Genomic DNA, 56,116 nt, shown 5'->3' on the forward strand with positions numbered 1-56,116 from the left:
GCACCAACCAAGCCCGCGACCGGGAGCGCATCAGTCAGACCCGTCCTGCGGTGAGCGCATCAGCCCGACCCGCCCAGCCAGAACCACGCCAGCGAACGCGCCGCGGTCGCGACCACACCCAGCCGAGCACCCAGAACCGAAGCAGCACCAACCAAGCCCGCGACCGGGAGCGCATCAGTCAGACCCGTCCTGCGGTGAGCGCATCAGCCCGACCCGCCCAGCCAGAACCACGCCAGCGAACCCGCCACGGTCGCCACCGCACCAGCCGAGCACCCAGAACCGAAGCAGCACCAGTCAAGCGCGCGGCCAGGAGCGGATCAGCCGGACCCGTGCGGTCGCGGGCCGCCCCGGTCGAGCCCCACCGGAGTCAGAACCGCACCAGTCGGACCCGCACACCCGGAGGAACCGCACCGACCGAGTCCGCGGGACCGCACCGGCTCCAGCCAAGCCCGCAGTCAGGACAGCACCCGCCGACCCCGCCGGGTCAGGGCCGCATCAGCACCTTGACCGCGCCCTCCTGCTTCTTCTGGAACATCTCGTACGCGTGCGGGGCGTCCGACAGCGGTACGTGATGGGTCGCGAAGTCGTCGACGCCGAGCGGGTCCTCGTCGGTCAGATACGGGATGATCTCGTCGCTCCAGCGCCGCACGTTGGCCTGGCCCATCCGGATCTGGATCTGCTTGTCGAACATGGTGAGCATGGGCAGCGGGTCGGCCATGCCGCCGTAGACGCCGGTGAGGGAGAGCGTGCCGCCGCGGCGGACCAGTTCGATCGCGGTGTGCAGAGCGGCGAGCCGGTCGATGCTGAAGCGTTCGGCGAACGGTCCGCCGATCTTCCTGGGCAGCAGCGCCGAGGCGTTCTGGGCCAGGCGGGCGGCCGCGCTGCCGTGGGCCTCGGTGCCGACGGCGTCGATCACGGCGTCCGGGCCGCGCCCGTCGGTCTCGTCGCGGATCGCCTGGACGAGTTCCTTCTCGCTGTCGAAGCTCCTGAGGTTGTACGTCTCCACGCCCCGCGTGCGGGCCCGGCGCAGCCGTTCGGTCACCAGGTCGACGCCGAAGACCCGCCCGGCGCCGCGCACCTGCGCGACCCGGCAGGCCATGTCGCCGATGGGCCCGAGTCCGAGCACGGCGACACTGCCGCCCTCGGGGACGTCCGCGTAGGCGACGGCCTGCCAGGCGGTGGGCAGCACGTCGGAGAGGTACACGAAGCGGTCGTCCGGCGGGCCCTCGGGAACCTTGATGGGTCCGTACTGGGCCTGCGGGACACGCAGGTACTCGGCCTGGGCGCCCGGTACGGCGCCGTAGAGGCGGGTGTAGCCGAACAGGGCGGCGCCCATGCCCTCGCTGGTGACCTGGGTGGTCTCGCACTGGGTCGGCAGCCCGGTCATGCACATCCAGCAGTTGCCGCAGGCGATCTGGAAGGGCACGACGACACGGTCGCCCACCGAGAGGTCCGGCACCCCGGCGCCGACTTCCTCGACGATGCCCATGGGTTCATGGCCGAGGATGTCGCCCGGTGTCATGAACGGAGTCAGTACCTCGTAGAGGTGCAGGTCGGAGCCGCACAATCCGCTCGACGTGATCCGGATGACGGCATCCGTCGGTTCCTGGATCTTCGGATCGGGCACCTCCTCCACCCGTACGTCCCGCTTGCCCTGCCAGGTCACAGCCTTCATCGCCCGGCACTCCCTCCGTCACGTCGCGTGTCGGTCCTCGGGTAGGACGCCCCGGGTACCCGGCGGGCCCGCACCGAACCGGCGATCCAGGGCCGATCGGCGTACTCGACGCGACTAATCAGAAACAGACGGGTATGGCCACCAATGAACTTATAAGCGCACAATCAAAGACACGAGTCGGGCGGGCATGGTGGGCATGGTGGGTATGGCGGGCAGGGAACACAGGGCGCGGACGCGACGCGCCCGTACGGCGGCGGCACTGCTGACCGCCACGGGCCTCTTCGCCGCGGGTTGCACGGGGCACGGCGGCCCCCGCGTCCCGGCCGACGACGGACGCGGACAGTTCCGCACGGCGCAGCCGAGCGCCTCGCAACCGAACACACCGGAACCCAGTGAAGAGGCGGATCATCCCTCTCCGCTCGCGGTGAAGATCGACAACGTGCGTCCGGCGCGGCCGCAGACCGGTATCGACTCCGCGGACATCGTCTACGCCGAGCAGGTCGAGGGCGGACTCAGCCGCCTGATGGCGGTGTTCGCGACGAAGCTGCCGAAGGCCGTCGGCCCTGTGCGCAGCGCCCGGGAGTCGGACCTGGAGCTGCTGCGGCAGTTCGACGACCCGACGCTCGCCTTCTCGGGCGCCCAGGGCAAGCTGATGCCCCTGATCAACAGGGCGCCGTTGGACGCCCGGACCCCCGAGGAAGCGTCCGGCGCCTACTTCCGCGGCAGCGACAATGCCGCCCCGCACAACCTCTACCTGCGGCCGAAGCGCCTGGTGCCCGTCCCACCGGGCGCGGCCGCGCTGACGACCGGCTTCCGGTACGGCCCCGCACCGGCCGGCGGCACCGAGGACACCTCGGAGACGGTCCGCTACCCGGCCGCCCGTTTCACCTTCACCTGGTCGAAGAGCCGGGAGCGCTGGCTGGTCTCCATGGACGGCACGCCCGATGTGACGGCCGACGGCAAGCGGCTGGCCCCGGCCACGGTCGTGGTGCAGTACGTGAAGATCCGCAAGTCCGCCTACCACGACTTCCTCGGCAACAACACGCCGTACACGGTCACGGTCGGCTCGGGGAAGGCGAAGGTGCTGCGCGACGGCCGCGCCTACGACGTCAACTGGAAGCGGGCGAAGGCCACGGACGGCACGGAGTTCACCACCGAGGACGGCTCTCCGGTCAACTTCGCGAAGGGCCAGGTGTGGGTCGTCTTCGTGAAGGCGTCCTGATCAGCCCTGGGTGACGAGAGGCTCGGCGGGATTGCGGAGCCCCTCCGCCGCGTCCGCGACCCGGCGGATCAGCTCGAAGAACTGGCCCTGCTCCTCGGCGGAGAGCGGGGCCAGGAAGACCTGGTTCATCCGGGCGGTGCGCACGGTCAGCTTGCGGTGGGTGCGCACCCCGTCGTCGGTCAGGCGCAGCAGGAAGCGGCGGCCGTCCTGGGGGTCGCGGACCTTGTCGAGCAGTCCGCGCCGGCCGAGCCTGCTGATGACCTCGGCGATGGTGGACCGGTCGAGTCCCACCCGCTCCCCCACCGTGCGCTGGTCGAGCCCCGGCTCGGCGACGAGGGCGTTCAGGACCGCGAACTGGGGCGAGGTGATCTCCTCGGAGACCATGGTGTTCCACAGCAGGTAGTGCGCCTGCTGGAGCCGCCGGGCGAGGTGCCCGGGGTGGGTGGTGAGGTCCACCGCGGCCATGTGCGCTCCCGAGTCAGGTGGGCGGGTGTTTTTTGGTTGGTGCACTGAAGACTAGTGAGCCTTGACGCCAGGCTGCCACAGTGGCAGCTTAAGAGAAACCTCGCTGAAATACTCAGTGCACTGAGCACTTGGAGAGATGGGGCTACGCGGATGGACAAGGTGGTCGCCACAGCCGCCGAGGCGGTGGCCGATGTGCCGGAGGGCGCGTCGCTCGCGGTGGGCGGTTTCGGCCTGAGCGGTGTGCCGAACGTGCTCATCCAGGCCCTGTACGAGCAGGGCACCAGCTCCCTGTCGGTGGTCTCCAACAACTGCGGGGCGATGGAGTCGGGCCTCGCGGTCCTGCTCGCGGCCGGGCGGATCGCCCGGGTGACCGGCTCCTACATCGGCGCCAACAAGGAGTTCGCCCGCCAGTACCTGGCCGGTGAGCTGGAGGTCGAGATGATCCCTCAGGGCACGCTCGCCGAGCGGCTGCGGGCGGGCGGTGCCGGTATCCCCGCGTTCTTCACCCCGGCCGGCGTGGGCACCCAGGTCGCCGACGGCGGACTCCCCTGGCGCTACGACGGCCAGGGCGGGGTCGCTCTCGCCTCACCGCCGAAGGAGGTGCGGGAGTTCGACGGCACGGAGTACGTGCTGGAGCACGGCATCCGCACCGACTTCGCGCTGGTCAGGGCGGCGAAGGGCGACCGGCACGGCAACCTGGTCTTCAACAGGTCGACCCGGAACTTCAACCCCCTCGCGGCCATGGCGGGCAGGGTCACCATCGCCGAGGTGGAGGAGCTGGTGGAGCCCGGTGAGATCGATCCGGACGCGGTGCACCTCCCGGGGATCTTCGTGCAGCGGGTCGTCGCGCTGACCCCGGAGCAGGCGGCGGACAAGCGGATCGAGCAGCGGACGGTCTCCGCGGCTCCGGCACGGGACACGGTGGGCGACTGATGGCCTGGACACGGGAACAGATGGCCGCGCGGGCGGCACGCGAGCTGCAGGACGGTCAGTACGTCAACCTCGGCATCGGCCTGCCGACGCTGATCCCCAACTACCTCCCCGAGGACGTCGAGGTGATCCTCGAGTCCGAGAACGGCATCCTGGGCACCGGCCCCTACCCCACCGAGGACCAGGTCGACCCCGATCTGATCAACGCGGGCAAGGAGACCGTCACCGTGCTGCCGGGGGCGTCCTTCTTCGACTCGGCGCTGTCCTTCGGGATGATCCGGGGCGGCCACATCGACGTGGCCGTACTGGGCGCCATGCAGGTGTCCGAGGCCGGCGACCTGGCCAACTGGGCCATCCCCGGCAAGCTGATCACCGGGATCGGCGGGGCGATGGACCTGGTCCACGGCGCCCGGACGGTCATCGTGGTGATGACGCACACCGCCAAGGACGGCTCCCCGAAGATCCTCACCGAGTGCGCGCTGCCGCTGACCGGCAAGGCGTGCGTCAACCGGATCATCACGGACCTCGGCGTCCTGGACGTCACCGAGGACGGACTGGTGCTCGTCGAGACGGCGCCCGGGGTGAGTGTCGAGGAGATCACCGCCAAGACCGACGCCAAGCTGACCGTCACGGAGGGCCTCAAGTGAAGAACGTCTACATCGTCGACGCGGTCCGCACCCCGGTCGGCCGCTACAACGGCGGTCTCGCCCCGGTGCGCCCGGACGACCTGGGCGCCCACGCGATCCGTGAACTCCTCATCCGTACGCCCGACTTGGACCCGTCCCGGATCGAGGACGTCTACTTCGGCAACGCCAACGGCGCGGGCGAGGAGAACCGCAACGTCGGCCGCATGGCCGCGCTGCTCGCCGGCCTTCCGACGTCCGTGCCGGGCGTGACCGTCAACCGGCTGTGCGCGTCTGGTCTGGAGGCGGTGATCCAGGCGGCCCGGGCGATCGCCCTCGGGGACGCCTCCATCGCCGTGGCCGGTGGCGTGGAGTCGATGACCCGGGCGCCGTACGTGCTGCCCAAGTCCGACAAGCCGTTCCCGGCCGGACACGCCGAGCTGTACTCGACCACGCTGGGCTGGCGCATGGTCAACCCGCGGATGGAACCGCAGTGGACCGTTCCGCTGGGCGAGTCGGCGGAACTGATCGCGGAGAAGCACAAGATCACGCGTGAGCAGCAGGACGAGTTCGCGCTGCACAGCCATGAGAAGGCGGCCAAGGCGCAGACCGAGGGTCTCTTCGACGCCGAGCTCGCCCCCGTCACCATCCCGCAGCGCAAGGGCGAGCCGGTCGTCTTCGCCGCCGACGAGTGCGTACGGCCGGACGCGTCCCTGGAGGCGATGGCCAAGCTGAAGCCGTCGTTCCGCAAGGAGGGCGGCACGGTCACCGCGGGCAACGCCTCCCCCTTGAACGACGGTGCCGCGGCACTGCTGCTCGTCGACGACGAGGGTCTCGCGGCGACCGGTCGCGAGCCGCTGGCCCGGGTCTCCGCCACCGGGGTCAACGCGCTGGACCCGCACTACTTCGGCCTCGCCCCCGTGGAGGCCGTCAACCGGGCGCTCGCCAAGGCGGGCAAGGGATTCGACGATCTGTCGGTGCTGGAGCTGAACGAGGCGTTCGCCGCGCAGGTGCTGGGATGCGTGGCCGAGTGGCCCGAGTTCGACCCGGCGGTCCTCAACCCGCAGGGCGGAGCGATCGCCCTCGGTCACCCGCTCGGTGCCTCCGGCGCGCGGCTGGCCGGCACGGTCGCCCACCAGCTCGCCCGCAAGGGCAGCGGAGTCGGTGTCGCCACCCTGTGCATCGGCGTCGGCCAGGGCCTCGCTCTCGTCCTCGAACGTTAACGAAAAGCAGGAATTCCCATGACTCTCACCCAGCACGACATCGACCAGGAAATCGCCGCCGAGCACGCCGCCTACGAGAAGCGGCTCGCCGACGGCGGCCCCGTCGAGCACCAGCCGCGGCGCGACTACGCGCCCTACCGTTCCTCGGTGCTGCGGCACCCGAAGCAGCCGCCGATCGGCATCGACGTGTCCAAGGACCCGGAGTTGGTCGAGCTGCACTCGCCCGCCTTCGGGGAGCGGGACATCACCGAGATCGACAACGACCTGACCCGGCAGCACAACGGGGAGCCCATCGGTGAGCGGATCACCGTGGAGGGACGGCTCCTGGACCGCAACGGCCGTCCGCTGCGCGGGCAGTTGGTCGAGATCTGGCAGGCGAACTCGGCCGGGCGCTACGCCCACCAGCGCGAGCAGCACGATGCCCCGCTGGACCCGAACTTCACCGGCGTCGGCCGCACCCTGACCGACGACAGCGGCTTCTACCGCTTCACCACCGTCCAGCCGGGCCCCTACCCGTGGCGCCAGCACCTCAACGCGTGGCGGCCGGCCCACATCCACTTCTCGATCTTCGGCACGGCGTTCACCCAGCGGCTCGTGACGCAGATGTACTTCCCGAGCGACCCGCTGTTCCCCTACGACCCGATCATCCAGTCGGTCACGGACGACTCGGCCCGTCAGCGGCTCGTCGCCACCTACGACCACAGTCTGTCCGTGCCGGAGTTCTCGATGGGCTACCACTGGGACATCGTGCTTGACGGACCGCAGGCCACCTGGATCGAAGAAGGACGCTGACCAGCCATGACGAAGATCGACACCAGCCGTCCGGAGACCGTGCTGCCGACCCCGTCGCACACGGTCGGCCCCTTCTACGGCCACGCCCTGCCCTTCCCCGGCGGCGGCGACATCGCGCCCGTCGGCCACCCGGACACCCTCACCCTCCAGGGCTACATCACCGACGGCGAGGGCGACCCGCTGCCCGACGCCTTCGTGGAGCTGTGGGGCGCCGACCCCGACGGCAACATCCCCCAGGTCGACGGTTCGATCCGGCGCGACCCCGCCAGCGGCGGCTACCTGGGCCGCAACGGCGTGGAGTTCACCGGCTGGGGCCGTATCCAGACCGACGCCAACGGCCACTGGAGCGCGCGGACGCTGCGGCCGGGCGCGCGGGGGCAGAGCGCGCCGTACATCAGCGTGTGCGTCTTCGCGCGCGGTCTGCTGGTGCACCTGTACACCCGGATCTACCTGCCGGACGACGAGGCTGCTCTGACCGCCGACCCGCTGCTGGCCCGGGTACCGGCCGAGCGGCGCGACACGCTGATCGCACGTCGGCAGGGCGATGGCACCTACCGTTTCGACATCCGCCTTCAGGGCGAAGGCGAAACGGTCTTCCTGGAGTTCCAGTGACTTCTCCCGATCCGGACACCGGCCCGGACACCGGTCTGCTCGCCCCCGGGTGGGCGGGCTCCCCCGCCGCCTCCGCGACCTCCGACGGCGCCTACCTCCAGGCGCTGCTGGACGCGGAGGCCGCGCTGACCCGGGCGCAGGCCCGTCTGGGGCTCGCCCCGGACGCGGCGGCCGACGCGGTGACCGAGGCGGCCCACGCGGACCGCTTCGACGTACGGTCCCTCGCCGAGCGGGCACGCGCCGGCGGCAACCCCGTCATCCCTCTGGTCGCCGATCTCACCAAGGCGGTCGGCGAGGAGTACGGCCCGTATGTGCACCGGGGCGCGACCAGCCAGGACATCCTGGACTCGGCGACGATGCTGGTGGCGGGCCGCACCCTGGACCTCGTGCTGACCGACCTCCACCGCGTCCAGCTCGCACTGTCCCGGCTGGCCTCCGAGCACCGGGACACCGCGATGCCGGGACGGACGCTGACCCAGCACGCCGTACCGACGACGTTCGGGCTGAAGGCGGCCGGGTGGCGTTCGCTGGTCCTGGACGCGCGGGACCGGGTCGCCGTCGTACGCAGCTCTCTGCCGGTCCAACTGGGCGGCGCCGCTGGGACCTTGGCGGCCTTCACGGTGTACGGCGCCGAGGACGCCCCGGCCCTCACGGCAGCGTTCGCAGCCGAGCTCGGACTCGGCGCGCCGGTGCTCCCCTGGCACACCCTGCGCGCCCCGGTCGCCGATCTCGCCGGATGCCTGGCGTTCACGGCCGGAGCACTGGGCAAGATCGCCGCGGACGTCCTCGTCCTCGGCCGTACCGAGATCGCCGAGGTCACGGAGGGCAGCGGGGGCGGCTCCTCCGCCATGCCGCACAAGGCGAACCCCGTCCGCTCGACGCTGATCGCGGCCGCGGCCCGGCGCGCGCCCCAGCTCGCGGCCACACTGTTCGGCTCGATGGCCGCGGAGGACGAGCGGCCGGCCGGAGCCTGGCACGCGGAGTGGGAGCCGCTCAGGGATCTGCTGCGACTGGCCGGCGGCGCCGCCCGGGACGCGGTCGCACTGACCGAAGGGCTGAGGGTGAACGCGGCCACCATGCGTGAACACCTGGATCTCACCCACGGGTTGATCGTCTCCGAGCGGCTCTCCGCCGAGCTGGCACCCGTGCTGGGTCGCTCCCGCGCGAAGCAGCTGCTCACGGACCTCGCGAGGCGGACGTACACCGAAGGGCTCTCGCTCGGCGAACTCCTCGCCCAAGAGCCCGACTTGAAGGACGTCGACCTCGACGAGCACACCGACCCCGCCCGCTACACCGGCTCCGCCGGAGCCCTCACCGACCGTGCCCTGGAGCGACGTTGACCGAGAAACTCCTCAACCACCGTGCCGAGGGGCCCGCTTCCGCTCCCCCGCTGCTCCTCGGACCCTCGCTCGGGACCTCGTACGCCCTGTGGGACCAGGTGGCGCCCGAGCTGTCCATCAGCCACCGGGTGATCCGCTGGGACCTGCCCGGGCACGGCGGTTCGGCGGCGGGCCTGATCGGTGCCGGGGCCACCGTGGGTGACCTGGCCGACCTGGTGCTCGCGCTCGCCGACTCCCTCGGCGTCGAGCGGTTCGCGTACGCGGGGGTCTCGCTCGGCGGTGCGGTCGGTCTGCATCTGGCCGTGCATCACCCCGAACGCGTCTCGTCGCTTGCGGTGATCTGCTCCTCGGCCCACTTCAACGGCAGCAAACCGTGGGAGGAACGGGCCGAGCGGGTCCGCCGGGAGGGCATGGGGTGGCTGCTGGAGAGCGCGAACTCCCGTTGGTTCGCGGGGGACTTCACCGTGCCGGAGCTCGTACGGGACCACGCCGAGGCCGATCCGGAGGCGTACGCGGCCTGCTGTGACGCCCTCGCCTCCTACGACCTGCGCGATGGACTGGCCGCGATCTCCGCGCCGACCCTGCTGATCGCCGGCCGCCAGGACCCGGCGACCCCGCCGCCCCATCTGCGGGAGATCGCCGACGCGGTGCCGCGCGCCACGCTCGTCGAACTCCCCGGGGCCTCGCACCTGGCCCCCGCACAGTGCCCGGAAGCCGTCCTCACCGCCCTGCGCGCACATCTCGACGGGGGCGCCGGGCGGGGCATGGAGGTGCGGCGCGAGGTGCTCGGGGATGCGCACGTGGACCGGGCACAGGCCCGGCAGACGCCGTTCACCGCGCGCTTCCAGGACTTCATCTCGCGCTACGCGTGGGGCGAGATCTGGACCGACCCCACGCTCAGCCGCCGCGAGCGCAGCATGATCACGCTGACGGCCCTGGTCGCGCACGGCCACTACGACGAGCTGGCCATGCATGTGCGGGCGGCGCGGCGCAACGGCCTCACGCCGGAGGAGATCGGGGCCGTACTGCTCCAGACAGCCGTGTACTGCGGGGTACCGGCGGCGAACTCGGCCTTCGCCACGGCCCAGCGAGTGCTGGCGGAGGAAGGGGACGCACCGGAAGGGTGACCCCGGCAGGGACAGGCGCGGGGTGGGGCGATGTGCCTACGGTGGGGGCATGTCGACCATCCTGATCACGGGTGCCACCTCCGGGCTCGGCCGCTATGTCGCCTTCGAACTGGTCCGCTCCGGCCACACCGTCCTCGCCCATGGCCGTGACCCGGGCCGTACCGGGAGTCTGGTGGAGGAGCTGCGGCTGGAGGGGGCGGCCGAGGGGTTCGTGGCCGACCTCGCCTCCCTGGCCGAGGTGCGCGAGCTGGGCGCGCGGGTCGCCGAGGCCCACCCCGAGCTCGACGTCCTGGTCAACAACGCGGGCGTGGGCGCGGGTTCGCCCGGATCCAGCCGTGAGGTGAGCGCGGACGGACATGAACTGCGGCTGGCGGTCAATTATTTGGCGCCGGTGGCCCTGACGCACGCCCTGCTTCCGGTGCTGCGCGCGAACGCACCCGCGCGGATCGTCAACGTCGGTTCGGTGGGCCAGGAGCCGATCGACTTCGACGACCCGGAGTTCACCCGCGGCTACGCCGGTTTCGCCGCGTACTGCCGCGCCAAGTTCGCCCTGGCGGCCCACACCTTCGCGCTGGCCGAGGAGTTGGCGGGAACGCAGGTCGCGGTCAACGTCCTGCACCCGGCGACCTTCATGGACACGGCCATGGTCCGCGAGGGCGGGGTGGCCCCGTGGTCGACGGTCGCGGACGGGGCCCCGGGTGTACTCGCGCTGGCCACACAAGACCTGGGGTCTGGAGGCTACTTCGACGGAACGAGGCTGGCGCGAGCACATGAGGGGACGTACGACAAGGAAGTACAGAAGCGTCTGCTGACCGTCACCGACCGACTGCTGGCGCCCTGAAGGGGCGCGGGGAACCGCGCGACCAGCCCCCACAGGCCCGCAGACCGGGTCACCGCAGCCCGCGCCCTGTCTCCAGTACCTCCCGGGCATGCGCCACCAGCCCATCCGCCCCGCATGATCGCGCCAGTGCCAGCCCCCGGTTCAACTCCGCCACGGACCGCGCGGCGATCCCGTACTCCACCCGGGCCGCCGCATGCTCGTACTGACAAGGCGACGCCTCCAGGTACGCCACCGCCTGCGCGGCGAGCCGTACCGCCCGCTGCCCGGTCTCCAGCGCGGCGGCACACCTGAGCGCCTCACCGATCGCCGTGTCCGTGCCCAGCCGCTCGGCGTGCCGCCGGAGCCGGGTGGCCAACTGGTTGGCCCGCACCGGGTCTTCGACCGCGAGCGCCCGGGCGAGGTCGACAGCCCACGGCACCAGCACGGGATTGTGGTGCCCCCGGACCTCCGCGGCCTTCTCCGCCGCGTCCAGTTCGTTGATCCCGTCCTTGGTCCGGCCCACGGCCAGCAGCAGGCGTCCCCGCACGGACCGGGGGTCGGGCAGCACGATCGTGGACGGGTACGGCGGCGCGAACCCGTACTGTTCGGCGATCGCCCACGCCTCCTCGACGTGCCCGCGCGCGAGCAGCGTGTCGACGAGGTTGCAGGTCGCCGACCAGTACAGCGGCAGCCCGCGCCCGACCCGCTCGGCGAGCCGCAGTGACTCGCGCAGGGAGGTCTCCGCCTCCCTCAGCCGGCCGCGCCGACGGTGGTTGAGGCCGACGTAGGCGTGGGCGAGCGCGAGGTGGCCGCCGCTCCAGCCGGCCGACTCGTAGGTGCGCAGGGCGTCGGTGTACAGGGCCTCGGCGCGGTCGAGCCGGTCCGTGAAGGCGTAGGCGCTGGCCAGCATCAGGGGCAGTTCGAGGCCCCACTCGGTGTCGGTCCAGCCGAGTCCGGGCGCGAGGCGGCCGTTGACGAGGGCGCGGTCGCACACCTCGGCGATCTCCTCGGCGCTCTCGCCACGGGCCATCGCGTCGAAGCCGCGCAGGATCAGCAGGGCGCGCTCGGAGTTGTCCCGGCCGGTGCAGATGGCGGCCAGGTCGGCGAGGCGCTCCGAGCGCCCCGGGGAGGTGGCCTCGCCGGGGTAGAGCCCCTCCCAGGTGTACTGCACGGCTTGGAGGCGGAGCCGGGCGGGGCCCTCGTCGTGCCGGGCGGCCTCCGCCTCGACCGTGCGGACCGCCTCCTCCAGCTGGTTGTTGTGCATGAGCGCCTGGGACAGGCGGATGACGGCGTCCACCCGGGCGGAGCCCTCCAGGCCGGGCATGGCGAGCGCGGTCTGGAGGTGGCCGATGGTCTTGGCGGGGGCGGTCAGGAGGGTGGCGCAGCCGAGTTCGAAGAGCACGCGCGCGTGGACCTCGGGTGTCGGGGGCTCCACCAGGGCGCGCTCCAGGCAGCGGCGGGCCGCGTCGGGGGCGCCGACGAGAAGGTGTTCGCGAGCGGCCTCGCGCAGCTGCTCCACGAGTTCCTCGTCGTCGTCCGGGTGGACCTTGAGCAGGTGCCGGGAGGCGGCCGCGGCGCCGAGCCCGGAGTCGGTGACGAGCTGGGCGGCGATGCCGTGCATGGCGGTGCGCAGGGCGTCGGGGATGGACTCGTAGACGGCGGTGGCGATCAGCGGGTGGACGAACTCCAGCTCGCCGTCCTCCGTCCCGGAGTCGGTGAGGATGCGGGCGTTGCGCAGCAGTTCGGCGCAGACCGCCGCCTTCTCCGGCTTCAGCGTCGCGAGTCGGGCCGCCAGGCCGACGGAGATGTCGGTGCCGAGGATCGCGGCCGCCCAGGCGAAGCGGGTGGCGTCGATGCCGAGTTCCTCCAGGCGGGCGACGAGTCCGCCGCCACGGGCCGAGCGGTTCAGCTCGCGCAGTTCGTTCGCCGAGGCCTCGCTGGGCTCCATCTCGCTGTCGCGGACCTTGGCGAGGAGTTCGACGGTCTCGTACGGGTTGCCGCCGGTGACGGCCCACACCTCGCGGCAGAAGGGGGCGTCGGCGTGCTCGCCCAGGGTGGCGCGGGTGAGCCCCGCGGTGGCGTCCGGGGTGAGGGCGCTGAGGTTGGTGACGGGGCGGCCCGCGGCGGAGGCCACGGTCTCCAGGAGGCCGGCGCTCTCGGTGGTGGCCTCGCCGGGGCGCCGGGCCACCACGACCAGGACGGACAGGTCGTCCAGGCGCTCGGCGAAGGCGGCGAGCCAGCGCAGGGTCTCCTGGTCGGCCCAGTGGGCGTCGTCGACCAGCAGCACCAGCGGCCAGTCCCGGCGGGCCAGCCGGCGCACCGCGGCGACCAGTCCGTCGCACACGCCCTGCGGGTCGGCCTGGCGCTCCCCCGGGTCCGCGATGCCGAGGGCGGGGCCCGCGATGTCGTACCAGTCGCCGAGGTACTCGCGGGCCTCCTCGGGCATCAGCGACAGGAGGGCGGGCTGGAGGAGTTGTCGTACGACGTTGAAGGGGACGGACCTGAGCGTCTCGCCGCCGCGGGCCGACCAGACGGTGCACCCGCGGGCCTCGGCGATACGGCGGGTCTCGGCCAGCAGGGCGGTCTTGCCGAAGCCCGCCTCGCCGCGGATCACCAGCAGACTGCCGGAGGACGCGCGGCCGGCGCACAGGGAGTCGATGGCCCTTTCGACGGCGGTGAGTTCCTCGTCGCGCTCCCACAGCGAGGCCGGGGCGGCCGCAATGGGCCGTACCTCCGTCATCCCGCTACCTCCCCAAGTCGCCCGAACGACGTACAGATCTCGAGCGTAGCCGTCCGGGTGCGGAAGCGGAGGGCGCTCGGGGTACCTGTTGCCTTGACGGGTGACCTGCGGTACACGCAGGCGACGCGCCCTGCCCGTGACCTGCCGTCGACAAACCTGACCATCGGTCAGTCGTGGGTCAGGGAGCGCCTGGAGGCGTGCCCCTCTTCACCACCGACAGTTCGGGGTGGTCGGTCACGGCGTACTCGGTTCGATCACCCCCGGCCGGCGGGAACGGCCGGTGCGGCTCGCACCGGAGGGACCGTCGGCGCCGTGCGGGGGCCTCGACCGGGAATCGGCCGAAGCCCCTCTCATCCCTCTTTCACCGAGGGCTCATACGGTGGGGGCATGACGCAGGAGACTCCCCCCGGGTGGTACCCCGATCCCGGGCAGACAAGTGACGGTCCCGCCTCCGAGCGCTGGTGGGACGGCAGGGCGTGGACGGAGCGGACCCGGCCCGCCGGATCGGCCGCCGCATGGGGTCCCCCGGAACAGGTCGCGAGCCCCGGGGACGCCGGGGTGTACCCGGCTTATCCGCCGTATCCCGCCCAGCCGCCCACGGGGTCGCGGCGCGGCCGTACGGGCATAGCCGTGGCGGTGGCCGTCGTGGTCCTGGCGAGCATAGGCGTGGGTGTGTACGCGCTGACCCACAGCGGCAACGGCAACGGCGACACCGCCAGCTCGCAGGGGCCGGGCCCCGGTGGCACGGGCGGTCAGGGCGGGCCGTTCGGCGGCGACGGAGGGCCCGGCGGCAACGGCGGCAGCGGGGGTTCCGGGGGCCCCTCGCCCTCCCCGCGGGGGTCCGAGGCGCCGAGGATCGAGAGCGGTGCGGTGACCGACTCGATCGACGGCATCAGCCTGCCCATCCCCGACGGCTGGTACGGCCAGGAGGTCCCGGCCGGCGCGTCCGTGACCTCGAACGACTCCTACCCCTGCCCCGGCGACACCACCAAGACGTGCACAAAGGGCGGTGCCTACTCGGCGCCCGCACTGGCACTGCGCACCAAGGGCAGCACGCCCGAGCAGATCGCCAAGGCCGACATCGCGGCGAACGCCGAGCAGTCCTACGGCGGCAAGACCTACGGTGCGATCACCTCGCACGACGTGCTCGAGTCCGAGGCCGTGACCGTGGCCGGGCAGAAGGGCTACCGGGTCCGCTGGCAGGCGGTCACCAGCAAGGGCTCCGACGGCTATGTCGAGTCCCTGGCGTTCCCGTCCCCGGCGAACCCGCGGCAGATCGTCGTGGTCCGCTTCGGTGTCGACGTCGCCGAGGGCCAGAGCGTGATCGACGACATCACCAAGGGGATCAAGGTCTCGACGGGCGGCGGCAGCGGCCAGGGCGTCTGACGGCCGGTCCCCGGACACCGGTCGGCCGGGTGGGGCGCCTCTCCGCTCAGGAGGAACCCCACCCGGCCGGGGGGTGCGCGCCGCCCCCGTCCCCACGGTGCGGCGCGATCAGGTCACCGTCCAGTCATCCCGTGGACGGCGGCCCGAATCTCAGGTCAGGCCGAGTGCCGGCAGTACGGCGGCCTCCACGAAGCGGACCATGTAGTCCGGGTCGGCGTACTCCCCGTCCACCACGCGGCGGGCGCGGACGACGCCGAACAACTGGACCGGGACGTACTCGAGGGCCGGGTTTCCGGTGGCGATCTCACCCCGGTCGACCCCACGTTGGAGAATGTGCCTCAGTGCGGCGATCTCCGGGTCGACCAACGCCTCACGCAGGGCCTGCGCGAGTTCCGCGTCCTGGGTGACGGCGTGGCCGAGCGCCTGGATCATCTTGGTCTCCTGCATCGACCACCGGCCCGCGGCACGAGCGGCCTCGCGCAGGTCCTCGGCGAGCGATCCGGTGTCGATGCCGTCGAACTTCGACGTGCGGCAGGAGCGCAGCGCGGCCACCACGAACTGGGGCTTGGTCTTCCACTGCCGGTACAGGGTGGACTTGCTGCAGCGGGTGCTGGCGGCGACGCCCTCCATGGTCACGGCTTCATATCCGCATTCGCGGATCTGTTCGAGCACGGCGTCGAAGAACTCCTGCTCACGCTCGGGCGTGATCTTGGAGCGGCGCGAGGCGGCGACCGTCTCCGGTCCGTCCGCGGCCTGCGACGTCATCGGCTCTCCCCTTCCCTCGCTCCGGCGGCCGGCCTGCTGCACCGGCGCCGCGTTTCATTCCCGGATTCCAGTGTGTCGTATGTCTATCGATACGCCAGTGTACCGGTACCCGACCGTATCGGTACACTGGCGTATCGGTACGATGTCGTACCGATGAGTTTCGGAATCCGGACGAGTCATCACCTTGTTCGGATTCAGTACCAGCACCACCGCCAGCGAAAGGGCCGGGGGAATGAATGCCCGCACCGAGCCTTCAGAAGCGGAGCCGAGCGCCACAGCGCGGCCGCCGCTCGTCCGTGAGCTCCTGCTCGTCGTAGGACTCTTCCTCGTCTACAAGTTCGGCCGGCAACTGGTCACGGGTCACACCCTCGAGGCCTACCGCAACGCCGACCGCGTGTGGGACTGGGAACGCGCCCTGCACCTGCCGGGAGAGGGCTCGGTGCAGTCGCTGCTGCTGCACGGCGACACCCTCGCGCACATCGCCAACACCTACTACGCGACCGTCCACTTCCCGGCCACGGTCGCCTTCCTGGTCTGGCTGTACCTCAAGCGGCCCGCCCACTACGTCTGGGCCCGCCGCGTCCTCGCCGGCCTCACCGGCGCCGCCCTGGTGCTGCACCTCGTCTTCCCGCTGGCCCCGCCGCGGATGCTGGCCGCGGCCGGCCTGGTCGACACCGCCAAGGTCTACGGCCCCTCCGTGTACGGCCCGCCGCAGACGGACACCCTCTCCAACCAGTTCGCCGCGATGCCCTCCCTGCACTTCGGCTGGGCCCTGATGGTGGCGATCGGCCTGATCGCGGCCACCCGCTCGCACTGGCGCTGGCTCTGGCTGCTGCACCCGCTGGTGACCCTGCTGGTCATCGTCGGCACCGCGAACCACTACTGGATGGACGCGGTCGTGGCGACGGCCCTGCTCGGCATCGCCCTCGCCGTCATCCACCTGCCGCACCGTACGGCCACCACGGCGGGCCGGGCGCAGGAGAAGCTCGCGCCGGCCGAAGCCACCGAGCCCCAGAAGAACGTCCTGGTCGGAGCGGGCCGATGAACGCCACCCTGCTCGCCCTCGCGCTCTCCCTGCTCTCCTCCGTCGCGTACGCGGCCGCCGCCGTCGCCCAGGAGCGCCTCGCCTCCCGCGACCCCGGCTCCGGTGTGCTGCGGATGCTGAGTTCGGGCGCCTGGTGGGGATCCGTCGGCCTCAACGCGGCCGCCGCGCTGCTGCATGTCGTGGCCCTCAAGTACGGCCCCCTGACCGTGGTCCAGCCGCTGGGCGCGCTCACGCTCGTCGCCGCGGTGCCGCTGGGCGCGCGGATCGCGGGGCGCCGGGTCGGCGCGACGGAGTGGCGGGGCACCGTGTACACGCTGGCCGGCCTGGCCGCGATCCTGGTGGTGGCGTCGGGCTCCGAGCCCGGCAAGGTGCTGAGCACGTCCGAGGCGGTGGCGGTCGCGGCCGTGACGGCGGCCCTGATCGGCCTGCTGGCCCGGCCCGGTGCCCGGCCGGGGATACGGCACGCGTCGGCGTCCGGGGTCGCCTCGGGAGTGGCCTCCGCGCTCACCCAGACCGTGACCGTGGCCGCGACCGACCGTTCCGAGTCACTGCTCAGCGTCCAGGTGATCGGTGTGGCCCTGCTCGTCGCGGCCTTCGCCGCGGGCGGGCTCCTGCTCTCCCAGACCGCCTACCGTGACGGCCTGGGCGCCCCCTTGGCGGTGGTGACCCTGGCCAACCCGCTGGCCGCGGCGATCATCGGCCTCTCCCTGCTGGGCGAGGGACTGCGGGGCGGCGCGGCGGGCGTACTGCTCGCACTGGCCGGGGCGGGCCTGGCGGCATGGGGTGTGGTGCTGCTGACCCGGACGCCCCCGGTGCCGGTGGACGACGACCATCCGGTGGCGGCGGTCCTGGCGCTGGAGCCGTCGACCGCGTCCGTGGAACCGGGGATGCGGGACATGACAGTGCCCCGGCAGCCGGAGCCGGGGCACCTCACACCGCTGTAGGCCGGCTCAGCCGAACCCGCGGGCGTCCTGCTTCAGCGCGGTGTCGACCGTCAGCGCGGTGGCGACGACCAGGCTCAGCAGCGGCTCGGGCAGCTGGTAGTGGATCTGCAGCACGTAGTTGTCCGCGGTGGTGAACATCGTCTTGGCGAGTCCCTCCCACGTCTTGGTGATCCGGGCGACCTCGTTCTCGGTGTGGTCGACGATCGCGAAGTTCCAGGCCCGCCAGTTCTCCGCCTTGATCGCGCCGACCTGCCGGCCGTTGACCATCAGCGCGAAGTTGATCTTCCCGATCATGTTCTGCTGGACGATCTCACCGACCGGCGAACCGTCCGGACGCTCCACGATCACCCGCGACTTGAAGATCTTCCCCGGCCGGGTCAGCAGCATGACCGGCTGCCCGTAGGAGTCGCGGATCTCCAGCTTGATCTTCATGAACTGATCGATGCTGTAGAAGAACCGCACGATCTTCCGGAAGGCGCTCTGCCCGACCTGGGTGACGGAGCCGACCTGGTTGCCGTTCTGATCCATGACCTTGTACTCGTTGGTCAGCTCGATCAGCTTGGCCTTCTGGTTGACCACGAGCACCGGCTCGGAGAACAGCGTGCCGCCGCCGGGGCCGCCCCCGGTGACCCCGGCCTGCTGCTGCACCTGACGCTGCACGCGCGGGTCGGGGCCGGCCGACTGCTGGGGGATCTGCGGCACCTGCTGGACCGGCGGGGCCTGCACGGCCGAGGCCTGGGCCTGCCCCGCCCCCTGCTGGTCCTGGTGCGTGTGCTGGGTCCACTGCGCCCCGTCCCAGTAGCGGAGCGTCTGGGCCGCTCCGTGCGGATCCGGGTACCAGCCTGCAGGTGTGTTCGAATGCGTGGTCACCGGGGCACACTACCCCGGGACCACTGCGATCCGGCCAGGTGTACGACCTCTCCCCTGCGGCTTTACCTGGTGATTACGGCCGGGTCGCTCACTCCGGGGCGCCCGTTCTCGACATGTCCGGCGAATCGCCTGAGGAACGCCGGTTCGGCGTCGGACGTGACCGTCAGGTCGTACCAGCGACGGCTCTTGGCGAGACCGAAGGTGTGCCGGACGGTGGTACCGGCCCGCACGGTGAAGGTCCTCGCGGGGTCGCCGTAGCCGCTCACCACCTTCAGACGGGCCGTGGAAGACCCCCTGTTGGTGAAGGTCAGCTCGATGTCGTCGCCGCAGTGACGGGCGGTGACCTCGGGACCGGCGCTCTTGTTCGGCCCCTTGAAGACGCGCAGGAACCCTGCAGGGCCGTGCACGGTCAGGTCGTACGACCCCTTGGAGTACGCCGAGTTCCAGGTGTCCGAGACACTCTTGCCGGCCTCGGTGGTGTAACTCCAGGGCCCGTCGGTGCGGTTGCCGGAGGTCACCAGGAAGGCTCCGCCGGCCTGGGCGCCGGAGGCGAAGGTGAGCGTGAACGTGCCCTTCTTCGCGTCCACCGAACCGTCCACGTGCGGGGCGTACTTGAGCGGGCGGGCGGGGCGCGAGCCGCGCTCCTGCCTCGGCAGGGCGCCCACGGCGGGCGGGACGGGGACGTAGTCGGGGTGGCGCTCGCGGTCCGGCGGCTCGTAGCCGTCGGTGTCCGGGAGGGCGACCGGCTTGGTGTCCTTGCGGGAGAAGTCGAAGGCCGAGGTCAGGTCGCCGCAGACCGCGCGCCGCCAGGGCGAGATGTTGGGCTCGTGGACGCCGAAACGGGTTTCCAGGAAGCGGATGATGGAGGTGTGGTCGAGCGTCTCGGAGCAGACGTAACCGCCCTTGCTCCAGGGCGAGACGACGAGCATGGGCACGCGCTGGCCGAGTCCGTAGGGGCCGGCCGGGTGGCTGCTGTCGCCCTTGTACACGTCGAGGGCGGGGTCGACGGTGGACTTGCCCTGGGCCGCCGAGCCGGGCGGGAAGGCGGGGACCACGTGGTCGAAGAAGCCGTCGTTCTCGTCGTAGGTGATGAACAGGGCGGTCTTCGCCCACACCTTCGGGTCGGAGGTGAGCGCGTCCAGGACCTGGGCGATGTACCAGGCGCCGTAGTTGGCGGGCCAGTTGGGGTGCTCGGTGAACGCCTCGGGGGCGACGATCCAGGAGACCTGGGGCAGCTTTCCGGCCTTGACGTCGGCCTTGAGCTGGTCGAAGTAGCCCTCGCCCTTGGTGTAGTCGGTGCCGGTGCGGGCCTTGTCGTACAGCGGGTCGCCGGGCTTGGCGTTCCGGTACTGGTTGAAGTAGAGCAGCGAGTTGTCGCCGTAGTTGCCTCGGTAGGCGTCCTGGATCCAGCCCCAGGAGCCGTTCGCGTCGAGGCCGTCGCCGACGTCCTGGTAGATCTTCCAGGAGACGCCGGCCTTCTCCAGCCGCTCGGGGTAGGTGGTCCAGCCGTAGCCGACCTCGTCGTTGCCGAGGACCGGGCCGCCGCCCTGGCCGTCGTTGCCCGTGCAGCCCGTCCACATGTAGTAGCGGTTCGGGTCGGTCGAGCCGATGAACGAGCAGTGGTAGGCGTCGCAGATGGTGAAGGAGTCCGCGAGGGCGTAGTGGAAGGGGATGTCCTCGCGGGTCAGGTACGCCATGGTCGTGGACCCCTTGTTCGGGACCCATTTGTCGTACTTGCCCCCGTTGAAGGCGGCGTGTCCGTCGTTCCAGCCGTGCGGGAGGTCCTGGATGAACTGCATGCCCAGGTCGTTCGCCTCGGGCCGGAAGGGCAGGATGTCCTTGCCGTTCCTGTCCGTCTGGTGCCAGACGGACTTGCCGTTCTCCAGGGTCACCGGGCGCGGGTCACCGAAGCCGCGGACTCCCCTGAGCGAGCCGAAGTAGTGGTCGAAGGACCGGTTCTCCTGCATCAGGACGACGACGTGCTCGACGTCCTCGATCGTCCCCGTGCGGTGGTGGGCCGGCAGGGCGGCGGCGCGCTGGATGCTGTTCGACAGGGCGGTGAAGGCGGTGGTGGCGCTCGCGAGTTGCAGGAATCTGCGCCGGTTGACGTCGGACATGAGTGAGGGGACCTCTCAATCCTGCGCATCGATGGCCCGAAGATGACGGAAGGTGCGCGCAGCGAGTGTTCCAAGAGCAACAAACGTCAGGGAAGGGTCCGGTGGCGCTGGTGTGAAAGTCATGGGTACGGGAGGTGTGCCGGACGCCGATCGGGGGATGGTCGCGATCATGACAGAGACGACACCCGCGGACGCGCCGCCCACGAAACGGCCCGTGCGCCAGCTTCTCGCCGCCTCCGTCGGCAATGCCGTCGAGTGGTACGACTGGTACGCCTACACGTTCTTGGCGACCTACATCGCCGACGCGGTCTTCCCCAAGGGCGCGGACAACTCGCTGGTGCCGCTCCTTTCGACGTTCGCGGTGTTCGCCGTGGGGTTCTTCATGCGGCCGGTCGGCGGGCTGCTGATGGGGGCGATCGCGGACCGGCACGGGCGGCGGGCCGCGCTGACGGTCACCATCCTGCTGATGGGCGGCAGCAGTCTGCTGGTCGGGCTGACGCCGACGTACGCGGCGGTCGGCGTCCTGTCCCCGGTCGTGCTGGTGCTGGCCCGGCTGCTCCAAGGGCTGTCCGTGGGCGGGGAGTTCGCCGCTTCGACGACCTTCCTGGTCGAGTCGGCCGGGCCCGGCCGACGTGGGCTGTTCTCCAGCTTCCAGTACGTGTCGACGACGGCCGGGCAGCTCGTCGCGTCCGGGGTCGCCACGCTGCTGGTGGACACGCTGAGCGAGGGGCGGATGGAGGGCTGGGGGTGGCGGGTCCCCTTCGTGCTCGGGGCCGTGCTGTCCCTGGTCGGTTTCTGGATCCGGCAGGGGGCGCAGGAGACCCGCAGCGAGGAGCAGCGGCGGGCGCCGCGTCCCGGGCTCCTTGAGGGGCTGCGGCGCCATCCGCGCGAGTCCCTGCTGATCTGCGGGATCACGATGGGCGGCACCATCGCCTACTACACGTGGACGTCGTACCTGCCCACGTACGCCGAACTCAACGCGGGGGTCGACAAGTCGGACGCGTTGCTCGCCGGGACGGTCTCGCTCGCCTTCTTCGGAGTGCTCCAGCCGCTGGGCGGACTGCTGTCGGACCGGTTCGGGCGGAGGCCGCTGCTGCTGTTCTTCGGGCTGGGTTTCGCGCTGCTGAGCGTGCCGCTGCTGCATGCGCTGCGCGACTCGTTCGTGGTGCTGCTGCTCGTGCAGTGTGCCGGGATGGTGCTGCTGACCGGGTTCACATCGATCAGCGCTGCGGTGAACGCGGAGGTGTTCCCGGCGCGGGTGCGGGCGGCCGGGATCGGGTTCCCCTACTCGTTGACGGTCGCGTTGTTCGGGGGAACGGCACCCTATGTGGGCACGCTCTTCAAGGAGTTGGGGCACTCGGGACTGTTTCCCTGGTACGTGGCCGTGCTCTGTCTCGGCTCGTCACTGGTCTATCTGCGGCTCCCGGAGACCGCTCACGCACAGCTGCGCCGCTAGCGCCCGCTTCGCCACCGCCGTCCCCGACCTCAGCGCGGCCACCGGATCGGCGGCCTCGTCCAGTTCGACCAGGACCGTGTCCGCGCCGGGCGTACGGGACATCGCGTCCGCCCAGCCCGGCCAGTCGACGATGCCGGCGCCCAACTCCGTCATGTACGGCCGCTGTTGTGCGTACACCGTGTCGTCGATCGTGAGGTGGACGTCGATCGGGGCGACCGCGTCCTTCCAGTGGGCCAGCGCGATGCGCGGGGCGTGGCGGCGGGCCACGGCGACCGGGTCGCCGCCGCCCAGGGCGATGTGGCAGGCGTCGGGGCACAGCCACACATAGCGCGGGTCGGTGAGGGCCATGAACAGGTCGATGTCCCGCTCGTACCAGAGGGTGCTGTGGGACTCGGTGTGGAAGGCCAGCCGCACCCCGTGCCGGGAGACCGCCTCACCCACCGCGTGCGCGATGTCGGCCATGCGTGTCATGTAGGCGGCGTCGACGAAGAAGGGCGGCCGGGTGCCGTACGTCGTCCTCATGGGCAGCCCGGTGACGAGGACTTCGGCGCCCATCTCGGCGAGGAAGGCGGCACGGCGCTCGGCGTCGGCCACGATCGCGGGGAGGTGGTCGGCCTGCCGCCAGTCGGGGGCGTCGCTGTCGGCGACGAAGGCGCTGACCACGGCGAGGCCCCGCGCGGACAGGGCGCGGCGGAAGCCCTCGGCGCTGCCGAAAGCGCGCAGGGCCGAGTTCATGTCCCCGGGCGCGAACGTCAGCTCGATACCGGTGACCTCCGTCTCGGCGAGGGTGTCCATCACCCGCTGCCAGAAGCGGTCCGGGTGCTCCGCGGCCCAGGCGCGGACCGCGTCGGCCGAGTCCAGGCCCCAGAATCCGGGGTGGTAGAAGGTGATGACGTCCGTCGCGAGACGAGGGCTCATTCCGCTCCCCCGCGCGCGTTGTAGACGACGACTCCGTCGGACTCGTCGACCGCCTTGCGGTAACCCCGGAACACGGCCAGCGCCTCGTCCCGCAGGACGTCTCCCACGACCTCGATGCCACGCGCCTCGAACTGCTCGGCCCAGTCGGAGCGGACCGGGCCCTCGTCGAACGTGGTGATCTCCTCCAGTTCCGGGCCTTCCCCGGCGACCACCAGGCCGCGTACCCCGGACCACATCGTGGCGCCGTAACACTGCACGCAGGGACGCCAGTTGACGACCAGCTCATGAGCGGGCAGGCCCTCGCCGCCGAGGTCCCAGCTGCCGGTCGCCGTCTGGGCGAGGCCGAGTGCGACGACCTCGGCGTGCGCGCTGGAGACCCCGGTGGACAGGACGACGTTGACGCCGACGGAGACGATCCGGCCGGACTCGCGCTCGGCGACGAGGGCCGCGAAGGGGCCGCCGTTGCCCTCGCGCCAGTTGCGGTCGGCGAGCCGGTGCACGAGACGCATCCGGTCCTCGCGGGAGGGGACGGTGCCGGGCACATCGGCGAGTTCGTCGTCGATCCAGGCGGGCAGGGCCACGCGGTATTCCTTGGCGATGTCGATCACTGTGCTGTTCCTCTCGGGTGGTTCAGGTACGTGCGGTGACGGCACGGGCGGCCCGTACCGCGGTGACGGCGCCGGTCAGGGTGACGTTGGCGGCCATCGCCGTGGGAACGACCCCATTGCCCGCCAGATACAGGTTGTCGAAGCCCCACACCCTTCCGTCCGGGTCGACCACGCTGGTGCCGTCGTCGGTGACGCCTGCCCGGACCGTGCCGGTGAGATGCAGTGACGATCCCGGCGGCAGCACCGCGGACTCGGTCGCGGGGTCGAACGGTCCGAACTCCCCGGCCACGGAACGGACTTCGTCCAGCGCCCGCCGGATCAGCGTGCGGTCGGCCTCGGAGTAGCCGAACTCGACGCGGATCCTGGGCATGCCGGCCAGGTCCGTCTCGCGCGCCGAGAACACCAGCCGGTTCTCGGGGCGCGACTCGACGGGGACGTACAGCGACAGGCCCACGGAGTGGGCGAGGGGCCGTCCGGCCTCGTCGACGTAGGTGCGGTTCATGATCTGGCCGTGGAAGGGCTGGGCGGGGCCGTTGCACGGCAGCCACAGCGAGTCCGTGCTGAACTCGCCGGGCCGCGGCAGGGGCAGGGCGCCGAGGTCGAGGCCGAACCGGTCGAGGTCGAGCAGGACGCGGGCGGTGACGAAGGCGTGCTCGTTGAGGTGACGGCCCAGGGCCTGGGGCCGGATGCCGGAGGCGAACAGGAGTTGCGGGGTGCGCAGGGCGTCGGCGCACACCACCACGGCGTCGGCCTGGAGTTCGGACTCCGTGCCGTCGGTGACACGGCGCAGGCGGGCACCGGTGACCCGGCCGGCGTCCTGGACGAGGGCGGTGACGAGGGTGCCGGTGAGCAGGGTGAAGGCCGGGTCGCCGCCCGCCGCGAGCGCGGGCAGGATCGTCGCGGGTGCCGTGCGGGGCATCGGGCCCGAGGGTGTGGGGGTGACGGCCATGGGCATGGGCTGCGGGCCCCGGTCGGCCGGGCCGGCGGCGCCGTAGCGTCGGCGCAGGACGTCGAGGACGAGTTCGCCGACCTTGGTCGGGCCGATCGCGGCGGGTGTGACGGCGAGGAGCCTGCGCGCGGTGTCGAGGTCGGCCGCCCAGGTGTCGGGGTCGCCGAAGTCGAAGATCTCCTCCGCGGCCGGTGACGGGGTCGCGGCGGTCCAGTGCACGCCCATGCCGCCCGCGTTCCAGGCGAGCGCGGCCCGCGGCATCGCCTCGGCGTCCTCGCCGAAGGCGAGCGCGTGGAACATGCCGGGCGTGAGGTCGGCGAGACCGGCCGCGACCTCGCGGACCACCTCCGCGCCCGTGTACATGCCCTGGATGCCGGTGGCGACCTTCTCGTTGTAGCGGGACCACAGGTCGGGGTCGTCGAGGTCGTGCAGGTGCCTTCCCGGTGTGCCGCCGATCGGGGTACCGCCGTCGGCCATGGTGATGTGCAGCGCCGGATCGCTCTCGCGCAGCAGGCGGGCCACGAGGGCTCCCATGATGCCGCTGCCCACGATGAGGACGCGGGTGCGGGGGGTGTGGGTCAACTGGGGCTCCGAGTAAGAGTGTCGTGGGGGTCAGTCGACCGGGACGAGCGGGCCGAACAGCTCGGTGTCCATGCGGTCCAGGGCGAGCTTCACGGCGCCGACGAGCGGGGCGTCCTGGCCGAGCGCGGTGGCGCGCAGTTCGACCGCGGGGGCGCGGGCGGCCTTCAGCGCGGCCCGCACGCGGGGCAGCAGGACGTCGGCCGCGTCCTCCAGGCCGCCGCCGAGGACGATCAGCGAGGGGGCGACCGTCCAGGACAGGGTGGTGAGGATCGACGCGATGTTCTCCACGAACTCGTCGACCTCGGCGAGCGCGGACGCGTCACCGGCCCGTGCCGCCTCGAACCGGGCGAGGGCGAGGGCGCGTTGGGCGGGCAGCGGTGAGGTGAGTGCGGCGACGGGCCGGTCCTCGACCGACCCGGCCGGCAGCGACGGTGCCTCGACGATCTCGCCCGCGGCGCCGTCGAGTCCGCGGTGCACGGCCCCCCGGATGAGGATCCCCAGGCCGGTCCGGTTCCCGAGCATCGCCCAGACGACGTTGTCGTGGTCGGTGGCCACTCCCCGCCAGCGTTCCGCCAGCGCACCGAGGTTGGTGTCGTTGTCGGCGAACCAGGGCACCGGGAGGCGGCGGCCGAGTTCCTCGGGCAGATGCACGCCCTCCCAGCGGGTGGTGTGCACCAGGCGCCGTACGACGCCCTCGTCGTCGATGGCACCGCCGCCCGCGACGGCCCCGGCACGCAGCCGGTCCAGCGAGCCGCCGGCGTCGTCGAGAGCCTCGAGGACGAGTTCCGCGGCGTCGTCGAGGGTGGTGCGCGGGTCCTTGTAGGCGCGCAGCGGCCGGTGCGCGCGGCCGAGGATGTGGCCGCGCACGTCGGCGACGACGGCGGAGACATCGACGGTGGTGATGCGCACGGCCGCCAACAGGGCGTGCTCGGCACGCAGTTCGTAACGGCGGGCCGGGCGTCCGGCGCAGCCGCTGATCGGCACCCGGTCGAGCTCGGCGACCCAGCCCGCCTCGACGAGCGAGTCCAGGATCAGCTCGACCGTGCGGCGGGACAGTCCGGTCTGCCCGGCGAGTTCGGTGAGTTTGCGCGGTCCGGCCGACACCGCCAACGCCCGCAGGATCACCGCGGTGTTGACCCGTCGTACGGCGCTCTGGTTCATCCCGGCGGTCAGCACGTGTCCGCTCCCGTCACGGGGTCGTAGCAGCCCCGCGTGTCGGCCGCGAGCGGTCGGCCGTAGGTACGGGCCGGGTCGCCGGTCCTGCCGGCCGCTCGCCCCCAGGACGGCGTCTCGCCGCGGACGAAGGCGACGAGGTCGGCGTGCATCCGGGCGGCCAGTTCGGCGGGCGGGTTCGGGCCGAGCGCCTGGGGGACGCCCGGTGCGTCGAGCAGGTCGAAGAAGAAAGGGAGGTCGACACAGTGGACCGCGCCGCCGAGGGTCGGTGAGGGCCATTCGAAGGAGTACAGCCAGGTCCCGGCGGGGGCCTCACGGCGGGCGGCCGCGGTACGGGGGCAGGCGGAGCGGAACAGGGTGTCCGTGATCCGGGTGCCGGCGGCGCGCGCCTCCTGATCGCTGTCGCCGTCGAACTCGTCCCCCGTGGCGCCGAGCAGCAGCGGCACGTCCTGTCCGTGCACGGCCAGCCCCTCGGTGAGCCGCTGCGGCAGGATGTCGTCGCCGACGACCGGGCCGAGCACGAGTACGTCGTCGGCGCCGCGCAGGTCGAGGACGCCACGCTGGAGCGACTCCAGTGCACAGGTGGCGAATCCGGCCCGCGTGGGCGGCACGCCCAGTCGCGCACCGAGCCGTGCGAGGACGTCACGCACCCGGGTCGCGTCCACCTCGAAGAGGCCCCCGGACAGACTCACCGCCCGCTGGAACCGGCCGCGCCCGGCGGGCGACGACAGCAGCGCGAGCACCGCCGCTCCCCCGGCCGACTGCCCCGCGACGGTGACCCGGTCCGGATCCCCTCCGAACGCGGCGATGTTCCGCCGCACCCAGTCCAGCGCGAGCAGCAGGTCCCGCAGCCCGAGGTTGGTGGGGACGTCGTCCAGTACGGCGAACCCGTCTACGCCGAGCCGGTGGCCGACGGTGACGGTGACCACCCCGTCACGGGCGAAGGCACGGCCGTCGTACCAGGGGCTTGCGGGGCTCCCGGCGAGGAAGCCGCCGCCGTGGATCCACACGAACACCGGGCAGCCGTCCGCGTCGGGGGCGGTGACGGAGACGTTCAGCACGTCGTCGCCCGGTACCGACGGCTCGGGGATCGTGGTCGTGGCGTACAGCGGCACGCGTTGCGCGGTGGCACCGGGGCGGGTGGCGTCGTACGGCTCGGTGAAGCGTCCCCGCGGGACCGGTGCGGCGAACCTCCGTGGCCCGGTGGGCGCTTCGGCGTAGGGAATGCCCAAGAAGCGCCGTACGCCCTCACGTTGGTGCCCGACGACCGTGCCCGCCGGTGCCTGGACGGTGACCGTCGTGCTCATCGCAGCCCCGTCCCCGCGATGCCCTGCACGAAGTACCGCTGCAGGAAGAGAAAGAGCACGAGGACCGGCAGCATCACGACGATCGCTCCGGCGAGCAGCAGGCCGTAGTCGGTGACGTGGGCCGCGGCCTGGCTGGTGGCGGCGAGGCCGACCGGGAGGGTGTAGGTGGACATGCTCTGGGCGACGACCAGCGGCCAGATGAAGTTGTTCCAGGAGTTGAGGAACGACATGATCGTAATGGTGGCGACGGCGGGACCGGCCAGCGGCAGGAAGACCCTGAAGAAGATCCGGAACTCGCCCGCGCCGTCGATGCGGGCCGCTTCGAGGAGTTCGTCGGGGACCGACAGGGCGTACTGGCGCATGATGAACACGGACAGCGGAAGGGCCGCACCGGGCAGGGCGATTCCGGCGAGGGTGTCCGCGAGGCCCAGGTCCACGGTGATCACGAACTGGGTGACGAACACCGCGGTGAACGGCACCATCATCGCCGCCATGACCGCACCGAACGCGAGCCGCCGGCCGGCGAAGTCGAGCTTGGCCAGCGCGTAACCCGCGGCCGACGCGGCCAGGATGTTCCCGGCCACCACGATCAGCGCGACCACGACGCTGTTGACCAGGAACCGGCCGAAGCCCTGGGTCTCGAACAGCCGGGTGAAGTTGCCGAAGGTGAGGTGGTGCGGGAGCAGGGCGCCGGGGTCGGAGCGGATCTCGTCGAGGCTGCGCAGGGAGCCGCTCACGCCCCACACGAAGGGCAGCGCCGTGAGCAGGGCGCACAGTACGAGGGCCGCGTAGAGCGCGGGGCGGGCGATACGGATCATGTGCGCGGCCTCCGGGCGGTGGGCATGGCTCATGTGCGCGACCTCAGCAGCCGGAACTGGACGACGCTCACCACGGTCACCAGCGCGAGCGTCACGAAGGACGCCGCCGAGGACATCCCGAACTCGCCCGCCCCGAACTGGCGGTAGGTGTACAGCGCGACCGACTCGGTGGAGCCGAGCGGCCCGCCGCCCGTGAGGAGGTAGGGCTCGTCGAAGACCTGGAGGTAGAAGACGGTCAGCAGGACGGAGACCATCAGCGTGGTGGGCAGCAGCAACGGCAGCGTGATGTGCTGGAGTTGACGCCGACGGCCGGCGCCGTCGAGGGCGGCGGCCTCGTAGACGTCCCGGGGCACGGCCTGGAGGCCCGCGAGGAACAGCACCATCGCGATGCCGAAGTTGCGCCACACACCGAGCAGGATGACGACGGGCATCGCCAGGTTCGGGTCGTCCAGCCAGTTCGGTCCGGCGAGACCGACCCAGCCGAGCAGCTTGTTGACGGTGCCATCGATGTGGAAGGCGTACTGCCAGATCAGCGCGACGGCCACGACGTTGGTGACCACGGGCGCGAAGAAGACGGTGCGCAGGACACCGCGCAGCCGTCGGATGCCGGAGTTCAGCGCGAGGGCGAGGGTGAAGCCGACGCCCATCGTCAGGGGTACGCCCACGGCCACGAAGAGGGCGGTGTTGAGGATGTCCCGTACGAAGGTGTCGTCCTGGAACAGCCGGAGGTAGTTCTCGACACCGGTGAAGTCGACGGCGAACGGGGTGCGCAGGTCGGCGCCGCGGATGTCGGTGAGGCTCAGGGCGAGTGCGGAGACGGTGGGGATCGCCGTGTAGACCAGGAAGACGAGGGCGAAGGGGGCGAGGAAGAGCCAGGCGACGGCCGTACGCCGGGCCCGGGACCTCCTCGGCGAGGCTGCCTTCGGGGCCGCCGCGGTCTCCCGCGGCGCCCTGACGAGAGTCGTCGCCATCACTTCGTACCGGTGCCGACGCTCTCGGCGTACGCCTGGATGTTCGCGGCCGCCTTCGCCGCGGTCTCCTTGCCCTTGGCGACGGCCTCCATCTCCTTGCCCAGCCGGGTCGCCACCTGCTGCCAGGTGCTGACCTGCGGGAACGCCCGGGTGTTCTTGAGCTGGGTGAAGAAGGCGTCCAGGAGTGGCTGGCCCTTGATGGCCGGGTCGTCCCAGGCGGAGATGACGGCCGGCAGCGAGCTGTACGCCTTGTACTGCGCGACCTGGGTGCCCGGCTTCGCCAGATACCGGACGAGCTTCCAGGCGGCGTCCGTGTTGCCGCTGCCGGCCAGGACGCCCCAGGTGCCGCCCGCGGAGAAGGAGACGCTGCTCGACGCTCCGGCGGGCAGCGGGGCGGTGGCCACGTGGGAGGCCGTCCAGCCGGTCTTCTTCGCGGCGGCGTCGAGCTGGCCGATCACCCAGGGGCCGGTGATCATGCTGGCCGTCTTGCCGGAGACGAAGTACGGCTGTGCGTCGAGGAAGGTCGGCCCGGCGGTGTCGGCGGTCCCGGCGGTGAAGAAGGCCGCGTTGTACTTGAGGGCGTCGACCATCTGCGGCGTGTTCAGGTTCCACTTGCCGTCGTCGCCGACGAGGGAGCCCCCGGCCTGCCAGGCGTACATGGCGACGTCCTGGCCGTTGAAGATGTCCCACCCGATGTCGGCGCCGAGTCCACGGGCCGCGCCGGCGCCCTGGAGCGCCTTGAGGAAGGGCTCCATGCCGGCCCAGTCGGCCGGCGCCTGGACGCCCGCCTTCTTGGCCAGATCTGATCGGTAGACGAGCGCGTACGTGTACGCGTACCAGGGGACCGTGTAGGCCACGTCGTCCACGACTCCGGCGTCCCACAGGCTCTTGAAGAAGCCGTTCGGATCCACCAGGCCGTCCGGCACCGGGTGCAGGGTCGACGGGTCGAGGAACTGCGCCTGCGACTCGGGGAAGAACTGGGCGACGTCCGGCCCCTTGCCCGCCGCGATGGCCGCCTGGAGCTTGGTGTAGTACTCGGCGTTGGGGATCAGCGTGGTCTTGACGACCAGGTCCGGATTGGCGGCCTTGAAGGGCTTGACGACCGTGCCGAGCACGTCGGCGTCGCCCTGGGCGGCCCAGACGTCGACGGTGCCGGTGGCCGGGGACGTGCCGATCTTCTCGGCGCTCTTCTTGGCGCCGGAAGCGGCGGCCGCGTCGGTGTCGCGCCCGCAGCCGGCCAGGGGAAGCGCGGCGCCGAGCGCCATTCCGGCGGTCAGCCGCAGGGCGGTGCGGCGGGAGAAATGGGGCACGGGGACTCCTGTGACACGGGATGCCTCACGAGTACGGAGGGCAGTGGCGTGGTGTGTCCCGACGCTATGAACCGCGTGTTTCGGCCACGTGGCGGTCCTCGCCCCGAATAATTTCGGAACTTGTAGCGAAATCGGCGCGGCGAGGGCCCGGCGCGCGTGATGCGCGCCGGGCCCTCGTCTGCCGGGTGTCCGGCGGGGTGTCCCGCTACTGGTTCCCTCCGCTCGTGAACTTCTCGAAGGCGTGGCTGAAGGCCCAGGTGTCCTGGGCGATGCCGGAGCAGGAGTCGGAGCCGCCGGTGCCCGGGCAGCCGCCGTTGTCGCGCTGGAGGGCCCAGAAGGAGAGCGTGTTGATCCTCTTGGCCTCGGCCCACTCCTCCACCGCGAGCGCGTTCTCGACGGTGAAGGTCTCCTCGGGACCGTAGTCGTCGATGCCGGGCATCTCGATGATCCCGATCATGCTCCACAGCCTCGCGGAGGTCTTGCCCGGGTAGAGCGCGGCGAGCTGGCCGTGCAGGCCCGTGGCGGCCGTCTCCGTGTCGGCCGCCATGTCGTGCGTGGCGCCGTCGTAGTAGTCGAAGGTCATGAGGTTGACGACGTCCACGCGCGCGTGGTTGTCGACGGCGTTCTGGAGGACGGCGAGGCCGTTGGCCTCCAGGCCGTGTGTGGAGGTCGGCAGGGTGTAGGAGAACCGCACGGTGCGGCCGGTGCGTTCGGCCCAGCGCTGGACCTCGGCGATCGCCTTGTTGCGGCGGTCGATCCCGGCGGTGTTGTTGATCGAGTCGCCCTCGACGTCGAGGTCGATACGGGTGATGCCGTACGTCGTGACGAGGCTCTTGAACACGTCGGCGATGGCGTCGACGTCGGTGCAGCTGTCGGCCAGTTCGGTGCCGGTGGTGTCCGCGGACCAGCCGCCGAAGGACGGGATGACATTGCCGCCGCGGGCCTGGATGGTGGCGATGTCATGGCCGAAGGCCGCCTTGGAGACCGGCTGATCGGTCTGGCCGTTCCAGTAGGCGGTGCACGAGCCGGGCGCGGCCGTCTGGAGGAAGGCCAGGGTGAGGTACTTGTTTCCGGAGGCCGCGGCGAGTGCGGCCGGGCTGCCGCCGGTCCACGACTCGAAGTAGGGCGCGGCCACCTGAGCCGGCAGGGGCTTGCCGAAGGCCGTGGGCGAGGGGGACGACGAGGGCGCCGCGAGTGCGCTCCCTCCCCCGAGTCCGACGAGTCCGGCGGACAGGGCGGACACGCTCAGACAGGACAGCAACGCACGGAAATGACCAGGTCGTCTCACTGACGCTCCCAGGGGAAGGGCACGCGGGAAGTGCGGAATGACAGAACCGCGGGGCGAACCGTGCCCATAATTGGACTAGACCAGATAACTGTCAAGGTTCTTTACAGTTCGCTTGCGAACGAGGGGCGTGCACTCCCGAGCCGCGTGACGGTGTGGCGGACCGCACCCCCGGTGGTGTAGTCCGCTACACCGTCGCCCGGCTCCCGGTCGCCTGGCGTGGCGGCATGTGGAAAGCGATGCGGCAGGCCGGACGGGCCACGGTCCACCTGGCCCTCGCCGCCGTGATGGCCTTCGGGCTGTATCTCTTCATCACCGTTCTGCTGATCACCGCCACCGGCACGCTCGCGGTGGTCGGAGCGTGGCTGCTGCCGGAAACCGTGCTGCTCATCCGCCGTATCGCCGGCGCCAAGCGGCAGATGACGGCCGCGTGGACGGGCCGGCGGATCCCCGAGGCGTACCAGTCCCTCACCGGCCCGCTGCGGCAGCGGCTGCGCATCGCGGTCCACGATCCCGGGACCCGTACCGATCTGCTCTGGATGCTCGCCTCCTGCCTCTACGGCGCTCTGGTCTTCCTGGCACTGCCGCTGTGGCCCCTCGGGCTGGCCGTCGACGGAGTGTGGTGCGGTGTGCTGCGCCGCGAAGCCGTCGTCCTTCCGCTGATCACCCGGCTCGCCGACCTGGAGGCACGCTGGTCGCAGGCCCTGCTCATGCCCTCCCCCGAGGCGCTGCTCGCCGCCCGGGTGAAGGAACTGGCCGCCACGCGCGCCGACGCGATCGCCGCGCACGAGGCCGAGCTTCGCCGTATCGAACGAGACCTGCACGACGGCGCCCAGGCCCGCCTGGTGGCCCTGTCCATGCGCATCGGCCTGGCGCAACGCGCCTACGACCGCGACCCCGAGACCGCTCGCAAGATGCTCGCCGAGGCCCAGGACCATCCCCAGGAGGCCCTCGCCGAGCTACGGCACGTGGTGCGCGGCATCCACCCGCCGATCCTCACCGACCGCGGACTGGTCGGCGCCGTGCGGGCGCTGGCGGCGAGCAGCGGGCTGGACGTCGACGTGCACGTGGCACGTGACCTGGAGGAGGGACCGCGGCCCCCGGCTGCGGTGGAGGCGGCCGCGTACTTCGCGGTGGCCGAGGCGTTGACCAACGCGGCCAAGCACAGCGGCGGCCGCCGGGCTGCCGTTCGTCTCCAACGCCTGCGCGCCGGGCTGCGGGCGGTCGTCCGCGACGAGGGCGCGGGCGGCGTGGACGAACACGGCGGCTCCGGCCTGCTGGGCATCCGCCGCCGGGTCGCCGCCCTCGACGGCACGGTGACCGTGACCGGCCCCGCCGGGGGCCCGACCGAGATCGAACGTCAGCAGGGGCAGCCCTGCCGCCGCCATCGACCCGAAGGTGATCAGCAGCACCAGCGCGGCCACGGCGATGCCGATCACCTCGGTCATGCCGCCCGCCGCGGGCTGCTCGGCCAGAGCGTTCCCGCCGACCTCGACGGTCAGCCCGGTGTCGCGAGCCTGCTCGACGGCTCGCTCCAGGTGCTTCTTGCTCGTGCCGGACAGGTCGTCGGCGGACACCTTGAAGGTCGCCGTCGCATACGCCGTCGTTCCGTCCCTGCTCACCGCATCGGTCTGGAAGGGGTCCACGGCAGCGGCGACCTGCGTGCCGTCGGCGGCCTCGTCGACGAGGTGCTCGATGGCCTCCTTGTTCTCGGTCGCGGTCACCTTCTCACCGCCGCGCGCGACGAACACGATCCGGGCGCTCGCGGCGTCGGCGACGGAACCGGGGAAGCGCTGCTCCAGCAGGTCGAACGCCTTCTGGGACTCGATGCCGGGCGCGGTGAATCCCTCGTCCTCGGCCGTGGACGCCTGCGAGGCGGCGAAGCCGGCGCCGCCCAGTACGGCCACCCACAGCAAGGCGACGAACCATCGCCGACGGAAGGCCACCCGGCCCAGGTGATAAAGGAAAGTTGCCATGGCGGGAGGAGCCTCCACAGTGGATCGGACGTCGGTGCCCACCACGATTCCTCGGGACGGTCTCCGCCACGAGGGAGAGTCCTCCCCGGTCAGAGGTGTAGCCCGCTACACCGTTGCTCCGTCCTCTGATCAGCCCCTTCACACAGACGCTTCCGCCTGGCAGAAGCCGCCTTGCGCGGCAGCCACCGCCGTCAGGAACCTGTTCCCAACCACGGCACGCGGGGCGACGCAGCCCCGCCGACAGGGACGGGAACCCCATGCCTCACACGACCGCCTTCGCCAGGAACCAGTGGTACGTCGCCGCCTACAGCCACGAGGTGGGGCGCGAGGAGTTGCTCGGCCGGACGATCCTCGGTGAGCCGCTCGTCTTCTACCGGACCGAGGAGGACGGGACGCCCGTCGCGCTCGCCGACCGGTGTGTGCACCGCCGGTTCCCGCTGCACGAGAAGCCGAGCCGGCTCGACGGCGACCGGCTCGTGTGCGGGTACCACGGGTTCACCTACGACCAGACGGGCACCTGCGTGTACGTGCCGGGGCAGAAGCGCGTACCGCGCACCGCGCGCGTCGCCTCCTACCCCGTCGCCGAGCTGGACTCCCTGATCTGGGTGTGGATCGGCGACCCCGCGCTCGCCGACGCCGACACCATTCCGCGCGCCAGGCACCTCGACTCCCCCGGCTGGGTCACCGTGCGCGGCATGGAACCGATCGACGCCGACTACGGCCTGCTGGTCGACAACCTCCTCGACCTGTCCCACGAGACCTATCTGCACGGCGGCTACATCGGCACCCCCGAGGTCGCCGAGACGCCGATCACCACGGAGGTCGACGAGGGCGCCGGCATCGTACGGGTGAGCCGGCACATGGACGACGCCGAGTGCCCGCCGTTCTACGCGAAGTCCACCGGCATCGAGGGGCGGATCACGCGCTGGCAGGACATCGAGTACCACGCGCCCTGTCTGTATCTGCTGCACAGCCGCATCGCCCCGGTCGGTGTGCTGCCCGAGGCCGACGGCAGCGACCCGAACGGCTTCCACACCGAGATCACGTACGCCATCACGCCGTCCAGCGACGGTCACGTCTACGACTTCTGGATGGTCTCGCGCGACTGGGCGACCGAGGACGCCGAGGTCACCGAGTTCCTGCGGGGCAACAACCACACCGTCGTCATGCAGGACGTCGACGCGCTCAACCTGCTCCAGAGGACGCTCGGCACCGAGCGCTCCGGCTACCAGGAGCTGAGCATCAACATCGACACCGGTGGCCTGGCCGCCCGCCGTATCCTCGCCCGCCTGGTCGAGGAGGGCGACAAGCCGGTGGAGAAGGTCCTGTGAGTGCCGGAGCCACCGGGGAGATCTACCGCATCGACTGGCTGCCGGGCACCGACACCCTGCACGGCACCTGTCACTGCGGCCGCGAGCACACCTCGCAGGACCCGATCGAGATGTGGGAGTGGATGCTCGCGCACCCGAACGGGCACTCCCCGCAACAGGACGAGCCACCAGGACACGAGCCACAGGGACACGAGCCGCAAGGACACGAGCCGCGAGGAAGCACTTCATGAGTGACGCCTACGAAGCCGAACTCGTCGTCGACCGCAGGGACTTCGCGGCCGACGGCGTGCTCGCCCTCACCCTGCGCCACCCGCTGGGCGAAGAGCTCCCGGCCTGGGAGCCCGGCGCCCACATCGACGTGATCCTCGGGCCCGGGCTGGAGCGCCAGTACTCGCTGTGCGGCGACCCCGCCGACCGCACCGCCTGGCGGATCGCCGTGCTGCGCGAGCCGGCCGGGCGCGGCGGGTCCGCCCATGTGCACGAGCAGGTCGAGCGGGGCGGCAAGGTCCGGGTGCGCGGTCCGCGCAACCACTTCGCCCTGCGCCCCGCGCCCCGCTACCGCTTCATCGCGGGCGGCATCGGCATCACCCCGATCCTGCCGATGCTCGCGGCGGCGGAGGCCGAGGGCGCGGAGTGGACCCTGCTGTACGGCGGACGCACCCGCGCGTCCATGGCGTTCGCCGGGGAGTTGAGCCGCTACGGCGATCGCGTCACCATCGCCCCGCAGGACGAGACCGGTCTCCTGGACCTCGCTCCGGTACTGGACGACGTGCCCGAGGGCACCCTCGTCTACTGCTGCGGACCCGGACCGCTGCTCGACGCCGTGGAGGCGCGCTGCCCGGCCGGACTGCTGCACGTGGAGCGGTTCACGCCCAAGGAGCAACCGGCGGGCGAGAACACGGAGTTCGAGGTCGAGCTGGCCCAGACCGGCACGACGATCACCGTCGCACCGGACGTCACCGTGCTCGACGCCGTCCGCGCCTCGGGTGTCGAGGTGCTGTTCTCCTGCACCGAGGGCACCTGCGGCACCTGTGAGACAGACGTTCTCGACGGCACCCCGGACCACCGGGACTCGGTGCTCACGGACGAGGAGCGGGAGGCCGGGGAGACGATGATGATCTGTGTGTCCCGGTGCCGGGGGAAGAAGCTCGTCCTGGACCTGTAGCCATCCGCAGATCGGCCTCGATACCGGCCACGGTCTCCAGCAGGGCCGGCAGCAGGTCCCGCCGTACCGCGGCGAGTGTCGTACGGCCCGCCTGCACGGGGATGTTGACCGCCGCCACCACCTCGCCGCCCCGGTCCCGCACCGGGGCGGCGATCGAGCGCAGCCCCTCTTCCAACTCCTGGTCGACGAGGGCGTATCCCTGTCTGCGCACCCGCTCCAGTTCGGCGCGCAGCAGGTCGGCGGAGACGATCGTGCGGGTGGTGAGCGCAACCAGCTCCGCCCGGACCAGCCGCACTTCCAGCTCATCGGCGGGCAGGTGCGCGAGCATGACCCGGCCCACCGAGGTGACGTGCGCCGGGAAGCGGGTGCCCACGGTGATCGCCGCGGTCATGATGCGGCGCGCGGGCACCCTCGCCACGTACACGATGTCGTCGCCGTCGAGCACGCACAGGGACGACGACTCCCTTGTCCTGTCGACGAGTTGCTCCAGATGCGGTTCCGCCAGCTGGGCCAGCGAGAAGCTCGACAGGTAGGAGTAGCCGAGCTCCAGGACGCGCGGGGTGAGCCGGTAGCTGCGTCCGTCGGCGCGGACGTATCCGAGATCGGCCAGCGTCAGCAGGAAGCGGCGGGCGGCCGCGCGGGTCAGTCCGCAGGTCCGGGCCACCTCACTCAGGCTCAGCTCCGGGTGGTCGGTGTCGAAGGCGCGGATCACGGCGAGGCCGCGCTCCAGGGAGCGGACGAAGTGAGGGGCGCGGTCTGCTTCGGACATCGTCGCCTCCGTCGAGGAAGTGTCAACAATATTGTCAGCCAAAGGAGTTGACCCCGTCCCGCGAGACCAATACCTTTCGCCCTGAGCACCACTGTGCGGTCTGCGCACAGCCTGTCGTAAGCACAGCCTGTCGGAACAACGAAGTCTGCACAGGAGGAGCCATGCGTCGTCTGCTCGCCGCCCTCGCGGCCGGAGCATTCCTGGTCACCGCGTCGGCCTGTGGCTCGTCCGGCGACTCGGGAGCCTCGGACGGGGGATCCTCGTCCGGCGGGACCACCACCGTCAAGCTCGGCCTCATCCCGATCGTCGACGTCGCGCCGGTCTATCTGGGCCAGAAGAAGGGCTTCTACGGCAAGCACGGCCTGAAGCTCGAGATCTCGAACGCGTCGGGCGGCGCGGCGATCGTGCCCGGAGTCGCCGGCGGACAGTTCCAGTTCGGCTTCTCCAACGTCACCTCCCTCCTGATCGCCCGGTCCTCCGGGGTGCCGGTCAAGGCGGTCTCCAACGGCATCGCCTCAACGGGCGTGGACGGCAAGGACTTTGCCGGCATCGCGGTCAAGAAGGGCAGCCCGATCAAGTCCGCGAAGGACCTGGAGGGCAAGAAGGTCGCCATCAACACCCTGAAGAACATCAACGAGTCCGCGGTGCGCGAATCGGTGCGCAAGGACGGTGGCGACCCGGACAAGGTGAAGTTCGTGGAGCTGCCCTTCGACCAGATGCCCGCCGCGCTCGACGGCGGCCAGGTCGACGCGGCGTGCGCGGTCGAGCCCGCGCTGGCCACCATCAAGGGCCAGGGCGGCCAGGTGATCGCCTCACCGATGGTGGACGTGGCCGCGAACACCACGGTGGCCATGTACTTCACCTCGACGCGGTACCAGCAGCAGCACGGCGACGTGGTGAAGAAGTTCCAGGAGGCCACCGCCGAGTCCCTCGCCTACGCCGACGCGCACCCGGACGAGGCCCGGCAGATCATCACGACGTACACCAAGATCCCGGCGTCGGTCCTTGAGCAGGTGACCCTGCCGAAGTGGCCGGCCGACCCGAACAGGGCCTCCATCGAGGCGCTGGCGAAGCTGGGCCAGGAGGACGGGTTCTTCAAGAAGACCCCCGACGTGGACGCGCTGCTTCCGTGAGGCTCCCCAACGCGGCGCTGGGCGCCGCCGGGCTCGCGGCCTTCCTCGCCCTGGGCGAGGCGGTGCCGCGGCTCGGTCTGGTCAAGGAGGAGTACTTCCCGCCGACCAGCCGGATCGCGCGCGCCCTCGCCGACGAGCTCTCCGACGGCGCCTTCTGGACGGCGCTCGGTGACACCCTCACCGGCTGGGCCCTGGGACTGGCCATCGCCGCCTCGGCGGGGATCGTCATCGGGGTGGTCGTCTCGGTCGTGCCGTATCTGCGCGAGGCGACGGCCTCGACGATCGAGTTCCTGCGCCCGATCCCCTCGGTCGCCCTCATCCCGCTGGCGGTGCTGCTGTACGGCAGCGAACTGCGCTCGGTGCTGCTGCTCGTCGTGTACGCCAGCTTCTGGCAGGTCCTCATCCAGACGCTCTACGGCGTCCAGGACGTCGACCCCGTCGCCGAGGAGACGGCGCGGTCGTACGGCCTCGGCACCTGGGCGCGGATCCGCCATGTGCTGTGGCCGACCGCGCTGCCGTATGTGTTCACCGGCGTCCGGCTCGCCGCCGCCGTCGCGCTGATCCTCGCGATCACCGGTGAACTCGTCATCGGGGCACCGGGGTTGGGCTCCAGGATCGCGGTGGCGCAGAACTCGCAGGCCGTCCCGGAGATGTACGCGCTGATCGTGGTGACCGGTCTTCTGGGACTGCTCGTCAACGTCGGCGCGCGTACCGTGGAGCGACGGGCGCTGGCCTGGCACCAGTCGGTGCGCGGGGAGGTGGCGGTGTGAAGCGCTTCGCACTCCAGCTGGTCTTCGTCATCGCGCTGCCCGTTCTGCTGGTCGCGGTCTGGTGGCTGGCCTCGGCCGACAGCACCAACGTCTTCTGGCCGCCGCTGCGCACCATCATGCGGACCTTCCCGGACGTGTGGACCGCCGACCGGCTGCGCGACGACGTGCTGCCCAGCATCTGGCGGCTGACGGCCGGTTACGCGCTGGCCGCCGTCGCCGGGGTGGCGCTCGGCACGGTCATCGGCTCCTACCGGCGGGTGCGGGCGCTGTGCGAACCCGTCCTGGAGTTCCTGCGGGCGATCCCGCCACCCGTCCTCATCCCGGTCATCATGCTGTTCGCGGGCATCGGCGACACCATGAAGGTCACGGTGATCGCGAGCGGCTGTGTCTGGCCGATCCTGCTCAACACGGTCGAGGGCGTCCGCGCGGTCGACCCGGTGATGCTGGAGACGGCCCGCTCCTACGGCATCACCGGCCCGTCGCGGCTGCGCCACCTGGTGCTGCGCGCGGCGAGTCCGCAGATCTTCGCGGGCCTGCGCCAGGCCCTGTCGATCGGCATCATCCTGATGGTGATCAGCGAGATGTTCGCGGCCAGCAACGGCATCGGCTTCACCGTCGTCCAGTTCCAGCGCAGTTTCGCGGTCCCCGACATGTGGACCGGGATCATCGTCCTGGGGCTGCTCGGCTATCTGCTCTCCGTCGTCTTCCAGCTGGTCGAGCGGCGGGTCCTCGCCTGGTACCACGGCCTGCGCGCCTCGGCCCGGCGGTCCCCGTGAGTCACCCGAACGCGAAAGGGCGGTCCATGCTGGACGTACGCGGCCTGAAGAAGGTCTACGAGGGGTCGGGGCGGCGGGTGGAGGCGGTACGCGACCTCACCTTCACCGTCGAGGCGGGCGAACTCGTCTGTCTCGTCGGCCCGTCGGGCTGCGGCAAGACGACCCTGCTGAAGTGCATGGGCGGCCTGCTCAGCCCGACCGCCGGCGAAGTCCACCTGGCGGGCCGCAAGGTCAGCGGTCCCCCGCCCGGGATGGCCTTCGTCTTCCAGGAGTACGGACGCAGCCTCTTCCCCTGGATGCGCGTCGCCGACAACATCGAACTGCCGCTGAAGCAGAAGGACCTGAGCAAGGCGAGACGACGCGAACTGGTCGCCGACGCCCTGGAGTCGGTGGACCTCACGGAGGCGGCCGGGGCGTACCCCTGGCAGCTCTCCGGCGGCATGCAGCAGCGCGTGGCGATCGCCCGCGCGCTCGCCTACGAGCCCGAAGTCCTGCTGATGGACGAGCCGTTCGCCGCGGTGGACGCCCAGACCCGCGCAGACCTGGAGGATCTCGTACGACGGCTGTGGCGCGAGCGCGGCATCACGATCCTGTTCGTCACCCACGACATCGACGAGGCGGTCTACCTGGGCGAGCGCGTGATCGTGCTGTCCGCCTCCCCCACGGTCGTGCGGGAGCAGCTGAAGGTCGATCTCCCGGACGAGCGCGACCAGTTGCACACGCGTGTGGCCCCGCGCTTCGCCGAACTGCGCACCCATGTGTACGAGCAGATCCAGGCGGCGAAGCGCGGGGTGGTGCGGGACGCCCCGGTCACGAAGTCCGATACGCCTCCACTTCACTGAACTGCCCGGCGGGCGAGCCGGTGTTCGCGCTCACGGAGAGGCGGAGGCAGCGGAGGCCGGTGCCGCCCAGCACGGGTGGCTTGCGTTGTCGCGGCCCTGCTCCATGAGGACCCCCATGAGGACCCCCATGGGTACTTCCATGGGGACCGACAACTACTGACGAGGCGCCGTCGACGACCTGAACGCCGACGGTGCCCGTCAGGCCTGGGGGGCGGGCACCACCGTGAGGTGGTTCGCCGTGCGCCGCGGGCGGCGCCTGGTGGGAGCCGGGCGCAGGACCAGGGTCAGGCGCGTGTATCCGAGGTCCCGCAGGGTGCGCGGGGTCTCGTCGACGACCCGGCAGTCGGTGGCGCCCCAGCGCGGGTCGGGGTGCACCAGGGGCCGTACGGCGCCGTCGTGCTCCACGGCCTGTTCGCCGACCGCGCGGATCCAGTGCGGCAGGCCGTGCCGGTAGGCGGCGTCCATGATCGGGTCCTGGGCGATGTCCCGGCGGATCGCCTGGAGGCCGTGGTCGTGGTCGTGCCGCTCCACCGCGGCCGCGAAGTGCGCGAGCATCGGCAGGCACCAGCGCGACTCGTGCTCGCCGAGAACGCTGCCCGCGTCCGGATGGAAGAGGACGAACCGGAGGAAGTTGTCGCCCGGCATGGCCGTCGGATGCGGACCCACGGCACGGAAAAGTGACGCGAAAGCGGTGTTGGCGAGGACGACGTCCCAGCGGTGGTCGAGGACGACGGACGGGAACGGAACGGCTTCCAGGAGCGTCGCGTAGTCCTCGAGATACGCCTGGGCTTCGAGCCCTTCGGGGACGGGCCGCAGTTCCGACCGCTGCCCACCTGCCTGATGTGCCATCGGGAGGTCACCCCTCTTGCCTATGCGGCCTTCACGCGGCGCCTTGATCCTGCTTCCCCGGAGCGCGGCGTGTCAACTATCGTGGCATTCCGTAGCTGTTGACGGCTGAAATTGGCCACAGTTGTGGCGAGACCTGGATGCGAGTTCGAACAAGGGTTACTCTCCGGGAAGTTCACGGCGACCGCCTGTGAGAAGTCGGGTGAGAGACGTAGGAGATCTGTCGGTGTCGGATGGCTTCGGGAGCCCGGACGACGCGGCAACGGTCGTGCTGACGGCCGTCGTCGCCCGCGTCACCGCACTCGCCGACCGGCTGGGCGTACCGCACGCGCACGTCTTCGACACCGGACGGCTCTCCGTCGCCTCCGGCGTCCCCGAGCCCGTGGTCAAGGCCCTGCTGAGCGGGCGCCCGGCGGGTGAACCGGACGTCCAGGCACGGTTCCTGCAACGGCTCGACCTGTTGCGCCGTACCCGGCTCAAGCCCAACGGGCGCAAGTACACCCAGCAGGAGATCGCCGACGGCGCGGGCATGTCCCGGCAGCAGGCGGGCGCCCTCATCAACGGCGACCGGCGTCCCACCATGGAGCACTGCGACGCCATCCAGCGCTTCTTCCGCGTGCACGCCGGATTCCTCACCGCCGAGGACCCCGAGGCGCTCGCGGGTGCGCTCCAGCACACCGAGCAGGAACTCCTGCACAAACTCGCCGGCCGGGAGCGGGAAGCCGCGGCGGCCGCCCGCGACCCGTTGGAGCGGCTGCTCCAGGACCACGGGGTGCGCGGGATCGCCTGGCGGGCCGCGCAGCTGCCCACCGACCAGCACCGTGACAAGGTCGCCGAGTGGCTGGACATGCTCCTGGAGAGCGTCAAGCGGCCCGAGTCCTGATCCGGGAGAAAACTGTGGGCATCGGTAAGCACATGCGCCGCCTGAGCGGCGAGTTGGTGGCGGAGCTGGAGCTCGACGCCCCGGCACGGCCCGAGGACCTCTACGGCGCCCTGTGCGACGCGATGAGCAGACGCCGGGGCCGCCCGGTCCACTTCCGTACGGCACCCTTCCCGCCCGGCACGGCCAGCGGGCTGTGGCTCGACATGGCGGACCAGGACCTCGTCGTGATCGAGGAACGCACCGCCCCCGACCACCAGTTGGTCATCCTCGGCCACGAGCTGTGGCACATGAACGCCGGCCACTGCTCCCACCACGTCGAGGGCGCCGCGGTCGCCGCCCGGCTCCTGCACGACGAAGCCGACCTCCAGGCCACCGTGCTCAAGGTCGCCGCCCGCAGCCGCTTCGAGCTCGACGAGGAGCGGGAGGCGGAGAACTTCGGACTGTTACTCGCCAGCAAGTGCCGTACCTGGCTCGCCGGTTCACCACTGCGGGGTCCGGTGCAGCGGGACCGTCTGGCGGGGCGGATCGAGGCATCGCTGGGGTATCTCGGGCCGCAGGGTTGATCTGACCGACGGTCACGTGGCACTGCGCTCGCTGGCCTGCCTCAACTCCCGCTCCCCGCCGCCCGCCCGCGGGTTCCCCGGACTGCCCTCCCGCAGCAGCTCCCTCCAGTGCTCGCGGCTCCAGTCCGCCGGGGCGGTGGTGGCGGTGAACTCCTCGACCAGCGAGACGAAGCGGGCGGGGTCGGTGTGGAAGGGGAAGTGGCCCGCGCCCTCGAAGATCTCCAGACGGCTGCCGGGCATCGCCTCGTGCGCCCCGAAGGCGTGCCGCACGGGCACCACGCTGTCCCGGTCGCCCCACAGCAGCATGGTCGGCATGCCCTCGGTGAGATAGCAGCGGTCGAGCATGGTGACGACCTGGCCACGCCAGTCGACGACCGCGCGCAGGCTGCGGATGAAGGCGTTGCGGGAGGTCTCGTCCGGCAGGGCGTCGACGAGGTTCAGCAGGTCCGGGGCGTCCTGGCCGAGGTCGGTGTCCAGGAGCTTCATCAGGCGGACGGCGAGGCCGACTTGCAGGCGCATGCCGGGCAGCCGCAGCGAGGAGAGCATGAGATGGGCGCCGGGCAGGGACACCAGCCGCAGCACGGGGTTGACCTCACGGCCCACACCGCCCGCGCTGACCAGGATGAGCCGCTCCGTGCGCTCGGGGAACTGGTAGGCGAACTGCATCGCCACTCCCCCGCCCAGCGAGTGTCCGACCAGGGTGGCGGACTCGATGCCGAGGGTGGTGAGCAGATCACGGATGCCGTTGGCGTACGCGGCCACCGAGTAGTCGGCGCGCGGCTTGTCGGAGTCGCCGTGGCCGAGCAGGTCGGGGGCGATCACGGTGTGGGTGCGGGCGAGGTCGGGGATCAGTTCGGCCCAGGTCGCCGAGGAGTCGCCGATGCCGTGGATGAGGACGAGCGGCGGCCCCTCGCCGGCCATGCGGAAGGCACGGCGGTATCCGTGCACCACGCGGTGCTGCAGCTCCAGTTCTCCGTCGCCCACCGGGCGCAGCCGGACGGCGCGCACCGGGCGCCGGCGCTGGTCGTCGACCACGTGCTCGCCCTCCCGTACTCCTGGCCGCCACGCGGCGGCCGAAAGCCCTTCCTCCCAGCGTAGGACTGCTTTCCCCACGCTGGTTTCGAGGAGGTTTCGCCTCCGCTAAGCGGGCGAAGGAACGGGCGCGGAAGCCGGATTGTCAGTGGCGGGCGGCAAGCTGGAGATGCACGCCCGTGCGGTGTGCGACCGACGTGCCCCGATGGGGGGTGCGACCGACGCCGACCTGGGGAGAGCCGCCGATGCCCACCGCCGTACTGACCGACCGTGAGCGCACCGCCGTCCAGGCGTATCTGCGGCTGCTGCACACGGTCCGAGCCGCCTTCGACACCGCGTCCGGACCGCCCGACACCGCCCGGCCACCGGTCGTCCCGCCGGCGGTCCTCGCCGAGGCCGAACAGGCCTTGGCGGCCGCGGGCCTCGCGGGCAACGAGGAGGCGTTCTTCAGGCTGCTGCAGAGCTGGTGCCCGCCGGAGGCGTAGGGGCCGGGGAGAGACGGGGGACCGTGCCGTGCGTTCAGGCGTGCGGCACGGTCACCGAGGTGGCGACCAGGCCGTCCCGGACCGTCCAGCGGCCCTCGAGGACGCCGCGACGCTCGCCGCCCACCAGCGGGCCGGGGACGAGGAGTTCGGCGCGCAGCGTGCCGCCGGAGGGCTGTCCGGGGCCGACGACGATGTCTATGTCCGCCTCGCTGAAGTCCAGCCACTTGCCGGTGAGCGGGAACCACGCCTTGTAGACGGACTCCTTGGCGCTGAACAGCAGCCGGTCCCAGTGGACGGCGGGATGCGCCCCGGCGAGCTCCCGCAGTCTGACCCGCTCGCCCGGCAGGGAGACGCTGTCCAGCACGCCCTCCGGGAGCGGCCCGTGGGGTTCGGCGTCGATGCCGAGCGAGGCCAGGTCGGCGGCGCGGACGAGGGCGGCGGCGCAGTAGCCGTCGCAGTGGGTCATGCTGCCGGTGAGTCCGGCCGGCCAGCGCGGGGCGCCGCGTTCCCCGGGCAGGACCGGCTGCGGCGGCACCCCGAGCTTCTCCATGGCCCGGCGGGCGCAGGCCCGTACGACGGCGAACTCACGCCGGCGCTTGGGGACCGCGAGCGCGACGAGCGCGGCCTCCTCGGGGTACAGCGCGGCGTTCTCCGGCTCGTCGTGGCCGTACACCTCGACGGCCACCACCGAGTCCGGCACCAGTTCCTCGATCACAGCGCGCCGACCTCCCTGGGCACGATCCGGCGCAGCCGTCCGGGCGGTTCCGGCCGCTTGCGCCACTCCCGCGGATAGCCCACCGACACCTCCTCGAAGCGGACGCCCTCGTGCCAGGTGGTCCGCGGGATGTGCAGATGCCCGTAGACCATGGTCTCGACGCGGAACCGGCGGTGCCAGTCGGCGGTCAGTGTGGTGCCGCACCACATCGCGAACTCGGGATACCACAGGACGTCCGTCGGGTGCCGGTCCAGCGGGTAGTGGTTGACCAGGACGGTGGGCAGGTGGTCCGGGATCGCCGCGAGCCTGCGCTCCGTCTCGGCGACCCGGGCCCGGCACCAGGCCTCGCGGGTCGGGTAGGGGTCGGGGTGCAGCAGGAACTCGTCGTTGCAGACGATACCGGTGCCGTGCGCGTACTCCAGGCCCTGCTCCTTGGTGGTGCAGCCGGCCGGGAGGAACGAGTAGTCGTACAGCAGGAACAGCGGGGCGACGACGACCGGGCCGCCGGGGCCCTCCCAGATGGGGTAGGGGTCCTCGGGGGTGAGGACGCCGAGTTCCCGGCACATCTCGACGAGGTGCTCGTAGCGGGCGACCCCGCGCAGGGTGACGGTGTCCTTCGGGTGGGTCCACAGTTCATGGTTGCCGGGGGCCCAGACGACCCGGCGGAAGCGGCCGGCGAGGGTGCTGAGGGCCCAGCGGACGTCCGCGACGGTCTCGGCGACGTCACCGGCCACCAGGAGCCAGTCGTCGTCGGACCCGGGGCGCATCGCCTCGACGAGCGAGCGGTTCTCGGGATAGCCGATGTGCAGGTCGCTGACGGCCAGAAGCTGTGCCGTGCCACCGGCTGCAGACGTCACCTCTCGCCCCCTCCGAGCACCCGAGTGGCACCACGAGATCACATTTGGTTTCCCGGTACAAGAGTGACCCCGGGGAGGCGGAGCCTCATGATCGGGAATTCCGTAACACGGGTGTTGCACGCGTGCCCCCTGGAAAGCCGTATGATCGCCCCAACACCACCGCATGAACTTCCCTTCGCAAGGGGCGGTTTGGTGTCCCTCCAACCACCCTGCCCGGGCACGGGCCCGCTTCCCCCTGCCCGAAAACCCGAAAGGCGGCCTGAATGCTTTCTCGCGTACGCGTCTGGCTCAACCGCACGTACGCGGAGAACGTGTTCTTCATGGATCAGTTGCGGCGAAATCCCAGTGACAGAGCCGTCGAGATCCACGCGACGCACGGCGACGCCGACTCGCCCGTGCTGGCCGCCGCCGACACCGCCGAGCTGGAGCCGGAGGGGCTGTCCCCGGCCGCCTATGTCGAGTTCGCCCTCGACCAGTGCCAGAAGCGCGGCATCGACGTGTTCGTGCCCCGGCTGCACCAGGCGGCGATCGTCGCCCACCGCGCCGACTTCGCCGCCGTCGGTACGGCGCTGCTCGCGCCGCCGCCGGAGGCCGTCGCCGTCTTCCACGACAAGGTGATCGCCTACGAGGCGGTCCAGGCGGTCGGTGTCCCGGTGCCGCCGTGGTGGCGGGTGCGGACGGCCGAGGAGCTGGTCGCGGCCGTGGAGAAGCTGGAGGCCGACGGCCACAAGGCCTGCTTCAAGCCCGCGTCCGGCGCGGGCGGGGTGGGCTTCAGGATCATCACCCGCGCACCCTTCTCTCTGTCGCACCTCAACGGTTTCCCCAGCCCGTACGTGTCGCTCGACATGGTCGTCGCGGCGCTGGAGCAGGCCGAGGAGCCGGTGGACTGGCTGGTCATGCCGCGCCTCGAACAGCCGGAGGTGTCGGTGGACACCCTCACCGGGACCGACAACCGGGTGCGGCTCGCGATCGGCCGCACGAAGAACGGGCGCCGTCGCGGGTTCACCAGGGACGAGCAGTGGCTGGAGCCGGCGCGGCTGATCGCCGAGGGGTTCGGGCTGCACTACCTGTCCAACATCCAGTTCCGGATGTTCGGCGACCGGCCCGTGCTGATGGACGTGAACACGCGGCCCGCGGGCGGGCTGCACCAGCTGTCCCTCTGCGGGGTCAATGTGCCCTGGGCCGCTGTGCAGTTGGCGCTCGGTGAGGAGACCGGGGCGATCGAGCCGCCGTTCCTGGGACAGGACTACACGGTGGTGTCGGGTCCGCGGCAGTTGCGGCCGGTGTCGGTGCCGCACCAGCGGGCCGAGGAGGTCGAACCGCTGCTGCCCTCGGTCCCGGCGCCCGCCCCTGCGGTGGAGGCGGCCCAGGCACTGCCGCTCTAGTCCCGAACCGGTATGGACCAATCTCGCTGTGCTTCTTGACACCGCGATTGGTCCATACCAACTTGGTTGCGCACCTGCACCACCTCTCTGCACTCCCGAACACCCCCATTTCTTCAGGGAGATCGCGTGCGCAACCCACTCAGACGTCCCAGACTTGTCGCTCTCCTCGGCTCCGCCGTTCTCGCGCTCGCCGGGGCCATCGCGCTTCCCGGCACGGCCGAGGCGGCGAACGTCCTGTCCAATCCCGGCTTCGAGTCCGGCGGCCTGTCCCCCTGGACCTGCACCGGCAACCTCGGTTCGGTCGTCTCCTCGCCCGTGCACGGCGGCTCCAAAGCCCTGGCCGGTGCGGTGAGTTCGAGCGACAACGCGCAGTGCAGCCAGACCGTCGCCGTGCAGCCGAACACCACCTACAGCCTCAGCGGCTGGGTGCGCGGGTCGTACGTCTACCTCGGCGTGAACGGCGGAGCCTCCACCTGGACGACATCGCCGTCGGCGTACAGCCGGCTGTCCGTCTCCTTCACCACCGGCGCCTCGCAGACCAGCGCCACCGTCTACGTCCACGGCTGGTACGCGCAGGGCACCTACTACGCCGACGACATCAGCCTCGACGGCCCCGGCGGCGGGGGCTCGGACACCCAGGCGCCGAGCGCGCCGAGCGGGCTGGCCTCCACGGCCAAGACGTCGTCGAGCGTGTCACTGAAGTGGAACGCCTCGACGGACAACGTCGGTGTCACGGCCTACGACATCTACAGCGGCTCCAACAACGTCCTCACCGTCTCCGGGACGTCCGCCACCGTCAGCGGGCTGTCCCCCAGCACGTCGTACACCTTCACCGTCAAGGCGCGGGACGCGGCCGGCAACACCTCCGGGGCGTCCAACTCCGTGAGCGTGACGACCGACGCGGGCGGCCCGGGCGGCACCGGCTTCAAGCAGGCCGCGCCGTATCTGTACGAAGGCTGGGGCGATCCGCCGAGCCCGAGCACGGTGATGAGCGCGACCGGCGTCAAGTGGTTCACCATGGCGTTCGTGCTGGACTCCGGCGGCTGCAATCCCGCCTGGGACGGCAGCCGGCCGCTGACCGGCGGTGTCGACCAGACCGCCATCAACCAGATCCGGGCCGCCGGCGGTGACATCGTGCCCTCGTTCGGCGGCTGGCAGGGCAGCAAACTCGGCGCCAACTGCTCCTCGGCGAGCGCGCTCGCGGCCGCGCTCCAGAAGGTGATCGACGCCTACTCGCTCAAGGCGATCGACATGGACATCGAGAACACCGACGAGTTCGAGAACGAGGCCGTGCAGGCGAGGATCCTGACCGCGCTGAAGACGGTCAAGGCCAACAACCCCGGCCTGAAGACCATCGTCACCTTCGGCACCTCGACGACCGGCCCGACCTACTACGGCAACCGGCTCATCGAGCAGGCACAGTCGCTGGGCGCGAACATCGACGTCTTCACCATCATGCCGTTCGACTTCGGCGGCGGCTCCGACATGTACGGCAACACCGTGAACGCCGCGGAGGGGCTGAAGGCCAAGCTGAAGTCCACCTTCGGCTGGGACGACGCGACGGCCTACGCCCACATCGGGATCTCCGGTATGAATGGCCTCTCCGACCAGCAGGAGAACACGACACCGGCGATCTGGACCCAGATCCGCGACTGGGCCAACACCCGTCACATCGCCCGGCTCGCCTTCTGGTCGGTCAACCGCGACCGGCCGTGCCCGGGCGGTGGAGTCGTCAGCAACTGCTCCGGCATCAGCCAGAACAACTGGCAGTTCACCTCGATCACGGCCGGCTTCACCGGCTGACCCTCAGCCGGGCCAAGCGAAACGAACTGCCCCCGCTCCCGCGCCGACTCGGCGAGGGGTGGGGGCAGTTCGGCGCGGGAGCGGCGAGCCGGCCGCGGGGCTACGGCAAAGGGCGGGGAGGCTGATGAAGGAGCCGGTGCGCTCGGCGCGGTCGTCATCTCCCCGACCGAGAACCGGAGCGGGCCGCCCGCGCCCTGCGCCGTGGGAGAGCGCCACGCTCGACCACGGCAGCAAGAACCTCGGTGCCCCACGGCTCCCCAGGGCTTGACGGACATCGCCGTCAGAACCGGCCCGCCCCTCGGTACAGCTCCACGTCCCCGTCCAGTTCGACCTTGAGCACCGTGGCGTACAGGTCGAGGTCGGCCTCGGTCGGCGGGTCGATCCACAGGACACCCACGGCCTCGTGGAGTCCGCCGACGACCTCGTGGCCGAGTTCGGTTCCGGTGCCGAGGACGGTGACCCTGCGGACCGGGGTGACCAGTCCGCGCAGTCCGATCTCGGCGCGCGGTGCGTCGAAGAGGACCAGATAGAGGGTCCGGCCGTCCGCGGACAGGGTGCTGGGTCCGTAGTGGTGCCCGGCGGGCAGCCCGCGCACGGTGCCGTACACCGCCTCGGAGTGCTTGCGGATCCACTCCCCCAGCCCCTCCAGGCGCTCGACCTGCGGCGCCGGGATGGTCCCGTCCTCCATGGGGCCGACGTCCAGGAGCAGGTTGCCGCCCCCGCCGATGGTCTCGGTGAAGTAGCGGATCAGCTGGGCGAGGGACTTGTGGTGGTGATCGTGGTGCTGGTAGCCCCACGAGTCGTTGATCGTCAGGCACAACTCCCAGGGACCGGCGGGCGGTTCGATGGGAGCGCCCTGTTCGGGCGTGGCGTAGTCGCCCTCGCTGAGCATGCGCGCGTTGAAGACGACGTCCGGCACGTACGAGCGGATGAGCGCGGCGAGTTCGGGGATGCGCCACTGCTCCTCGCTGCGGTCCCACTCGCCGTCGAACCACATCAGGTCCGGACGGTAGCGGGAGGCCAGCTCGCGGATCTGGCCGTCCCGGTAGGCGATGAACCGCTCCCAGGCCGCCAGGTCCTCGTCCTCGGCGGCCACCTCGGAGTAGCGGTTGTCCTCCTGCTCCGGCGGGCGGCCCGGCTTGCGCGTGGAGGCATAGTCGGGGTGGTTCCAGTCGGAGTGCGAGTAGTAGAAGCCGACCTTGAGGCCCTTCTCGCGCAGCGCCTCGGCGTAGGGGCCGACGTAGTCCTTGCCGAGGTTGAGGTCGCCGAACTCCGTGTCCCACAGCGCCACACCGTCATGGTGACGGGTGGTCAGCACCGCGTACCTCGCGCCCGCACGGGCGAACAGGTCGGCCCACTCGCGCGGGTCGTACCTGGCGCCCGTGAAGCGCTCCAGCTGGGACATGTACCGGTCGTGCGGGACGATGTCGTCGTAGAACGACCAGGACTCCTGGACGCCGTCCACGGCGTAGATGCCCCAGTGGATGAAGATCCCCAACTTGGCGTCGGTGAACCAGGGTTGCATCGGCACGGGTCATCCCCTCCGCAGCCGGAGCGTCAGCACCTGGAAGGGCCGCAGCGAGACCTGTACGCCGCCGTCGGCGACCTCGGCCGTCTCGTCCTCCAGCGGGCGCTCCAGCAGGTCGGTGACCTGGGCGCCGGCCAGCGGGAAGCCGGTGCGCAGGACGCCCTGGGCGCGGCCGCCGCCCGACTCGTAGAGACGGACCACCACATCACCGGAGCCGTCGTCGGCGAGCTTGACCGCCTCCAGGGTGACGCCCTGGCCGTCGACCGACACGACCGGTTCGGGGGCGCCGGCCGCGTCCGCCAGCCGGAGCGGGAGGTTGAGGGAGTAGCCCTCGGCGACGGCGTCCTCGATGCTGGCGCCGGGCAGCAGCGAGTAGGTGAAGCGGTGCCTGCCCTGGTCGGCCTCCGGGTCCGGGATGCGCGGGGCGCGGACCAGGCTGAGCCGGACCGTGGTCGTCGTACCGCCGTCCTCACGGACCGTGCGGGAGACGTCGTGGCCGTAGGTGGAGTCGTTCAGGACGGCGACGCCGTAGCCGGGTTCGCCGACGTGCACCCAGCGGTGCCCCGAGACCTCGAAACGGGCCGACTCCCAGCTGGTGTTGGTGTGCGTGGGCCGCTGGACGTGGCCGAACTGGATCTCCGCGGAGGAGTGTGCGGCCCGGACGTCCACCGGGAAGGCCGCCTTGAGGATCTTCTCGGCCTCGTGCCAGTCGATGTCCGTCTCGAAGTCGATGCGGGGGCTGTCGGCGCGCACAGTGATGGTCTGGGTGATCGTGGAGCCCTTGCCGAAGGCGCGGGTCACGCGGATCGCGCCCAGCAGCGGGTCCTCGGAGACGACCTCGACCGAAGTGGGCTCCAGGAGGTCCGTGTAGCGGTTGTTGTAGTGCTTGTCGATGTCCCAGGCGTCCCAGTAGTTCGGGAGATCGGTGTGCAGGCGCAGCAGATTGCCCTTGTCGCCGAGGACTTCGCGGCCGGCCCGCAGGTCGTACACGGACGACAGGGTGCCATCCTCCGCCACCTCCACCCGCACCAGGCCGTTGTCGAGGACGTGACCGGAGACGCGGACGGGCTGCGCGGGCTCGGCGTCCGCCAGCGGCGCGCTGCCGTTCGCGGGCACCTTCACATACGCCGTCGCGCCGTCACCGGTTCGGACCACCTCGGCCCGGTCGAACGGGCTGGTGTTGAAGACCCGGGTGCCGCCGGCGCCCAGCGCGGCCACCGCCTCGGCGGTCAGCGCCTCCAGCTCCTCGGCGACACGGGCGTATTCGGCCTCGGCCTCGCGGTGCACCCAGGCGATCGAGGAGCCGGGCAGGATGTCGTGGAACTGGTGCAGCAGGACCGTCTTCCACAGGCGGTCGAGCTTCTCGTACGGGTACGCGTAACCCGGCGCGTGCAGCGCGGCCGTCGTCGCCCACAACTCGGCCTCGCGCAGCTTGTGTTCGCTGCGCCGGTTGCCCTGCTTGGTGCGGGCCTGGGAGGTGTAGGTGGCGCGGTGCAGCTCCAGGTAGAGCTCGCCGACCCAGACCGGGGCGTCCGGGTACTCGGCGCGGGCCTGGGCGAAGAAGTCGTCGGGGTGCTCGACGACGACCTTGGGCGAGCCCTCCAGGTCGGCGAGGCGCCGGGCCCGCTCCATGATCTCGCGGGTGGGGCCGCCGCCGCCGTCGCCCCAGCCGAAGGGGGCCAGCGAGCGCGTGCCGCCGCCCTTCTCCGAGTAGTTGCGGACCGCGCGGTCCATCTCCTCGCCGCTGAAGCGGGCGTTGTAGGTGTCGACCGGCGGGAAGTGCGTGAAGATGCGGGTGCCGTCGATGCCCTCCCACCAGAAGGTGTGGTGGGGGAACTTGTTGGTCTGGTTCCAGGAGATCTTCTGGGTGAGGAACCAGTCGTTGCCGGCCAGCTTGGCGAGCTGCGGGTAGGCGGCGGTGTAGCCGAAGGAGTCCGGCAGCCACACGCCCTTGGTCTCGACGCCGAAGTGCTCGATGAAGAACCGCTTGCCGTGGATGAGCTGGCGGGCGATGGCCTCGCCGCCGGGCAGGTTGCCGTCGGCCTCCACCCACATGCCGCCGACCGGGGCCCACTGGCCCTTCTTCACGGACTCCTGGATGCGGGCCCACACGTGCGGGTAGTTGTCGCGCACCCACTCGTACTGCTGGGCCTGGGAGCAGGCGAAGATGAAGTCGTCGTACTCGTCGGCGAGCGCGGTGACGTTGGAGAAGGTGCGGGACGTCTTGCGCTTGGTCTCGCGGATGGGCCACAGCCACGCGGAGTCGATGTGCGCGTGGCCGACACCGGAGACCGTGTGGGCGCTCGCGTGCGCGGGCTTGGCCAGCACCGGCGCGAGGACCTCGCGGACGGCGGCCGCGCTGCCGGAGACGTCGTCCAGGTCGAGGGCGTCCATGGCCCGGTCCAGGGCGTGCAGGATCTCGTGGCGGCGGGGCTCGTGGTCGGGGAGGTGGACCATGAGCTCGCGCAGCACCTGGAGGTCCAGGTCGAGGTGGAAGACCTCCTCGTCGAGGATCGCCAGGTCGGCGCGCTGGAAGGTGTAGAGGGGCGCGGAGCCGGCCGTGAGCTTGTCGCCCATCGGCGTGATCTTCGAGAAGTTGTCCTTGAGGATGTCCGGGTTGGACGCTGCCTCGACCAGGTAGTCGATCTGCTCGCCGCCGGCCGCCGGGTTGGCGATGGGGACGTACTGGTTGAGCGGGTTGACGGCCTTCAGGGGACGGCCGTCGGCCAGGTGGACCAGGGCCTCGGCCTGGTTGCCGGGCCAGTCGCCGACGAAGCCGAGGTCGATGACGGCCTCGACGCGCTTTCCGGCCCACTCGGCGGGGATCTCGCCACGCATGCGGAACCAGGTGGTGCCCCAGGGCGGGCCCCACGGGGTGTTCATCGCGAAGGGCGTGTAGCGGGCGGCCGCGGCCTCCTCGAAGGAGACCGGCTCCCCGGGCGCCTGCCAGGCCTCGACCTCGAAGGGGACGGTGGCCGCGTAGACGGCCGGCTTGATGCGCTGGTCGTGGGCGCGCTGGACGCGCTCCTCGATGCGGCGGCGTTCGTCGTGCATGAAAGGTCTCCAGGGAGGGAGAGGGCGAGCTGGGAAGAGTGGGACAGCGTCTTAGAAAGCGCTTTCCGGAACCCGTCGCTACTTAAGGTACGCGAGCCCCGGGTGCACGGAGGTGTAGCCCTCGACCAGCTTGCGGGCCACATTGACGGAGTCGACCAGCGGGTGCAGCGCGAAGGCCTTCACCGCGGTCGTGCGCGAGGCCGACTCGGCGGCGGCCAGCACCTCGCGCTCGACCGCCTTGACCGAGCAGACCAGGCCGGTGGCGTGGTCGGGCAGCGGGGCGACGGAGACCGGGTGGGCGCCGTTGGCGTCGACCAGGCAGGGCACCTCGATGACGGCGTCGCCGTCGAGCACCGAGAGCGTGCCCTGGTTGCGGACGTTGAGGATCAGGGTGGTGCGCTCGTCGCGGGCGATGGCCCGCATCAGGGCGAGGGCGACCTTCTCGTAGCCGCCGGAGAGGTCGTCGGCGTCGCGCTCGCCGGCGCCGGCCGTCTCCCGGTTCTCGGACATGTAGGTGGCCTCGCGCTCGGCGCGGGTGCGGTCCCAGGCGTCCAGCGCCTTCACACCAGGGGTGCCGACCTCGTCGTAGAACCGGGCCTGCTGGTCGGCGAGGAAGGCGCCGCGGGTCTTCTCGGCCTGCTGGTAGGCGCGGACGGCCTCGCGGTTGAAGTAGTAGTAGTGCAGGTACTCGTTGGGGATCGCGCCCAGCGACTGGAGCCAGTCGACGCCGAAGAGCTTGCCCTCCTCGAAGGAGCCGAGCAGGTCGGGGTCGGCGAGCAGGCGCGGCAGCTCGTCCCGGCCGGCGATCTTCAGGCCGCGGACCCAGCCGAGGTGGTTGAGGCCGACGTAGTCGATCCAGGCCTCGTTGGGGTTGGCGCCGAGCACGCGCGCGATGCGGCGGCCGAGGCCGACCGGGGAGTCGCAGATGCCGATGACGCGGTCGCCGAGGTGGCGGGACATGGCCTCGGTGACCAGTCCCGCCGGGTTGGTGAAGTTGATGACCCAGGCGTCGGGGGCGAGGCGCGCCACCCGGCGGGCGATGTCGACGGCCACGGGCACGGTGCGCAGGCCGTAGGCGATGCCGCCCGCGCCGACCGTCTCCTGGCCGAGCACGCCCTCCGCGAGGGCCACCCGCTCGTCGTCGGCACGGCCCTCGAGACCGCCGACGCGGATCGCCGAGAAGATGAAGTCGGCGCCGCGCAGGGCCTCGTCGAGGTCGGTCGTGGCGCTCACCCGTGGGGCGTCCTCGACGCGGGCGGCCTGCTCGGCGAGGACCCGGGTCACCGCGGAGAGCCGGCCGGCGTCCAGGTCGTGCAGCACGACCTCGGTGACCCTGCCCTCGCCGCGGTCGCCCAGGAGGGCGCCGTACACGAGCGGCACGCGGAACCCGCCGCCGCCCAGAATCGTCAGCTTCACTTCTGCACCTTTCCTGCCTCGACCACCTCGACGCCCGCCTCCTCCAGGGAGGAGCGGGTCACCGGGTCGGCCGGAGCGTTCGTGACCACCACGTCCAGGTCCTCGGGATCGCAGACCTTCGCCATGCCCGTACCCGGGAACTTGGCGGCGTCGGCGAGCAGGACGACCTTGTCGCCGGCCTTGATCATGGCTCGCTTCACCGGAACCTCGACGACCGTCGTGTCCATCACCTGCCCACCGGGGCGCACTCCACTGGTGCCGAGGAAGAGCCAGTCGGCGTGCAGCTGGCGCAGGTTGTCCTCGGTGAGGAAGCCGACCAGGCTGCGGTACTCACGGCGGAGCATGCCGCCGAGCAGCACCAGCTCGATGCCCTCGTCGTCGGCGAGCTCCTCGTAGACCACCAGGTTGCTGGTGATCACCGTGAGGCGACGGCCGTGCAGCTGGCGGGCCAGCCGGTAGGCGGTGGTGCCGATGTCCAGCAGCACGGACTGGCCGTCGGCGACCATGGCGGCGGCCCGCTCGGCTATGGCGTCCTTCTCGGCCACGCGCACCTCGGCGACCTCGGCGAAGGGCTGGTCGCCCTCCTCCACGACGGCGCCGCCGTGCACGCGCGTGAGCAGCCCGTCTTCCTCCAGTTTGACCAGGTCTCGCCTGATAGTGGCAGGGCTCACACCCAGCTGCTCGGAGAGATCGGTCACGGATGCGGGGCCACCG

At 71.3% G+C, this 56,116-nt stretch carries 49 protein-coding genes and 2 pseudogenes (1 of these 51 only partly in view); 26 read left to right on the forward strand and 25 right to left on the reverse strand.

What is annotated here, in order from left to right; genetic code table 11:
* Positions 1-484: 484 nt before the first annotated feature.
* Positions 485-1,675 (reverse strand): zinc-dependent alcohol dehydrogenase, encoded by a 1,191-nt coding sequence (locus ACFYZ8_RS41485; RefSeq protein WP_388532303.1) that lies wholly within the window; start codon positions 1,673-1,675, stop codon positions 485-487.
* Between the two features lie 205 nt (positions 1,676-1,880).
* Between ACFYZ8_RS41485 and ACFYZ8_RS41490 the strand changes: the two genes are divergently transcribed.
* Positions 1,881-2,897 (forward strand): DUF3048 domain-containing protein, encoded by a 1,017-nt coding sequence (locus ACFYZ8_RS41490; RefSeq protein ID WP_389050817.1) that lies wholly within the window; start codon positions 1,881-1,883, stop codon positions 2,895-2,897.
* On the opposite strand, the gene ACFYZ8_RS41495 is transcribed toward ACFYZ8_RS41490, so the two are convergent.
* Entirely contained in the window at positions 2,898-3,362 is a 465-nt protein-coding gene (locus tag ACFYZ8_RS41495; RefSeq protein ID WP_359029841.1) for a MarR family transcriptional regulator, read from the reverse strand.
* A 150-nt stretch (positions 3,363-3,512) separates the two neighbouring features.
* On the opposite strand from ACFYZ8_RS41495, the gene ACFYZ8_RS41500 reads away from it, so the two are divergent.
* Genes ACFYZ8_RS41500 through ACFYZ8_RS41535 form a run of 8 tightly spaced genes read left to right on the forward strand, consistent with a single transcriptional unit; the run spans position 3,513 to position 10,850 of the window.
* Positions 3,513-4,295 carry a CoA transferase subunit A gene (locus ACFYZ8_RS41500; protein WP_388532299.1) on the forward strand — a complete coding sequence of 261 codons (783 nt, stop codon included), beginning with the start codon at positions 3,513-3,515 and terminating at the stop codon, positions 4,293-4,295.
* On the forward strand, positions 4,295-4,939 hold the full coding sequence (locus tag ACFYZ8_RS41505; protein ID WP_388532297.1) for a CoA transferase subunit B: 645 nt from the start codon (positions 4,295-4,297) through the stop codon (positions 4,937-4,939). Before ACFYZ8_RS41500 ends, ACFYZ8_RS41505 begins: the two co-directional genes overlap by 1 nt.
* A complete protein-coding gene (locus ACFYZ8_RS41510) occupies positions 4,936-6,138 on the forward strand; it encodes a thiolase family protein (protein ID WP_388532295.1) in 1,203 nt (400 codons plus the stop codon). Before ACFYZ8_RS41505 ends, ACFYZ8_RS41510 begins: the two co-directional genes overlap by 4 nt.
* A gap of 18 nt (positions 6,139-6,156) precedes the next feature.
* On the forward strand, positions 6,157-6,930 hold the full coding sequence (gene pcaH, locus ACFYZ8_RS41515; RefSeq protein ID WP_388532293.1) for a protocatechuate 3,4-dioxygenase subunit beta: 774 nt from the start codon (positions 6,157-6,159) through the stop codon (positions 6,928-6,930).
* A 6-nt stretch (positions 6,931-6,936) separates the two neighbouring features.
* Positions 6,937-7,542, forward strand: a complete 606-nt coding sequence (gene pcaG / locus ACFYZ8_RS41520; protein ID WP_388532291.1) for a protocatechuate 3,4-dioxygenase subunit alpha — start codon at positions 6,937-6,939, stop codon at positions 7,540-7,542.
* The gene (pcaB, locus tag ACFYZ8_RS41525; protein WP_388532289.1) at positions 7,539-8,882 is read left to right on the forward strand and encodes a 3-carboxy-cis,cis-muconate cycloisomerase; all 1,344 of its coding nucleotides are present in this window, start codon (positions 7,539-7,541) and stop codon (positions 8,880-8,882) included. The genes pcaG and pcaB overlap by 4 nt, the downstream gene beginning before the upstream one ends.
* Positions 8,879-10,009, forward strand: a complete 1,131-nt coding sequence (pcaD, locus tag ACFYZ8_RS41530; protein WP_388532288.1) for a 3-oxoadipate enol-lactonase — start codon at positions 8,879-8,881, stop codon at positions 10,007-10,009. The genes pcaB and pcaD overlap by 4 nt, the downstream gene beginning before the upstream one ends.
* 49 nt (positions 10,010-10,058) lie before the next feature.
* Complete coding sequence (locus ACFYZ8_RS41535; RefSeq protein WP_388532286.1) at positions 10,059-10,850, forward strand: SDR family NAD(P)-dependent oxidoreductase; 792 nt, start codon at positions 10,059-10,061, stop codon at positions 10,848-10,850.
* A 49-nt stretch (positions 10,851-10,899) separates the two neighbouring features.
* On the opposite strand, the gene ACFYZ8_RS41540 is transcribed toward ACFYZ8_RS41535, so the two are convergent.
* Entirely contained in the window at positions 10,900-13,569 is a 2,670-nt protein-coding gene (locus ACFYZ8_RS41540; RefSeq protein ID WP_388532284.1) for an ATP-binding protein, read from the reverse strand.
* 387 nt (positions 13,570-13,956) lie between these two features.
* Between ACFYZ8_RS41540 and ACFYZ8_RS41545 the strand changes: the two genes are divergently transcribed.
* Positions 13,957-14,955 (forward strand): DUF2510 domain-containing protein, encoded by a 999-nt coding sequence (locus tag ACFYZ8_RS41545; protein ID WP_388532282.1) that lies wholly within the window; start codon positions 13,957-13,959, stop codon positions 14,953-14,955.
* Between the two features lie 150 nt (positions 14,956-15,105).
* Here ACFYZ8_RS41545 and ACFYZ8_RS41550 read toward each other — a convergent pair whose 3' ends face one another.
* Positions 15,106-15,720 (reverse strand): TetR/AcrR family transcriptional regulator, encoded by a 615-nt coding sequence (locus ACFYZ8_RS41550; protein ID WP_388532280.1) that lies wholly within the window; start codon positions 15,718-15,720, stop codon positions 15,106-15,108.
* Between the two features lie 232 nt (positions 15,721-15,952).
* Between ACFYZ8_RS41550 and ACFYZ8_RS41555 the strand changes: the two genes are divergently transcribed.
* Both ACFYZ8_RS41555 and ACFYZ8_RS41560 read left to right on the forward strand, forming a co-directional pair.
* Positions 15,953-16,765: a phosphatase PAP2 family protein gene (locus ACFYZ8_RS41555; protein WP_359029829.1), complete on the forward strand. Its 813-nt coding sequence runs from the start codon at positions 15,953-15,955 to the stop codon at positions 16,763-16,765.
* Positions 16,762-17,709, forward strand: a complete 948-nt coding sequence (locus ACFYZ8_RS41560) for a hypothetical protein (RefSeq protein WP_359029828.1) — start codon at positions 16,762-16,764, stop codon at positions 17,707-17,709. Before ACFYZ8_RS41555 ends, ACFYZ8_RS41560 begins: the two co-directional genes overlap by 4 nt.
* A gap of 6 nt (positions 17,710-17,715) precedes the next feature.
* On the opposite strand, the gene ACFYZ8_RS41565 is transcribed toward ACFYZ8_RS41560, so the two are convergent.
* Together ACFYZ8_RS41565 and ACFYZ8_RS41570 are read right to left on the reverse strand one after the other, a co-directional pair.
* On the reverse strand, positions 17,716-18,579 hold the full coding sequence (locus tag ACFYZ8_RS41565) for a phospholipid scramblase-related protein (protein ID WP_388532278.1): 864 nt from the start codon (positions 18,577-18,579) through the stop codon (positions 17,716-17,718).
* 62 nt (positions 18,580-18,641) lie between these two features.
* Positions 18,642-20,696, reverse strand: a complete 2,055-nt coding sequence (locus ACFYZ8_RS41570; protein ID WP_388532276.1) for a phosphocholine-specific phospholipase C — start codon at positions 20,694-20,696, stop codon at positions 18,642-18,644.
* A gap of 157 nt (positions 20,697-20,853) precedes the next feature.
* On the opposite strand from ACFYZ8_RS41570, the gene ACFYZ8_RS41575 reads away from it, so the two are divergent.
* On the forward strand, positions 20,854-22,152 hold the full coding sequence (locus ACFYZ8_RS41575) for an MFS transporter (protein WP_388533714.1): 1,299 nt from the start codon (positions 20,854-20,856) through the stop codon (positions 22,150-22,152).
* On the opposite strand, the gene ACFYZ8_RS41580 is transcribed toward ACFYZ8_RS41575, so the two are convergent.
* The 9 genes from ACFYZ8_RS41580 to ACFYZ8_RS41620 form a co-directional block, all read right to left on the reverse strand.
* On the reverse strand, positions 22,099-23,070 hold the full coding sequence (locus tag ACFYZ8_RS41580; protein WP_388532274.1) for a sugar phosphate isomerase/epimerase family protein: 972 nt from the start codon (positions 23,068-23,070) through the stop codon (positions 22,099-22,101). The genes ACFYZ8_RS41575 and ACFYZ8_RS41580 overlap by 54 nt on opposite strands.
* Positions 23,067-23,678 carry a nucleoside deaminase gene (locus tag ACFYZ8_RS41585; protein WP_359029824.1) on the reverse strand — a complete coding sequence of 204 codons (612 nt, stop codon included), beginning with the start codon at positions 23,676-23,678 and terminating at the stop codon, positions 23,067-23,069. Before ACFYZ8_RS41585 ends, ACFYZ8_RS41580 begins: the two co-directional genes overlap by 4 nt.
* A 22-nt stretch (positions 23,679-23,700) precedes the next feature.
* Positions 23,701-25,209, reverse strand: a complete 1,509-nt coding sequence (locus tag ACFYZ8_RS41590; RefSeq protein WP_388532272.1) for a GMC oxidoreductase — start codon at positions 25,207-25,209, stop codon at positions 23,701-23,703.
* 30 nt (positions 25,210-25,239) lie between these two features.
* Entirely contained in the window at positions 25,240-26,385 is a 1,146-nt protein-coding gene (locus tag ACFYZ8_RS41595; protein ID WP_388532270.1) for an ROK family protein, read from the reverse strand.
* Positions 26,379-27,689 carry a carboxylesterase family protein gene (locus ACFYZ8_RS41600; protein ID WP_388532268.1) on the reverse strand — a complete coding sequence of 437 codons (1,311 nt, stop codon included), beginning with the start codon at positions 27,687-27,689 and terminating at the stop codon, positions 26,379-26,381. The genes ACFYZ8_RS41595 and ACFYZ8_RS41600 overlap by 7 nt, the downstream gene beginning before the upstream one ends.
* Entirely contained in the window at positions 27,686-28,507 is an 822-nt protein-coding gene (locus ACFYZ8_RS41605) for a carbohydrate ABC transporter permease (RefSeq protein ID WP_388533711.1), read from the reverse strand. The genes ACFYZ8_RS41600 and ACFYZ8_RS41605 overlap by 4 nt, the downstream gene beginning before the upstream one ends.
* 29 nt (positions 28,508-28,536) lie before the next feature.
* Entirely contained in the window at positions 28,537-29,478 is a 942-nt protein-coding gene (locus tag ACFYZ8_RS41610) for a carbohydrate ABC transporter permease (RefSeq protein ID WP_388532266.1), read from the reverse strand.
* Entirely contained in the window at positions 29,478-30,788 is a 1,311-nt protein-coding gene (locus ACFYZ8_RS41615; protein ID WP_388532264.1) for an extracellular solute-binding protein, read from the reverse strand. Before ACFYZ8_RS41615 ends, ACFYZ8_RS41610 begins: the two co-directional genes overlap by 1 nt.
* Before the next feature lie 205 nt (positions 30,789-30,993).
* Positions 30,994-32,031 (reverse strand): chitinase, encoded by a 1,038-nt coding sequence (locus tag ACFYZ8_RS41620; RefSeq protein WP_388532263.1) that lies wholly within the window; start codon positions 32,029-32,031, stop codon positions 30,994-30,996.
* Between the two features lie 269 nt (positions 32,032-32,300).
* Here ACFYZ8_RS41620 and ACFYZ8_RS41625 point away from each other — a divergent pair.
* A pseudogene (locus ACFYZ8_RS41625) lies at positions 32,301-33,431 on the forward strand (histidine kinase); the annotation flags it as partial.
* On the opposite strand, the pseudogene ACFYZ8_RS41630 reads toward ACFYZ8_RS41625, so the two are convergent.
* Positions 33,420-34,049 (reverse strand): annotated as a pseudogene (locus tag ACFYZ8_RS41630) (MMPL family transporter); the annotation flags it as partial. The pseudogenes ACFYZ8_RS41625 and ACFYZ8_RS41630 overlap by 12 nt on opposite strands.
* A gap of 257 nt (positions 34,050-34,306) precedes the next feature.
* On the opposite strand from ACFYZ8_RS41630, the gene ACFYZ8_RS41635 reads away from it, so the two are divergent.
* The 3 genes from ACFYZ8_RS41635 to ACFYZ8_RS41645 are packed head-to-tail and all read left to right on the forward strand — an operon-like array spanning position 34,307 to position 36,545.
* A complete protein-coding gene (locus tag ACFYZ8_RS41635) occupies positions 34,307-35,380 on the forward strand; it encodes an aromatic ring-hydroxylating dioxygenase subunit alpha (protein ID WP_359029817.1) in 1,074 nt (357 codons plus the stop codon).
* Entirely contained in the window at positions 35,377-35,610 is a 234-nt protein-coding gene (locus ACFYZ8_RS41640) for a hypothetical protein (RefSeq protein WP_388532261.1), read from the forward strand. Before ACFYZ8_RS41635 ends, ACFYZ8_RS41640 begins: the two co-directional genes overlap by 4 nt.
* The gene (locus ACFYZ8_RS41645) at positions 35,607-36,545 is read left to right on the forward strand and encodes a PDR/VanB family oxidoreductase (RefSeq protein WP_388532260.1); all 939 of its coding nucleotides are present in this window, start codon (positions 35,607-35,609) and stop codon (positions 36,543-36,545) included. Before ACFYZ8_RS41640 ends, ACFYZ8_RS41645 begins: the two co-directional genes overlap by 4 nt.
* Here ACFYZ8_RS41645 and ACFYZ8_RS41650 read toward each other — a convergent pair.
* Complete coding sequence (locus ACFYZ8_RS41650) at positions 36,460-37,314, reverse strand: IclR family transcriptional regulator C-terminal domain-containing protein (protein ID WP_388532258.1); 855 nt, start codon at positions 37,312-37,314, stop codon at positions 36,460-36,462. The two genes, ACFYZ8_RS41645 and ACFYZ8_RS41650, sit on opposite strands and share 86 nt — an antisense overlap.
* Positions 37,315-37,475: 161 nt before the next feature.
* Here ACFYZ8_RS41650 and ACFYZ8_RS41655 point away from each other — a divergent pair, with 161 nt between their 5' ends.
* The 4 genes from ACFYZ8_RS41655 to ACFYZ8_RS41670 are packed head-to-tail and all read left to right on the forward strand — an operon-like array spanning position 37,476 to position 40,835.
* Entirely contained in the window at positions 37,476-38,447 is a 972-nt protein-coding gene (locus ACFYZ8_RS41655) for an ABC transporter substrate-binding protein (RefSeq protein WP_388532256.1), read from the forward strand.
* A complete protein-coding gene (locus tag ACFYZ8_RS41660) occupies positions 38,444-39,217 on the forward strand; it encodes an ABC transporter permease (protein WP_388532254.1) in 774 nt (257 codons plus the stop codon). The genes ACFYZ8_RS41655 and ACFYZ8_RS41660 overlap by 4 nt, the downstream gene beginning before the upstream one ends.
* Positions 39,214-39,993 (forward strand): ABC transporter permease, encoded by a 780-nt coding sequence (locus tag ACFYZ8_RS41665; RefSeq protein ID WP_388532252.1) that lies wholly within the window; start codon positions 39,214-39,216, stop codon positions 39,991-39,993. The genes ACFYZ8_RS41660 and ACFYZ8_RS41665 overlap by 4 nt, the downstream gene beginning before the upstream one ends.
* 26 nt (positions 39,994-40,019) lie before the next feature.
* Positions 40,020-40,835, forward strand: a complete 816-nt coding sequence (locus ACFYZ8_RS41670) for an ABC transporter ATP-binding protein (protein ID WP_388532251.1) — start codon at positions 40,020-40,022, stop codon at positions 40,833-40,835.
* A 198-nt stretch (positions 40,836-41,033) separates the two neighbouring features.
* Here the strand turns inward: ACFYZ8_RS41670 and ACFYZ8_RS41675 are convergent, their stop codons facing one another.
* Positions 41,034-41,684 carry a hypothetical protein gene (locus tag ACFYZ8_RS41675; protein WP_359029809.1) on the reverse strand — a complete coding sequence of 217 codons (651 nt, stop codon included), beginning with the start codon at positions 41,682-41,684 and terminating at the stop codon, positions 41,034-41,036.
* Positions 41,685-41,907: 223 nt separating this feature from the next.
* On the opposite strand from ACFYZ8_RS41675, the gene ACFYZ8_RS41680 reads away from it, so the two are divergent.
* Positions 41,908-42,564: a helix-turn-helix domain-containing protein gene (locus ACFYZ8_RS41680; RefSeq protein ID WP_388532249.1), complete on the forward strand. Its 657-nt coding sequence runs from the start codon at positions 41,908-41,910 to the stop codon at positions 42,562-42,564.
* Positions 42,565-42,596: 32 nt separating this feature from the next.
* Positions 42,597-43,127, forward strand: coding sequence for a toxin-antitoxin system, toxin component (locus tag ACFYZ8_RS41685; RefSeq protein WP_359030024.1), 531 nt, complete (start codon positions 42,597-42,599; stop codon positions 43,125-43,127).
* Positions 43,128-43,139: 12 nt separating this feature from the next.
* On the opposite strand, the gene ACFYZ8_RS41690 is transcribed toward ACFYZ8_RS41685, so the two are convergent.
* Positions 43,140-44,162 carry an alpha/beta fold hydrolase gene (locus ACFYZ8_RS41690; RefSeq protein WP_388532247.1) on the reverse strand — a complete coding sequence of 341 codons (1,023 nt, stop codon included), beginning with the start codon at positions 44,160-44,162 and terminating at the stop codon, positions 43,140-43,142.
* Positions 44,163-44,404: 242 nt separating this feature from the next.
* Here ACFYZ8_RS41690 and ACFYZ8_RS41695 point away from each other — a divergent pair, with 242 nt between their 5' ends.
* Positions 44,405-44,644 carry a hypothetical protein gene (locus ACFYZ8_RS41695; protein WP_359029806.1) on the forward strand — a complete coding sequence of 80 codons (240 nt, stop codon included), beginning with the start codon at positions 44,405-44,407 and terminating at the stop codon, positions 44,642-44,644.
* 34 nt (positions 44,645-44,678) lie between these two features.
* Here ACFYZ8_RS41695 and ACFYZ8_RS41700 read toward each other — a convergent pair whose 3' ends face one another.
* The gene (locus ACFYZ8_RS41700) at positions 44,679-45,359 is read right to left on the reverse strand and encodes a 4'-phosphopantetheinyl transferase superfamily protein (protein WP_359029805.1); all 681 of its coding nucleotides are present in this window, start codon (positions 45,357-45,359) and stop codon (positions 44,679-44,681) included.
* Positions 45,356-46,216, reverse strand: coding sequence for a metallophosphoesterase (locus ACFYZ8_RS41705; RefSeq protein ID WP_359029804.1), 861 nt, complete (start codon positions 46,214-46,216; stop codon positions 45,356-45,358). The genes ACFYZ8_RS41700 and ACFYZ8_RS41705 overlap by 4 nt, the downstream gene beginning before the upstream one ends.
* 263 nt (positions 46,217-46,479) lie before the next feature.
* Here ACFYZ8_RS41705 and ACFYZ8_RS41710 point away from each other — a divergent pair, with 263 nt between their 5' ends.
* Positions 46,480-47,601, forward strand: coding sequence for an ATP-grasp domain-containing protein (locus tag ACFYZ8_RS41710; RefSeq protein WP_359029803.1), 1,122 nt, complete (start codon positions 46,480-46,482; stop codon positions 47,599-47,601).
* Between the two features lie 126 nt (positions 47,602-47,727).
* The gene (locus tag ACFYZ8_RS41715) at positions 47,728-49,404 is read left to right on the forward strand and encodes a carbohydrate binding domain-containing protein (RefSeq protein ID WP_388532244.1); all 1,677 of its coding nucleotides are present in this window, start codon (positions 47,728-47,730) and stop codon (positions 49,402-49,404) included.
* A gap of 280 nt (positions 49,405-49,684) precedes the next feature.
* On the opposite strand, the gene ACFYZ8_RS41720 is transcribed toward ACFYZ8_RS41715, so the two are convergent.
* The 4 genes from ACFYZ8_RS41720 to ACFYZ8_RS41735 form a co-directional block, all read right to left on the reverse strand.
* On the reverse strand, positions 49,685-50,935 hold the full coding sequence (locus ACFYZ8_RS41720; RefSeq protein WP_388532242.1) for an alpha-L-fucosidase: 1,251 nt from the start codon (positions 50,933-50,935) through the stop codon (positions 49,685-49,687).
* 3 nt (positions 50,936-50,938) lie between these two features.
* Positions 50,939-53,986: an alpha-mannosidase gene (locus ACFYZ8_RS41725; protein WP_388532241.1), complete on the reverse strand. Its 3,048-nt coding sequence runs from the start codon at positions 53,984-53,986 to the stop codon at positions 50,939-50,941.
* Positions 53,987-54,064: 78 nt separating this feature from the next.
* On the reverse strand, positions 54,065-55,402 hold the full coding sequence (locus ACFYZ8_RS41730; RefSeq protein ID WP_359029799.1) for a 6-phospho-beta-glucosidase: 1,338 nt from the start codon (positions 55,400-55,402) through the stop codon (positions 54,065-54,067).
* Positions 55,399-56,116 carry the 3' portion of a DeoR/GlpR family DNA-binding transcription regulator gene (locus ACFYZ8_RS41735; protein ID WP_359029798.1) on the reverse strand. It continues 47 nt past the right edge of the window, so the window shows 718 of its 765 coding nt (coding positions 48-765); its start codon lies beyond the right edge, outside the window; its stop codon occupies positions 55,399-55,401. Before ACFYZ8_RS41735 ends, ACFYZ8_RS41730 begins: the two co-directional genes overlap by 4 nt.

Origin of the sequence: Streptomyces sp. NPDC001668 (assembly GCF_042893155.1) — a bacterium.
GTDB lineage: Bacteria > Actinomycetota > Actinomycetes > Streptomycetales > Streptomycetaceae > Streptomyces.

Bases quoted from the DNA above. Each gene is read 5' to 3' on its own strand.
- ACFYZ8_RS41485 (WP_388532303.1), bottom strand. From the start codon at position 1,675: ATGAAGGCTGTGACCTGGCAGGGCAAGCGGGACGTACGGGTGGAGGAG.
- ACFYZ8_RS41490 (WP_389050817.1), top strand. From the start codon at position 1,881: ATGGCGGGCAGGGAACACAGGGCGCGGACGCGACGCGCCCGTACGGCG.
- ACFYZ8_RS41495 (WP_359029841.1), bottom strand. From the start codon at position 3,362: ATGGCCGCGGTGGACCTCACCACCCACCCCGGGCACCTCGCCCGGCGG.
- ACFYZ8_RS41500 (WP_388532299.1), top strand. From the start codon at position 3,513: ATGGACAAGGTGGTCGCCACAGCCGCCGAGGCGGTGGCCGATGTGCCG.
- ACFYZ8_RS41505 (WP_388532297.1), top strand. From the start codon at position 4,295: ATGGCCTGGACACGGGAACAGATGGCCGCGCGGGCGGCACGCGAGCTG.
- pcaH (WP_388532293.1), top strand. From the start codon at position 6,157: ATGACTCTCACCCAGCACGACATCGACCAGGAAATCGCCGCCGAGCAC.
- pcaG (WP_388532291.1), top strand. From the start codon at position 6,937: ATGACGAAGATCGACACCAGCCGTCCGGAGACCGTGCTGCCGACCCCG.
- ACFYZ8_RS41535 (WP_388532286.1), top strand. From the start codon at position 10,059: ATGTCGACCATCCTGATCACGGGTGCCACCTCCGGGCTCGGCCGCTAT.
- ACFYZ8_RS41540 (WP_388532284.1), bottom strand. From the start codon at position 13,569: ATGACGGAGGTACGGCCCATTGCGGCCGCCCCGGCCTCGCTGTGGGAG.
- ACFYZ8_RS41545 (WP_388532282.1), top strand. From the start codon at position 13,957: ATGACGCAGGAGACTCCCCCCGGGTGGTACCCCGATCCCGGGCAGACA.
- ACFYZ8_RS41550 (WP_388532280.1), bottom strand. From the start codon at position 15,720: ATGACGTCGCAGGCCGCGGACGGACCGGAGACGGTCGCCGCCTCGCGC.
- ACFYZ8_RS41555 (WP_359029829.1), top strand. From the start codon at position 15,953: ATGAATGCCCGCACCGAGCCTTCAGAAGCGGAGCCGAGCGCCACAGCG.
- ACFYZ8_RS41560 (WP_359029828.1), top strand. From the start codon at position 16,762: ATGAACGCCACCCTGCTCGCCCTCGCGCTCTCCCTGCTCTCCTCCGTC.
- ACFYZ8_RS41570 (WP_388532276.1), bottom strand. From the start codon at position 20,696: ATGTCCGACGTCAACCGGCGCAGATTCCTGCAACTCGCGAGCGCCACC.
- ACFYZ8_RS41575 (WP_388533714.1), top strand. From the start codon at position 20,854: ATGGTCGCGATCATGACAGAGACGACACCCGCGGACGCGCCGCCCACG.
- ACFYZ8_RS41580 (WP_388532274.1), bottom strand. From the start codon at position 23,070: ATGAGCCCTCGTCTCGCGACGGACGTCATCACCTTCTACCACCCCGGA.
- ACFYZ8_RS41600 (WP_388532268.1), bottom strand. From the start codon at position 27,689: ATGAGCACGACGGTCACCGTCCAGGCACCGGCGGGCACGGTCGTCGGG.
- ACFYZ8_RS41605 (WP_388533711.1), bottom strand. From the start codon at position 28,507: ATGATCCGTATCGCCCGCCCCGCGCTCTACGCGGCCCTCGTACTGTGC.
- ACFYZ8_RS41610 (WP_388532266.1), bottom strand. From the start codon at position 29,478: ATGGCGACGACTCTCGTCAGGGCGCCGCGGGAGACCGCGGCGGCCCCG.
- ACFYZ8_RS41635 (WP_359029817.1), top strand. From the start codon at position 34,307: ATGCCTCACACGACCGCCTTCGCCAGGAACCAGTGGTACGTCGCCGCC.
- ACFYZ8_RS41645 (WP_388532260.1), top strand. From the start codon at position 35,607: ATGAGTGACGCCTACGAAGCCGAACTCGTCGTCGACCGCAGGGACTTC.
- ACFYZ8_RS41650 (WP_388532258.1), bottom strand. From the start codon at position 37,314: ATGTCCGAAGCAGACCGCGCCCCTCACTTCGTCCGCTCCCTGGAGCGC.
- ACFYZ8_RS41655 (WP_388532256.1), top strand. From the start codon at position 37,476: ATGCGTCGTCTGCTCGCCGCCCTCGCGGCCGGAGCATTCCTGGTCACC.
- ACFYZ8_RS41670 (WP_388532251.1), top strand. From the start codon at position 40,020: ATGCTGGACGTACGCGGCCTGAAGAAGGTCTACGAGGGGTCGGGGCGG.
- ACFYZ8_RS41675 (WP_359029809.1), bottom strand. From the start codon at position 41,684: ATGGCACATCAGGCAGGTGGGCAGCGGTCGGAACTGCGGCCCGTCCCC.
- ACFYZ8_RS41685 (WP_359030024.1), top strand. From the start codon at position 42,597: ATGCGCCGCCTGAGCGGCGAGTTGGTGGCGGAGCTGGAGCTCGACGCC.
- ACFYZ8_RS41695 (WP_359029806.1), top strand. From the start codon at position 44,405: ATGCCCACCGCCGTACTGACCGACCGTGAGCGCACCGCCGTCCAGGCG.
- ACFYZ8_RS41710 (WP_359029803.1), top strand. From the start codon at position 46,480: ATGCTTTCTCGCGTACGCGTCTGGCTCAACCGCACGTACGCGGAGAAC.
- ACFYZ8_RS41725 (WP_388532241.1), bottom strand. From the start codon at position 53,986: ATGCACGACGAACGCCGCCGCATCGAGGAGCGCGTCCAGCGCGCCCAC.